The following is a 55418-nucleotide window of genomic DNA, read 5'->3' as shown; positions in this document are numbered from 1 at the left end:
CGCACAGGGCCATGACGCCGCAGGTGCCGACAAACACCGTGCGCATGCCCAAGTGCCCGCCGAGAAAGCCCCCGGCCAGGGGGCCGAGCACCTGCCCGACGTACTGGCTGGAGGTCGAGTAGCCGAGCATCCGCCCGGCGATGTTTTCCGGCACCGAATGGCGAATGATGCTGGAGATGCAGGGCAACAGGCCGCCCAGGGCCAGGCCCATGAGAAAGCGCAGCAGCACCAGTTGCCAGGGCGCGCTGACCAGCGCCTGGGGAATCAGCAGCAGGGCCGCGGCGGCGAGGCACACAGTGAGCACCCGCCAATGGCCGATACGGTCGGCCAGCTTGCCCAGCTGCGACGCGGAAATGATGCTGCCCAGGGCCGCGGCGGACATCACCAGCCCCGCCATCAGGGTGACCTTTTCCGCCCGCAGTTCCTGCAAGTACACGGTGATGATCGGCTCGATGGACATGGTCGCGAACATCAGCAAACAGGCCACCGCGAACATGCTCAGCACCGGCCTCTTGTCCTTCACCGACGCCCAGGAGTTGTCCGGCGCCTGGCCCTTTTGCGTGGCCGGGCGCGGCTCGCGCGGCGCCTCCTGCAACAGGAAGGTGGTGGCCAGGAAGGTCACGAAGATCACCGCCCCGGCGATGAAGAAGGTGTTGCGGATGCCGATCAGCGGCGGCAGCAGACCACCCACCAATGGCCCGGCCAGGCTGCCGGCCATGATCCCCGAAGACAGCACGCCCAGGGCCCAGCCGGAGCGCGCCTTGGGGGTTTGCGTGGCGACCAGGATGGTCGCCCCCGAGGCATAGCCGCCGAGCAAGCCCGCCAGCAGGCGCAACAGCACCAACTGCCAGACGTTCTCCGCCAGGCCGATCAGCGACATGGCCACGGCCATGCCGAGGCTGGCGCGGATCAGCATCAGCTTGCGCCCATAGCGGTCACCCAGGCGGCCCCACAAGGGCGCGGTGATCGCCGCCGACAGGAAGGTCGCGCCAAACGCCACGCCGGACCACTGGACGATGGCCGCCGGGTCGCTGACCCCCAGTTGCTCGACGTACAACGGCAGGAACGGCAGCAGCAGGGTCATCGCGACAATAGTGGTGAACGCCCCCAGGGCGCACACCGCGAGGTTGCGCTGCCAGTAGCGTTCGGCGGGAGACAACGGCTGCGGGGTGGACATTGGGGCGCTCCATCGGTCAGGGACGGGGCCACGCTACAGGCTCGAATTCGATAAATAAAATTCATGTTTTTTATGCAGTGGATTCCTACAAGGAATCCGCGCAACGCCTGCGGTGATGTCGCGAGCCTGATAGATTCAGTCGCGCTTCCAGCGCTTGCGCGCATGCAGGTACGCCGCGAGGTCACCGTAACCCAGCTGGGCCGCCACCTGGGCGCGGCTCTCGCCGAGAAACTCCAGCTGTTGCTCCAGCTCGGCGCGGACTTGATCGAGCAACTGGCGAAAGGTCATGCCCTGCTCCTCCAGGCGCCGACGCAAGGTGCGCGGGCTCTGGTACAGCGCCTCGGCCTGGTTCTCCAGGCTCGGCACCACGCCACGGGCCAGGCTGTCGCGCATGCTGGCCGCGACCTTGCCGGTCCAGCCGGCCAGTTGCAGGCGCTGGGCCAGGCGGCGGTCCAGCTCGCTGCGCAACAACTCCTGCATGCCGGCGTGGCGCGTCAGCAGCGGCAGGCGCAAGGTGGCCTGGTCGTAGTACAGGCAGTTGTGCGGGCAGTCGAATTCGAGGTTGTCGCCGAACCACTGGCGGTATTGCGCGTGGTACGCCGGGCGCGGATGGCTGAAGCAGGCGCGTACCGGTTGCACGGGTTGCCCGGTGCTTTGCCGCATCTGGGTCAGGGCCATGACGCAGTAATGCTCGACCACGTAGCGGGTCAGCCCGGCGGGCGCGTCGATGCACAGTTCGACGCCGAGCAGATCGCCGTCGCTGACCAGCCTCAGGCTGTCCATGTCCGAGGCCAGCGCGGCGTAGTCGGCCCAGCATTGCATGGCGCCGCGCACGTCCGGGCAGTACAGGCAGATGTAGGCCAGTACGTGCAGGTCCTGGGGGGTGAATTCGCCGAACAGGTGCAGGCCGATGGCCGGGTCGCGCTCCGCCGCCAGGCGCCACAACTGTTCCAGTTCCAGCAGGTTGTAATCCTGGCGGTCGCCGCGGGTCTGGCGCTGCAGCACCCGTTCCAGCACCCGGCCGAGCTGGCCCCGGTGAAAACGGCGAACCGGTTGATTGGCCTCTTCGCCAGTGTTTTTGTCCAGTTCGCGCATAGGGTCCGGGCGGCTCTTGGTTTCTTATTGTTCGGGCAATGCCCATGTCGGGCCTGACTCGAGATTGCCATGAATACAACAATGCTCGCCAACAATCCAATCCTGGTCGTGGCCGGGATTTTCCTCGGTTTCATCCTCCTGGAAATCGCCTGTACCTGCTTTCGCCAGCCCAAGGGCCAGCGCCGCGATGTGCTGATCGAGATCATCGGTTCCTCGCTGTTGCTGGGCCTCACCTTCCCCTTGGTGATGTTCCTCAGCACCCTGCTGCTCGACACCTTCGCGCCGTCCCTGAAGAACAGCCTGGGCGACCTGCACTGGGTGGCGGGCGCCGCCCTGTTCCTGTTGCTCGATGACATGACCCAGTACTGGTGGCATCGCCTGACCCACCGCCTGCCGTTCCTCTACGCGCTGCACCGCGCGCACCATTCGGCACCGTACATGAGCATCCGCATCGTCTATCGCAACAACAGCTTCTATTACCTGCTGATGCCGGGCATCTGGCTCTCCGGCGTGCTCATCTACCTGGGCCTGGCGCCGGTCTACTACGGCTACCTGATCGTCAAGATGACGGTGATCTTCGCCGCCCACAGCAGCGTCGCCTGGGACGACAGGCTCTATCGCATCCCCGCCCTGCGCCCGCTGATGTGGCTGCTGGAGCGGACCATCTCGACCCCTTCCACCCACTCCGCCCACCACGGCCTGAACGCCCATGACGGGGTGACCCACTACAAGGGCAATTTCGGCAATCTGCTGTTCTTCTGGGACGTGTTGTTCGGCACCGCGAAAATCACCCGCCGCCGCCCCACCGCCTATGGCATCGAAGATTTGCGTCCCATCAGCTGGCAGCAGGAACTGTTCTGGCCGCTGGTGCGTTCGCCCAAACCCGCGGCGCGTTCCGAAAAAACCACGCAGGAGGTGGCGCAATGAGCCTGCATATCGTGCTGATCGCCGGCTCCAGCCAGCCCGACAGCCAGTCGGCCAAGGTTGCCCATTACCTGAGCCAACGCCTGCGCCAACTGAAACTCTGCGAGCAGGTCACGCTGCTCGACCTCGGGCGCTCGCCCTTGCCGCTCTGGCCAAGCCCGGACTCGAGCGACGCCTGGAGCCAGTACTCGGCCACCTTGCTGCAGGCCGACGCGCTGGTGGTGGTGACGCCGGAGTGGAACGGCATGGCCTGCCCGGCCATCAAGAATTTTTTCGTGTATGCCGGCCACACCGAGCTGGGGCATAAGCCGGCGTTGCTGGTCGGGGTCTCGGCCGGCCTCGGTGGTGCCTACCCGCTCGCCGAGCTGCGGGCCTCCAGCTACAAGAACTGCCGGATCTGCTACCTGCCGGAACAGCTGATCGTTCGCCAGGTGGAAGGCGTATTCAATGCGTATTCCGAGCCCACGCCTGAAGAACGCCACCTACGTGCCCGCGCCGACTGGAGCCTGGAAGTCCTGGCCGAATACGCCGGCGCGCTGAAGCACCTGCGCTCGCGCATCGATATCCGCGCCGTGCCCTTCGCCAACGGAATGTAGCCACGCAATACAGGAAGTGAACACTCCGGCGAGGCACCCTGCCTCCCCGGCGCCGGGAAGGAATTCGCTTTCGCCAAGGCTCGTCCCGGCCAACTGTGGCTACAGTCTTATAAGCCGCCACGGGCTTGGCGCCCTGCTGCACGCGGGCAAGTCCATGAGCGGCCTGACAAAGACACGGGCAAGGGTGAACCTTATCGCCGCCTGCCCGGTCGATAGATGCAATCTGGCCAGGTTTGGCGATAAGCCCCCGTTTCTTCCAATGGGGCGTCGTATGGCTGGTTTCATTTCCTGGAGAACGCCCGTGATAACGACCCGACACATCGCCAGTCTCAAAGCCTGGGGCGCCCATGGTTTCACCGCGACCGGCGTGGTCACGGCCTTTCTCGCCACCCTGGCGCTGTTCGACAACCAGCCCAAGGCCTGCCTGCTGTGGCTGGGCGTGGCGCTGATCGTCGATGGGGTCGACGGCTCGCTGGCGCGCAAGGTCAATGTGCAGTCGGTGCTGCCGCATTTCGACGGCTCGGTGCTGGACCTGGTGATCGACTACCTGACCTATGTGTTCATCCCGGCGCTGTTCATCTATCGCTACATCCCGCTGCCGGACTACAGCGCGCTGCTGGCGACCTCGGTGATCCTGGTGTCGTCGCTGTTCTGCTTCTGCAACGTCAACATGAAGAGCAAGGACAACTATTTCGTCGGTTTTCCCGCAGCCTGGAACGTGGTGGCCCTGGCGCTGTACATCCTTGCCCCGACACCCTGGCTGAGCCTGTCGAGCATCGTGGTCCTGGCGCTGCTGACCCTGACCCGGATGAAATTCCTCCACCCCTTCCGCGTGCGCCGCTTCATGCCGGTGAATATCGCGGTGACTGCCATCTGGCTGCTGTGCAGCCTATCGCTGGTGATCAACCATCCCTACAATGGCCCGTGGGTGATGGGCTTGTGGCTGGCGATGTCGGCGTACTTCCTGGGCATCTGCATCTGGCGCACCGCGCTGGGCTGGTTCGACCGCGCGCGGACCTGAACCCCTGCTGTATCCCTGACCGCAACGAGACTCGACATGCTCTACCGCTTCGCCGCTGACGCCCTGGTATCGCTACACCTGGCCTTTATCCTGTTCGTACTCTTCGGCGGCCTGCTGGTGCTCAAGTGGCCGCGCCTGGCCTGGCTGCACCTGCTCGCCGCGACCTGGGGCGTGGCGGTCGAAGTCTTCCACCTGCCCTGCCCGCTGACCGAGTGGGAAAACCGCCTGCGCCACGGTGCCGGCCAGCAGGGGTATGGCGACGGTTTCATCGAGCACTACCTGATCCCGCTGATCTACCCGGCCGGGCTGACGCCGCAGATCCAGCTGGGCCTCGGCGCGCTGGTGCTGCTGATCAACGCCCTGGTCTACGGGCGGCTGTTGTGGCGGCGCCGGCAGCCTTGAAAAAATCCGCGGCATGGCTGGCGAATCCCGCGCCACAGCCTGCCCCGTCTGTGTATATTTCCAGGCAACCCCGTGGGCAACGGCGATCCGCGATCGCTTCGAGTGGAGTCCATAGATGCCCGATTTCCAGATCCGCCAGCCTTGCCCGCCCGGTGCCTGCAACTGCGATCGCGAGCGCCTGCTGCAAACCCCTGGCACCGACCTGCGCATCCTCGGCCTGACCCGCCAGGAGGAAAAGCGCCTGCTCGAGCGGCTGGAGAACCTGCAAAGCCTGAGCGACCTCGAACACATGCAGCGGCGGATGTACGAACTGCTGGGCATCCGCGTGCAGATCGCCCCCAGCTTCAACGAAGTGCGCAGCATGCGCGGCATCGCCATCCAGCTCGACGAGCTGCCGGGCCTGTGTCGCAAGACCCGCCAGTCGATTCCCGCCGCGATCCGCCGCGGCCTGGAGAAGAACCCGGAAATCGCCTACCGTCTGCTCGACGCCCACGACCTGTTGCGCGACGCCTGAACTGGAATGCTCCCTATGAAACCCGCCGTCACGGCCAGCCCCTTGATCGTTATCAGCGACACCATCGACAGCACCTTCGAAACCCTGCTCGGCCAAGGCCTCGCCGACTTCAACGAGCAGATGACCGGCTACAACGATCGCCAGCCGCTGGCCGTGGAACTCAAGGACCCGGAGACCGGCCAGGTCCTGGGCGGCATCAGCGGCCGCACCTCCCTGGGCCTGTTGTTCATCGACCTGTTCTACCTGCCCGACAGCCTGCGCGGCTCGGGCCTCGGCGCCCGGCTGCTGCAAGCCTGCGAAGACGAAGGCCGGCGCCGCGGCTGCCGCTCGGCCGTGCTCTACACCCTGAGCTTCCAGGCGCCGTCATTCTACGAAAAACACGGCTGGCAACGCTTCGGCGAGATCCCTTGCGAACCCGCGGGCAGCAGCCGGATCTTCATGAGCAAGGCCTTGTAGGCGACCAGGGCTGCCTAGGCCCGAGAGGCCTTCTCCAGGCCGGGCAGCAAGGTGCCAGCCCCTTTCGCCGGCGGCGTGCTGTCAGGCGCCGGCTGCGCCTCTTGCACTTCGCCATTGAACGCCTTGTGCATCTTCGCCGTGTCCAGTGCCCCCACCCATTTGGCGATGGCCAGGGTGCCGACCCCGTTGCCGATGGTGTTGGTGATCGCCCGCGCTTCCGACATGAAGCGGTCGACGCCCAACAGCAGGACCATGCCCGCCACCGGAATGGTGCCCAGCGACGCCAGGGTCGCCGCCAGAATGATGAACCCCGAACCTGTGACCCCCGCCGAGCCCTTGGAGGTGAACATCAGCACCGCCAGCACGATCAACTGATCGGTGAGGGTCAGCGGCGTGTTGGTCGCCTGGGCGATGAAGATGGCGGCGATGGTGTAGTAGATCGCCTGCCCGTCCGGGTTGAAGGTCAGGCCCGAGGGAATGATCATCCCGGCCACCGGCTTGGACACACCGGCCTTTTCCATCTTGGAAATCATCTGCGGCAGCACCGACTCCGAGGAGCTGGTGCCGAGCACGGTGAACAGCTCCTCCTTGATGAAACGCAGGAACTTCCACAGGCTGAAACCGCTGTAGCGGCAGATCGGCCCCAGCACGAAGATCACGAACAGCACGCAGGTCAGGTAGACGCAGGCCATCAGCTTGCCGAGGGAAAACAGCGAGCCGAAGCCGTATTTGCCGATGGTGAAGGCAATGGCACCGAACGCGCCGATGGGGGCCAGGCGCATGACCATGTTGACGATGCGGAACATGCCCTGCATCAGGCTATCCAGGGCATCGACGAAGAACTTGCCCCGAGGTCCGACCTGGGCCAGGGCAATGCCCAGCAGGATGGAAAACAGCAGGATCTGCAGGACGTTGCCCTTGGCGAACGCATCGACGATGGTGTCGGGAATGATGTTGAGCACGAAGTCCATGAACGAGGCGTGCCTGGCGGCGCTGGTGTAGGTGCCCAGGCTGGACGTATCGAGGCTGGCGACATCGATGTTCATGCCGGCGCCGGGCTTGAACACGTCCACCACCACCAGCCCCACCACCAGCGCCAGGGTGGAGACCACCTCGAAATAGATCAGCGCGCGAAAGCCGACCCGGCCCAGCTCCTTCATGCTTTCCATGCGGGCGATGCCGGTGACCACGGTGAGGAAGATCACCGGCGCCAGGAGCATCTTGATCAACTTGATAAAGGCGTCGCCCAAGGGTTTCAGCGCGGCGCCGGTTTCCGGTACCAGCACCCCGACCAGGGCGCCGAGCATCACGGCGATAAGGACTTGCACATAGAGTTTGCCAAGTATTCTTTTCATCACAGGGCCCTGATTCTTATTGTTGTCAGGAAATGCCAGGGTCGCGGATCGCGACCCGCCCCCTGGCGTTGTGCCGCAGTACGACTGTGAATCAGCGATTGATCAGGGCGAGCACCGCGTCGGTGATCTGCCGGGTGCTGGCCGTGCCGCCCAGGTCAGGCGTGTGCAGGCCGCTCTCGGTCACCGCCTCGATGGCCGACATCAGTTGCTTGGCCGCGGCTGCTTCACCCAGGTGTTCGAGCATCATCGCCGCCGTCCAGAAGGTCGCGATCGGGTTGGCCACGCCCTTGCCGGTGATGTCGAAGGCCGAGCCGTGGATCGGCTCGAACATCGAGGGAAAACGCCGCGCAGGGTTGAGGTTGGCGGTCGGGGCGATGCCCAGGCTGCCGGACAGCGCCGCGGCCAGGTCGGAGAGGATGTCGGCGTGCAGGTTGGTGGCGACTATCACGTCCAGGGTCGCCGGTTTCAGCACCATGCGTGTGGTCACCGCGTCCACCAGTTCCTTGTCGACCCTGACGTCCGGGAAGTCCCGGGCGACCTCATAGAAGATTTCATCCCACAGCACCATGCCATGGCGCTGGGCGTTGGACTTGGTGACCAGGGTCAGGTGCTTGCGCGGACGGCTTTGCGCCAGCTCGAAGGCAAAACGGTGAATGCGCTCGACCCCGGCCCGGGTGAACACCGAAACCTCGGTCGCCACCTCTTCGGGCAAGCCGCGGTGCACCCGGCCGCCATTGCCGGAGTACTCGCCCTCGGAGTTTTCCCGCACCACCACCCAATCGATCTGCTCGCCGTTGTGCAACGGGCTTTTCACCCCAGGCAGCACCCGCGCCGGACGCACATTGGCGTACTGGTCGAAACCCTGGCAGATCGGCAGGCGCAGGCCCCACAGGGAAATATGGTCCGGCACGTTGAGGGCGCCGACCGCGCCGAAGAAGATCGCGTCGAAGGTCTTCAGCTCCGCCAGGCCGCCTTCGGGAATGTAGTAGCCGTTTTTCAGGTAGTTGTCGGAGTTCCAGTCGAAGTGTTTGAAGTCCAGCTGGAAGGCCGACTTCTTCGCCAGCGCCTGTAACACCTCGACGCCCGCGGCGATCACTTCCACACCGATGCCATCACCCGGGATCGCGGCAATTGTGTATGCACTCATGGTCCACCCCTTTCTCGTTGCCTTCTTGTTGTGCCTGTCGGACAAGGCTGTCCAGACAGGGTGTGGGCGGAGTATATGTAGTGAGAAAAGCCCCATGAGTTACTCAAAATCACTACATACATAACTTTGAGTTACCAATGAACCAGAGCCTCGACCTGTCGTTTTTCTACCTGCTGGCCAACAAGGGCAGCCTCGCCGCCACTGCCCGCGAGCTGGGCGTCACCCCACCGGCGGTGAGCAAGCGCCTGTCCGCGCTGGAAGCACGGCTGGGTATCCGCCTGGTCAACCGCACCACCCGCTCCATGAGCCTGACCACTGAAGGTGAGCTGTATTTCTCCCACGCGGCGCGCATCCTGACCCAGATCGACGAGGTCGAGCAGTTGCTCGGCAGCAGCCGGGCGACACCCAAGGGCCTGATCCGGGTCAATGCCTCCCTGGGGTTCGGCCGGCGTTACATCGGCCCGGCCCTGGCCGCGTTCTTCGCGCGCTACCCCGAGGTGGAAATCCAGCTGGAAATCAGCGACCACCCGCTGGACCTCGCGACCCACGGCTTCGACCTGGGCATCCGTTTCGGCAGCCTGCCGGACGCGGCTTTCCATGCGCGCAAGATCGCCTCCAACCGCCGCCTGTTATGCGCCTCACCGCTGTACCTGCAAAAGCATGGCGTGCCGCAACGCCTGGCGGACCTGCAGCAGCACAACTGCATCTTCCTGCGCCAGAACGAGACGCCCTACGGGGTGTGGAGCTTCACCAACGGCGGGCGCACGCAGAACGTCAAGGTCCGCGGCGCCCTGGGCTGCAACGACGGCGAGGTGGCCCTGAACTGGGCCCTGGAAGGTTATGGCATCCTGCTGCGGGCCGAATGGGACATCGCCCGTTACGTGCGCAGCGGCCGCCTGCGCCTGGTGCTGGAAGACCAGACGCCGACCCGCGCCGACGTCTATGCGGTCTACCCGCAACAGCTGCATTTGTCGGCGCGGGTGCGCAGCCTGATCGACTTCCTGGTGGAACGTTTCAAGCACATCGACAACCTCGACGAGCCGGGGTCGCCGCCCACCCTGCCGTAGGAGCGAGCGGGCGGCGATCCGACTGGCCCGCACCGGGCGCGACGCGGTCTGCCGGGAACGCCTACCAGTTATGGCTATTGATCCGCTTGTGCCCCAGCAACTGGTCGACCAGGGCCACGGCGGCCGCCTTCGAAGCGCAGTGCAGCAAGGGGTAGCCCCAGAACTTGCGGTAGGTTTCGGCGAAGGCTTCCACCCGGGCCTGGGTCGCACCGTCGGGGGCGATCACGATGCTGGCCCGGATCCAGCGGCGGATCGCCTCCTTGTTGCGCTTCATCCACAAGGAGGCCTGCTTGAGGCTGGCCTGGGCGTCTTCGCCCTGCTGCGGTTGTTCGCCGGGCGCGTCGGCGGTCACCAGCACAAAGGGCTTCTGGCGTTGCAGCAGCTGGTCGAGCTGGCTGAAAGGATCGGTCTGGCCGGCCACGCCGTGGTAGTGCATCCAGACCAGGGGAAACTGACGATGGTCGATGTTCATAAGGCTTCCTCGACAAGAGACAAACAAGAATGTCTATCATCTGCAAAGGAAGACTTGTCTGCATCAGTCAACCTGGACAAGCTATTGACCGATTCAGCCAAATGAAGATTCGGCGTCCCGGACCGGCGAATGGTCGCCCAGCAGCATCCCGCGCTCGGCGAGAAAGCGCGCCGGCGGCTGGCCCACGGCCTTCTTGAACATGCGGATAAAGGCACTGGCGCTTTCATAACCCAGGCCCAGCGCCACGCTCTCCACCGACTCGCCCCGGGCCAGGCGCTTGATTCCCAGCAGGATGTGCAACTGGCGTTGCCACTGGCCGAAACTCAAGCCGGTCTCGGCCAGGATCAGCCGGCTCAGGTTGCGTTCGCTCATGCCGATCCGCTCGCCCCAGCCACCCAGGCTGCGACGCTCGGCCGGCTGCTCGATGATCGACGCGGCCATGTCGCGCAACTGCGGGTGCCGGGGCATGGGCAGGTGGATCTGTTCCTGGGGCGCGGCGGCCAGTTCATCCAGGGCCACCGCCATCAGCCGCCCCTGCGGGCCGTCGAGGTCATAGAGTTCGGGCACTTCCACGCAACGCTTGAGCAGTTCCTGCAACAGTGGCGAAACCGCCAGGGTGCAACAGGCCCCGGGCAGGCCGCGGACCTGCTCGGGTTCGACGAACAGACAGTAACTCTCGGTCCGCTCCAGCCCCCGCACGTTGTGCCGCATGTCCCCGGGAATCCACACCGCGCATTGCGGCGGTGCCATCCACAGGCCTTCGTCGGTCTCGCAGGTGATCACCCCGGCCAGCGGGAACAGCAGCTGCGCCTTGCGATGGCTGTGCCAGGGCCGCTCCCAGCGCGTGGCCTGGAGGGAGATGCGCAGCGCATACAGAGGCCGGTCGACCCGGTCCGGGTCCTGGGGATGATGTTGGTCGTGCAGTACCGGCATGGCGAAACCCGTGGAGGATGAGACTCGAGCCACTGACCGGCCCGAGCCTCTGACGCAGGGGATTGTGCTGGCCGCTGGACGTTTCGCCAAGCAGCGCCGGCGACACGCCGGGAATCAGGACGACGGCGTTGCCGCGCCATGCAGGAACATCTGCTCCATGACCAAAGCCGATCCTGCTGGAGCAGCGCGCCCCAGGCGTTCGGAATCGACGATGCCGCAGATCAGGGTCATGAACAGATCGCTCAACACCGGCGCGCTGACGTCGATGCGCAGGTAACCCTCTTGTTGCGCCCGCAGGAAGAAGGCGTCCAGGGCGTCGATGCAGGGCTGCCAGCGATTGCCCTCGGCGTTGGGCACCATGGTGTCCGGGCGGTACTGGAAGACCATGAACAGCAGCAACTCGCGCTGCGCCAGATTCAACTGGATCAGATTGCGCAGGGCCACCGCCGGCGCGGCCTGGTGCAGGTCCGCGGTCTCGATGATCTGCTTCATCACCTCGCAGGTGTGGCTCATCAGCATCTCGATCAGGTTGTCCCGGGTGCCGCAGAACCGGTGCAGGGTGGCCTTGCTCACCCCCGCCGCCTCGGCCAGTTCCTTCAGTGTCCCCCACGGATGGTCGACGATGGCCACGGCCAGCGCCTTGAGGAGTTTTTCGTCGGAAGCGGGCGAAGACATAAAGGCAGACTCATTCTGGGCAGGAAGAACGCACGCATTGTGCAGAAAATCCCTACAAGCTCAAGGGAGTTGACACTTTTTAACACAAAAGAATCATTTGAGACAAATTTGCCTCATAAGATCCTTGAAGATATTATTCGCGCCTTTCCAGAACCAGCCTTCAGGTGAAACATGAATGCGTTGCGCGAATTGCGTGTATTGAGCTTGGCAGCGGTGGCCCTGATGGGCATGGCCGGCTGCGGTAATGGCGAGCAGCCCGGAGCGCAACCGAGTGCGCCCAGGCAGGTCGAGACCCTGACCGTCCACCCCGAGACCCTGGCCCTGAGCAGCGAGCTGCCCGGCCGTATCGAGCCGGTGCGGGTCGCTGAAGTGCGGGCGCGGGTGGCCGGTATCGTGATCCAGCGCCACTTCGAGGAAGGCGCGGACGTGAAGGCCGGCGACCTGCTGTTCCAGATCGACCCGGCGCCGCTCAAGGCCGCGCTGTCCCGCGCCCAGGGCGAGCTGGCGCGGATCGAGGCGCAACAGAGCGAGACCCAGGCCCGGTTCAAGCGTTATGAACAGCTGGCGAAAGTCGAAGCGGTCAGCCAGCAGGACCTCGACACCGCCCGCTCCGCCCTGCAGAGCAGCCAGGCCGCCCGCCAGTCGGCCCGCGCCGATGTGGAAACCGCCCGCCTCAACCTGGGTTACGCCACGGTCCGCGCGCCGATCTCCGGGCGCATCGGCCGGGCCCTGGTCACCGAGGGCGCCCTGGTAGGCCAGGGCGAAGTGACCCTGATGGCGCGCATCCAGCAACTGGACCCGATCTACGCCGACTTCACCCAGCCGGTGGCCGAGGCCCTGCGCCTGCGCGAAGCGCTCAAGCAAGGCAGCCTGACCGCCGGCGAGGAGTCGCGGCTGTCGATCCAGGTCGAGGGCACTGAGTTCCAGAGCCAGGGCGAACTGCTGTTCTCCGACGTCTCGGTGGACCGCGGCACCGGCCAGGTGTCCCTGCGCGGGCGCTTCGACAACCCCGAAGGCACCCTGCTGCCGGGCATGTACGTGCGGGTGAAGGTGCCCCAGGGCACCGACCGCCAGGCCCTGTTGGTGCCGCAACGTGCGGTGCAGCGCGGCAGCGACGGCCAGGCCCGGGTACTGGTGGTGGACGCCAGCGACAGCGTCGCCCAGCGCCCGGTGCAGACCGGCGTCATGCAGGACAAGCGCTGGCAGATCACCCAGGGCCTGGAAAGCGGCGACAAGGTCATAGTCGGCGGCATGAGCGGCCTCAATCCCGGCGACAAGGTCGCCATTCAACAGCCCGATCCGCAACCCGCGCAGCAGCAGGCAGCCCGCCAGTAAGCCCGGCCCCGCGTTCGAGGACACACCATGTCTCTGTTCTTTATCAAACGGCCCAAGTTCGCCTGGGTCGTCGCCTTATTCATTTCCCTGGCCGGCCTGCTGGTGATCCCCGCCCTGCCAGTGGCCCAATACCCTAGCGTGGCGCCGCCGCAGATCAGCATCACCGCCACCTACCCCGGCGCCTCGGCGAAAGTGCTGGTGGATTCGGTCACCAGCGTGATCGAGGAGGAGCTCAACGGCGCCAAGGGCCTGTTGTATTTCGACTCCACCAGCAACTCCAACGGCGTCGCCGAAATCGTCGTCACCTTCGAGCCGGGCGTCCAGCCGGACATGGCTCAGGTGGAGGTGCAGAACCGCCTGAAGAAGGCCGAGGCGCGCCTGCCCCAGGCCGTACTCAGCCAGGGCGTCCAGGTCGAACAGACCAGCGCCGGCTTCCTGATGATCTACGCCCTGAGCTACAAGGAAGGCGCCCGGGAGCAGGACACCACCCTGCTGGCCGACTACGCCGCGCGTAACGTCAACAACGAGATCCGCCGGGTCGAAGGCGTGGGCAAGCTGCAGTTCTTCGCCTCGGAAGCGGCCATGCGGGTCTGGATCGACCCGCAGAGCCTGGTGGGCTACGGCCTGTCCATCGAGGACATCGGCAACGCCATCCGCGCGCAGAACGTGCAGGTCCCGGCGGGCAGTTTCGGCAGCGCCCCGGGCGCGGTCGGCCAGGAGCTGACCGCCACCCTGGCGGTCAAGGGCACCCTGGACAACCCCGAGGAGTTCGCGCGCATCGTGCTGCGCGCCAACCAGGACGGCTCCAAGGTCACCCTGGGCGACGTGGCGCGGATCCAGGTCGGCAGCCAGGACTACAACTTCACCACCCGCCTCAACGGCAAGCCGGCGGTGGGCGCGGCCATCCAGCTGTCGCCGGGAGCCAACGCGATCAAGACCGCCAGCGCGGTCAAGGAGCGCTTGCACGAGCTATCGGTGAATTTTCCGGAGAACGTCCAGTACTCCGTGCCCTACGACACCTCGCGCTTCGTCGACGTGGCCATCGAAAAGGTCATCCACACCCTGATCGAAGCCATGGTCCTGGTGTTCCTGGTGATGTTCCTGTTCCTGCAGAACCTGCGCTACACCCTGATCCCCAGCATCGTGGTGCCGGTGTGCCTGGCCGGTACGCTGACGGTGATGTACCTGCTGGGCTTCTCGGTGAACATGATGACCATGTTCGGCATGGTGCTGGCCATCGGCATCCTGGTGGACGACGCCATTGTGGTGGTGGAGAACGTCGAGCGGATCATGGCCGAGGAAGGCCTGTCCCCGGCGGCGGCTACCGTCAAGGCCATGGGCCAGGTGTCGGGGGCGATCATCGGCATCACCCTGGTGCTGTCGGCGGTGTTCATGCCGCTGGCGTTCATGGCCGGCTCGGTGGGGGTCATCTACCAGCAGTTCTCGCTGTCGCTGGCGGTGTCGATCCTGTTCTCCGGGTTCCTCGCGCTGACCTTCACCCCGGCGCTGTGCGCCACCCTGCTCAAGCCGGTGGCCCCGGGGCACCATGAGAAGCGCGGCTTCTTCGGTGCCTTCAACCGCCTGTTCGGCCGCCTGACCGAGCGCTACAGCGCCTTGAACAACCACCTGGTGCGGCGTGCCGGGCGCTACATGCTGGTCTACCTGGGCGTGGTGATGCTGCTGGGCTTCGTCTACCTGCGCCTGCCCGAGTCCTTCGTGCCCGTGGAAGACCAGGGCTACATGATCGTCGACGTGCAACTGCCACCGGGCGCCTCCCGCGAGCGCGCCTCGGCCACCGGCCAGCAGCTGGAGCAGTTCCTCGCCTCCCGCGAGGCCGTGGCCAACACCTTCCTGGTGCTGGGGTTCAGCTTCTCCGGGCAAGGCGAGAACGCCGCCCTGGCCTTCCCGACCCTGACAGACTGGTCGCAACGCGGCGCCGAGCAGTCGGCCGAGGCGGAAACCGCCCAGGTCAACCAGCGCTTCGCCAGCCCCGACGACGGTACGGTGATGGCCGTCAGCCCGCCGCCAATCGACGGCATGGGCAACTCCGGCGGTTTCTCCCTGCGCCTGCAGGACCGTGGCGGCCTGGGGCGCGAAGCCCTGCTGGCAGCCCGCGACCAGTTGCTCGGCGAAACCTACGGCAACCCGAAGATCCTCTACGCGATGATGGAAGGCCTGGCCGAGGCGCCACAGCTGCGCCTGGACATCGACCGGGACAAGGCCCAGGCCCTGGGGGTGGGGTTCGATGCGATCAACAACGCCCTGTCCACCGCCTTCGGCTCGGCGGTGATCAACGACTTCGCCAACGCCGGGCGCCAGCAACGGGTGGTGGTACAGGCCGACCAGAGCCAGCGCATGACCCCGGAAAGCGTGCTCAAGCTCTACATTCCCAACAACAGCGGCGCCCTGGTGCCCCTGAGTGCCTTTGTCTCCACCCATTGGGAAGAAGGCCCGGTGCAGATCGCCCGCTACAACGGCTACCCGACCATTCGCATCTCCGGCGACGCCATGCCCGGGGTCAGCACCGGCGAGGCCATGGCCGAGATCGAACGCCTGGCGGCCCATCTGCCGGCCGGCATCGGCTATGAATGGACCGGCCTGTCGTATCAGGAAAAGATCGCCAGCGGCCAGGCCCTGCAACTCTTCGCCCTGGCCTTCGTGGTGGTGTTCCTGCTGCTGGTGGCGCTGTACGAGAGCTGGACCATTCCCCTGGTGGTGATGTTGATCGTGCCGGTGGGCGCCCTCGGCTCGGTGCTGGCGGTGACCGCCGTCGGCATGCCCAACGACGTGTACTTCAAGGTCGGCCTGATCACCATCATCGGCCTGGCGGCGAAGAACGCGATCCTGATCGTCGAGTTCGCCAAGGACCTCTGGGCCGAGGGCTATAGCCTGCGGGACGCGGCCCTCAAGGCGGCACGCCTGCGCTTCCGGCCGATCGTCATGACCTCCCTGGCGTTCATCCTCGGCGTGGTGCCGCTGGCCCTGGCCACCGGCGCCGGCGCGGCCAGCCAGCGCGCCATCGGCACCGGGGTGATCGGCGGCATGCTCAGCGCCACCCTGCTGGGGGTGATCTTCGTCCCGATCTTCTTTGTCTGGGTGCTGTCGCTGCTGCGCCGCGAACCCACGACGAGCAACGATGACCTGCAACCCGCGCGGACCGAGGAATGACCGGCATGAAATCCAACCCCCTGATCTACGCCGCCCTGCCCCTGGCCCTGCTGCTGGCCGGCTGCTCCCTGGCGCCGCGCTACGAGCGTCCGCCGGCGCCGATCGCCGCGACCTGGGAAGGCCAGGCCGCGACGCCGAAGGAGCTGCCGCAGTGGCAAGCCTTTGTCCTCGATCCCGACCTGCGGGCGCTGGTGGATAGCGCCCTGGCCAACAACCGCTCGCTGCGCCAGGCGCTGCTGGATATCGAGGCGGCCCGGGCGCAATACCGCATCCAGCGCGCCGACCGCCTGCCGGGGTTGAACGCCAGCGGCTCGGGCAACCGCCAGCGCCTGCCGGCCGACCTGTCGTCCAGCCAGAAGGCCGGGGTGTCCAGCACCTACCAGGTGGGGCTGAGCCTGCCGGAGTACGAGATCGACCTGTTCGGCCGTGTGCGCAACCTGTCGGACGCCGCCCTGGAGCAATACCTGGCCACCGAGGAAGCCACCCGCGCCAGCCAGCTGGCGCTGATCTCCGAGGTGATCCAGGCCTACCTGACCTGGGACGGCGCCCAGCGCCAGCTGGCCCTGACCCGGGACACCCTGCGCAGCCGCGAACAGTCCCTGGAACTGATCGGCCAGCGGCGTACCATCGGCACCGCCACGGCCCTGGATTATCAGGAGGCCCAGGGCCTGGTGGAGCAATCCCGGGCCGAGCTGGAAAACACCGACCGCCAGTTGCGTCTGGCGCGCAATGCCCTGACCCTGCTGGTGGGCACCCCGGACGCGCTGCGCACCCTGCCCGCCCAACCACGTGATGAACTATTGCTGGTGCAGGACATGCTGCCCGGGGCGCCGTCCGAGCTGCTCGCCCGACGTCCGGACGTGCTGGCCAGCGAGCATCGGCTCAAGGCCCGCCATGCCGATATCGGCGCGGCACGGGCGGCGTTCTTTCCGCGCATCACCCTGAGCGGCAGCCTGGGCACTTCCAGCAGCGAGATGTCCGGGCTGTTCGACGGCGGTTCACGGTCCTGGTCGTTCCTGCCTTCGGTGTCGATCCCGATTTTCGCCGGCGGGCGCAACCGGGCCAGCCTGGACCTGACCGAGGTGCGCAAGGACAGCGCCGTGGCCGCCTACGAAGGCACCCTGCAACAGGCATTCCGCGAAGTGGCCGACGCCCTCGCCGCCAGCGACACCCTGCGCCGCGAGGAGGCGGCGCGCCAGGGTCTGGCGCGCACCAGCCAGGCCACCCTGGAACTGGCCAAGGCCCGCTACGACAGCGGCCTGGACGATCACTTGCGGTACCTCGACGCCCAGCGCAGTGCGTTCAACGATCAGTCCACGCTGATCCGCATCAGCACCCAGCGCCAGATCGCCCTGGTGGACCTGTTCCGGGCCATGGGCGGTGGCTGGGACAGGCAGCCGCTCTAGGGTTGTGCCGCATCCCGGGCTGGGTAGCGGGCAGGCAGGCCCACTGCCCTGCCCGTTTTTTTTGCGCTGGCCGGCGCTGGTCATCGGCACTCAGCCAGCCGCCTGGAACTTCTTGCGATACGCCGCCGGCAACAAGCCGACCCGTTGCTGGAATAGCCGGCGAAACGAGTTGCTGTCTTCGTAGCCCACTTTGTAGGTGATGCTGTCCAGGGTCATGCGCGTGGACTCCAGCAGCTCCTTGGCTTTCTCCAGGCGCAGGGTCTGCAGATAGGCCAGGGGCGTGTAGCCGGTGGCGTCCTTGAAGCGGCGCTTGAAGTTCCGCACGCCAAAGCCGAAGCGCCGGGCCGTATCGTCGATCAGCAGTGGCTGGTCGAAGTGTTCCTCCAGCCAGTCCTGCACCCGCAGGATCTCGCCATCGCCATGGCTCTTGGGCAGCGACCACATGACATAGACCGACTGCTCGCTGCGCACCTTGTCGATCAGCAGGTACTTGCCGCACTTCTGCGCCAGCTCCAGGGAGGCGAAACGCCGCACCAAATGCAGCAGCAGGTCCATGGCCGCGCTCGCGCCGCCGCTAGTGATCAGGCGATCGTCCTCGCAGAGGAGCTGCCCCTCGTCCAGCTCGACCCCGGCATAACGCCGCCGGAACAGCTCGGCGAAGGCCCAGTGGGTAGTGGCGCGGGTGCCCTTCAATAGGCCGGCTTCGGCCAGCAGGAAGGTGGCGGTGCACATCGAGGCCAGCACCGCGCCCCGGGAGTGCTGTTGCCGCAACCAGGGCCCATGCCTGGCAAATGCCGGCAAGGCCTCCTTCAGGGTGAAGAGAAAACCGGGGATCAGCACCAGATCGGTATGGGCGATCTCGGCCACCGAGCGCTGCACCCGCAGCGCTTGCCCGCCCCAGGCGCTGACATCGGAGCCATCCAGCGAGGCGACCACCACCTCGAACGGCGCGCTGGCGCTGTCGGCGAACAGGTTGGCGGCGCTCAGCACTTCCAGGGCCAGGGTGGCGCTGGCGGCGGAACAGTGATCGGCCAGGAGCAAGGTGACGTGCATAGTGGATTCCGTTGCGCTTTTCGCATGAAAAATGTCATTTGCGCACCTACCTTAGCCGATTCTTCTTCCCTAGAGTGCAGCCATCCTTTTCCATCATCGGTGTACTCATGAATCTCTGGTTCCGCATGCTGCTCATGCTGTTTCGTCGTCCGTGGCGCAAGCCGGTCGCAGGCCTGGCCACCACCGTGGTGCGCATGCGCGTCTGGCCGCTCGACCTCGACCTCAACCGCCACGTCACCAATGGCCGCTACTTCACCCTGGCCGACCTCGGGCGCATGGATTTTGTCCTGCGCAGCGGCGCCTACCGCGTGGCCCTGCGCCACAGGGCCGTGCCGATCGTTGGCGATGTGTGGGGCAAGTTCCGCCGTGAACTGAAGCTGTTCGAAGCCTTCGAGATCCACAGCCGGATCCTTGGCTGGGACGAGAAATGGAGCTTTATGGAACACCGCTTCGTGAGCAAAGGCCGGGTGATCGGCGTGGTGGTGATGCGCGGGCTGTTCCGCTCGGCCAAAGGCACGATTGCTCCCGGCGAGTTCGTCCACGAACTGGGCGTGGACACCTCTCCCGAGTTGCCACAGTGGCTGCAAGACTGGTCGCAAAGCTGCGACGACATGAGCGTTCAGTTGCGCGCCGAGGAAGATCCAGCGCGTTAAGGCAGTTCGCAGAAACAACAACGCCATTGCCGACCCAGTCGACAATGGCGTTGATGCGCGACAGCCAGCGCTTGAACGAGCGCGACGCCGTGATGGCGCCGCGCCCGCCACTCAGTGCGGAGCGCGGGGGATGGTCTTGAGCAGGTCTTCGGGGCTGATGTGGCCGACCACGCTGCCCGGTTGCGGCATGTTGAGGATGTGGCCTTTCATCTTGCCGATGATGTGCATCTCGCACGGCTTGCAGTCGAACTTCAGGGTCAGCACTTCGTCACCGTGAATCAGCTGCATCGGCGCGACCTTGGTGCGCACGCCGGTGACGCCCTTGGCCTGTTTCGGGCACAGGTTGAAGGAGAAACGCAGGCAGTGCTTGGTGATCATCACCGGCACTTCGCCGGCCTCTTCGTGGGCCTCGTAGGCCGCATCGATCAGCTTCACCCCATGGCGATGGTAGAAGTCGCGGGCCTTCTGGTTGTACACGTTGGCCAGGAACGACAGGTGCGACTCCGGGTACACCGGTGGCGGCGTGGTCTCGGCCTTGCGGCTGCCACGCGGGTGAGCGGCAACCCGCGCGGCGGTCAAGGCTTCGATCACTTCGCGGCGCAAGGCCTTGAGCTGGGAGTTGGGGATGAAGTAAGCCTGCGGCGCATCGAGCTTGATGTCGATGGCGTGGTACTGCGTGGTGCCGAGCTGGCCGAGCAGGTCGCGCAGTTGTTCCAGCGCCTGCTCCGGCTTGTTGGCGACGCCGAACGGGCCGTCCAGGGTCACGCTGGCGCTGATGCCTTCTTCGCTGGTCGCGGTCACTTCCAGCTGTTCTTCGCGCAGGCGAGCGACCCAGCTCAGGGCCACGCGACGCTCGGACGAAGTCTTCTGCAGGGCCTGCTGCCAGTTGTGATCGAGGTTGCGGTTCAGCGGGTGGTTCGGCCGCAGCTTGTACAGGCCTTCCGGCATCTCGTTGGGCTCGACGCGATAGCGATAGCGCTTCTCGCCGTCCTCTTCGAACTCGCCCTTGGGCTCGGCGATGTTGGCGCGGAAACCCACCACTTCGCGCTTGACCAGCACGTTGAGGCCGTCACCGTTGGACAACGGCTCATGGGTCACCACGTGCAGGTCGCGCTTGGCGACTTTCTCGACCACGCCCACCGGCAGGCCGGTAAAGGTCGGCGAGTCGAAGGCGCCGATGTCGATCTTGCGATCGGTAACGAAATAATCGGTGCTGCCGCGGTGGAAAGTCTTTTCCGGGTCGGGCAGGAAGAAGTGCGCGGTGCGGCCGCTGGAAGCGCGGGCCAGGTCGATACGGTCTTCGAGCACATCGTCCAGGCGCTGGCGGTAATAGGCAGTGATGTTCTTCACATAGCCCATGTCCTTGTAGCGCCCTTCGATCTTGAACGAACGCACGCCGGCTTCCACCAGGGCGCGGATGTTGGCGCTCTGGTTGTTGTCCTTCATCGACAGCAGGTGCTTCTCGTAGGCGATCACACCGCCCTTTTCATCCTTGAGGGTGTACGGCAGGCGGCAGGCCTGGGAGCAGTCGCCACGGTTGGCGCTGCGGCCGGTCTGCGCATGGGAGATGTTGCACTGGCCGGAGAAGGCCACGCACAGCGCGCCATGGATGAAGAACTCGATCGCCGCGTCGGTCTCGTCGGCGATGGCGCGGATTTCCTGCAGGTTCAGCTCGCGGGCCAGGACCAGTTGCGAGAAGCCGGCCTGGTCGAGGAACTTGGCCCGGGCCAGGGTGCGGATATCGGTCTGGGTGCTGGCGTGCAGCTCGATCGGCGGAATGTCCAGCTCCATCACGCCCAGGTCCTGGACGATCAACGCATCGACGCCCGCGTCGTACAGCTGGTGGATCAGCTTGCGTGCCGGCTCCAGCTCGTTGTCGTGGAGGATGGTGTTGATGGTGGTGAAGATCCGCGCGTGGTAACGGCGGGCGAACTCCACCAGCTCGGCGATTTCGCTCACTTCGTTGCAGGCGTTGTGGCGCGCACCGAAGCTCGGGCCGCCGATGTACACGGCGTCGGCGCCATGCAGGATGGCCTCGCGGGCGATGGCGACATCGCGGGCAGGGCTGAGCAATTCCAGGTGATGCTTGGGCAAGGACATATTTTTTTAGTCAGGCTCGTCGAGGCGCGCATTGTAGCGGCGAAACGCCTGACCGGCACCCGTGTACTGCCCGGTGGCGCCCACTCGCCGAGCGGCACCACCGGATAACGCCGCAAACTCAGCCCTTGGCCGCCATCGCGGTGACTTCCACGCGCATGCCTTCGACCGCCAGGGACGCCACGCCAACAGCGGCGCGCACCGGCCAGGGCTTGGCGAAGAAGCGCTGGTAGACCGCGTTGAACGCCGCGCGCTCGGCCATGTCGGTGAGGTAGATGGTCAGGTGCAGGACCCGGTCCATTGAGCTGCCGGCCTTTTCCAGGGCCACCTTGAGCGCCTGCAGGGTGCACTCGCTCTGCGCAGTGATGTCGCCCAGCTCCAGGCTGCCGTCGGCGCGGGTGGGGATCTGGGTGGAGACCAGGATGCCGGCGAAACCGGCAACGTCGGAGGAGATGGAATCCGCGTCGGGATCGGGAATGAAATCGATATCGTGGTTGGCCATGGGGCTCTCTTGTTCGAGGGGATAAAGGGCGCCAGTTTACAGCCCCGGCGCCGGGTCGTGCGGGAATCGGCGGGAAAACCCGGCAGCCTGCCGGGCTGCCAGTACCCCGCTTCGCTCACAGGACAGCCGGTCGCCCTCCAGGGCGTGGACACCGCGGCTGCCCGGCTATTATTCCTGCCAGGTATTTATCGTCGGCCGGTATTGACGGCTTGCGGCAACCCGGCCCTGCTGCCACCGGCACATCAAATACGGAGGAAAAACCCCATGAAGATCGTGATCACCAGCGTGGTCGTCGACGACCAGGCCAAGGCCCTGGCCTTCTACCGGGACGTGCTGGGTTTTCAGCTCAAGCACGACATCGCCATGGACGAGCATCGCTGGCTGACGCTGACCTCCCCCGGCGACCCCGACGGCGTCGAATTGCTGCTGGAGCCCGACGCTCACCCGGCCGCCAAGCCATTCACCTCGGCACTGAAACGCGATGGCATCCCCTTCACTTTCTTCGGGGTCGAGGATGTACACGCCGAATATGCCCGGCTGAGCACCTTGGGCGTGCAGTTCACCCGAGCGCCGACAGTTGCCGGCCCGGTGACCCTCGCGGTCTTCGACGATACGTGCGGCAACCTGATCCAGATCGTCCAGCAGAACTGAACAGCCCCGGCGCGGCGAGCTGAAAACAAACGGGTCCTCTCCCTTGCGGGAGAGGACGGGCGAAGACTTTCAAGCGTGGTGAATGTCCCGATCCTTGGTTTCCGGCAGGAACAAGGTGCCCAGGATCGCCGTCATCACCGCGATGACGATCGGGTACCAGAGCCCGTAGTAGATGTCCCCGGTGGCCGCCACCATGGCGAACGCCACCGTCGGCAGGAAGCCGCCGAACCAGCCGTTGCCGATGTGATACGGCAGCGACATCGAGGTGTAGCGGATGCGCGCCGGGAACAGCTCCACCAGCCAGGCGGCGATCGGGCCGTAGACCATGGTCACGTAGATCACCAGCAGGGTCAGCAATGCCAGCACCGCCGGATAGTTGGTCTTGGCCGGATCGGCCTTCTCGGGGTAGCCGGCGTCCTTGAGGGCAGTACCCAGGGTGGCGACGAAGGCATCGTTCTGCGCCTTGAAGTCGGCGGCCGGCATGCCGGTGCCTTCGAAGCTCGCCAGCACCTTGTCGCCGATCCGGATCTGCGCCACGGCGCCCGGCTCGGCCTTCTCGTTCGCGTAAGGGATGGCTTTCTTCGCCAGCACGCTCTTGGCCAGGTCGCAGGAACTGGTGAATTTGGCCTTGCCCACCGGGTCAAACTGGAACGAGCACTGGGCGGGATCGGCGATCACCGTGACCGGGTTGCGCTCCTGGGCGCTGAAGACGTCGGGGTTACCGTATTGGGTCAGCGCATGGAAGATCGGAAAGTAGGTCAGCGCCGCGAGGACGCAGCCGGCCATGATGATGCCCTTGCGCCCGATGCGGTCCGACAGGCTGCCGAACAGGATGAAGAACGGCGTGCCGATCAGCAGCGAGCCGGCGATCAGCAGGTTGGCGGTCTGCGGGTCGATCTTGAGCGTCTGCAGCAGGAAGAACAGCGCGTAGAACTGCCCGGTGTACCAGACCACCGCCTGGCCGGCGGTGCCGCCGAGCAGCGCCATGATCACGATCTTGAGGTTGTCCCAGCGGGCGAAGGACTCGGTCAGCGGCGCCTTGGACGACTTGCCTTCGGCCTTCATCTTCTGGAACACCGGCGACTCGCTCAGTTGCAGGCGGATGTACACCGAGACGATCAGCAGCAGGATCGACAGCAGGAAGGGAATCCGCCAGCCCCAGGCCTCGAAGGCTTCGGTGCCGAGGATCGTGCGGCAGGCGAGGATCACCAGCAGCGACAGGAACAGGCCCAGGGTCGCCGTGGTCTGGATCCACGACGTGAAGTAGCCGCGCTTGCCCTTGGGGGCGTGCTCGGCCACATAGGTCGCCGCGCCGCCATACTCGCCGCCCAGGGCCAGGCCTTGCAGCAGGCGCAGGCTGATCAGGATGATCGGCGCTGCCACACCGATGGTCGTATAGCTGGGCAGCAGGCCGACCACAGCGGTGGAGACACCCATGATCACGATGGTGATGAGGAAGGTGTGCTTGCGCCCGATCATGTCGCCCAGGCGGCCGAACACGATCGCGCCGAACGGCCGCACGGCAAAGCCCGCGGCGAATGCCAGGAGGGCGAAGATGAAGGAGGTGGTCTCGTTGACGCCAGCAAAGAAATGCTTGGCGATGATCGCGGCTAGCGAGCCGTAAAGGTAGAAGTCGTACCACTCGAATACGGTGCCCAGGGACGAAGCGAAAATGACCTTGCGCTCCTCCCGGGTGATCCCGCGGTTGGGCGTGCTGCCCGTGGTTGTACTGTCGATTGCCGGCATGAGGGTTCTCCGTCTTGTTCTTGTTATAGGCCGGAGTGCCTTACTACCCTTGCCGCACCCAGGCCCTGGGCTGATGTCATCGAACTGAAGCTCATTGAACTGAAGCTCATCGAACTACGGATTGCACAAAGCATGGAAACAGGCTGACGGCCTCGCATCGCTGCCAGGTTTCCCTGAAGCATAATCAGCTTCGTGCAGATATCCACTCGCCCGCCGCCTGGCGGCCCTCCTGCCACGCCGCCGTCAACCATCACTGCCGTCGATCATTCAAATCATGAAAGCGGATTTTTCATTTTCCAGCGATGCCTTCAGAATGGCGCCACCTTCAATACCGTCGGACAAGTACGTCATGAATATCAATTTTGCGGTCGCCTGCATGATCGTGGTTTCCTTTGCCATCGCCCTGTTCCACACCTGATCGGCAGCCCCGCTCGACATAACCCCCGGCCATCGGCACGGGTGCAGGCCACTGACTTGCCGCGTTCCCCACGCGGCATTTGTGTTTAAAATGCCCGCCCTTTTCCGCTGCTGGCCCCTGCGATGAACTCCGACGCCCTCTCCATCCTGCACCATCACCTGCTGACAGCCCTGGCCTGCGCTCCGGCGGAAACCCGGCGCCTGTTCCATGGCCGCGGGCGTTGCTGGCCGGGGCTGGAGCAAGTAACCGTGGACTGGCTGCAGGGCGTGGTGCTGGTGGCGCTGTTCAAGGAGCCGGAGCCGCAGCAGCTGGAGGCGCTCAAGCAATTGCTGCTGGCGATCAGCACCTCGCCGGAGTGGCAGGCCTGTGGCGCCCACACCCTGCTGCTGCAACACCGTTATCAGCTGCAAAGCCCGGTGGACTGGCTGGTGGGCGAGCCTATCGATGAATGGACCCTGGTCGAGGAAGGCCTGCGCTATCGGGTGGACCTGGGCCAGAAGCAGAACAACGGCCTGTTTCTCGACATGCGCTACGGCCGCAACTGGGTGCGCGCCAATGCCCGGGGCAAGCGCGTGCTGAACCTGTTCGCCTACACCTGCGGCTTCTCGGTGGCGGCCATCGAAGGCGGCGCGACCCATGTGGTCAACCTCGACATGTCGCGCGCGGCCCTGAGCCGTGGCCGCGACAACCACCGGCTCAACGGCCACGACCTGAGCCGGGTGAGCTTTCTCGGCCACGACCTGTTCAAGTCCTGGAGCAAGGTGAAAAGTAGCGGGCCCTACGACCTGGTGATCATCGACCCGCCTTCGTTCCAGAAAGGCAGCTTCCTGCTGACCAAGGACTACGCCCGGGTGCTGCGACGCCTGCCGGAATTGCTCACGGCCGACGGCTGCGTGCTGGCCTGCATGAACGACCCGGCCGTTGGCTCGGACTTCCTGATCGACGGCGTCACCCGCGAAGCCCCGGGCCTGCTCTTCGAGCAACGCCTGGACAACCCGCCGGAGTTTCCCGACAGCGATATCGAGAGCGGCTTGAAGGCGCTGGTATTCCGCCGGGTCGAATAAGCCCGGCATCCCTCGCCCGGCCCCTCAGCAGACACCACCGCCCTCGGCCTGAGCACCGGCAGCCCGGGGGGGTCACTCCAGCCCCAGGCCGCGCCGGCCGATAGCGTTGAGTTCCTCGGGGCCGAACCGGCCCTGCCAGGTGCTTTCATAGTCTTCCCGGGGAAAGTCCGGCGGCGATACGCCCCGCTCGAAAGCGCCATACACCGCCTTGGCGTAAGCCTGGTTTTTCGCGCACATGGGCGCCGCCGGCACGTACATCACATTGCCCCAGCCCTGCTGGTTTTCCACGGCGGCCACGCTGTGGACCAGGTCGCAATGCCACCACACCGAATCGCCGGCGCGCACCTCGGGGATCGGCCGCAAGGCCTGCATCAACAGCGGGTGCCATTGCCGGGAAACCGGCAACACCTGGCCCGGCGCCACGCCGCACAATTCATCTTCCGGCACGTCGTCGAGCAACGGGCGCAACAGCAGGTAGGCCATGGCCTTGGGAATCGGCACGCAGTGCAGCACGCCCTGGTCGGCACGCATGTCCGACAGCGCGGTCCAGCCCTGGAAGGTCCTGAACACCGAGCACGTCACCGTGTCGCGGTAAGCGTACTCGTTGACCTCGGTGCGATGCGCCGCGTCCCAGGGGTCGTAGGCCGCGAAGTCATTACGGTAAAGGCTGTCGAAGACCTTCAGGTAGGCCGGGTGCAGCCAGCGCTCCAGGGCGCCGGAATCGGTGTGCGGGCCCAGCCCTCCGGAACGGGTGCCCGGCGGCCGGCGTCGGACCCGGTCGGGGTACAGCGCATTCACCTGCGGGTCGAACCATTGCCGGCCCTGGGACTCGCTCTTCCACAACCGATTGAGAAAGACCTGCACCCGGGCCATGCGCTCGTGCTGGCGCAACTGCATCTGTGCCCGCGACCAGTAGATCGGCAAGATCTGCGGCCGCGAGGCCTCCAGGTTGCCGAAGAAGCGGTCGACCGGGCCGCGGTAGATCCGTTCGAAATCATTGCGCGCCATATAGCCCAGCAGATCCTGGTCCCAGGCGCTGACCCTGTCCCGGGCGAAATGCCCGCGCACCACCACGCAACCGCGCCGGTGGATCGCCGCGCGCTGTTCGGCGCTGACCCGGCCCGCGGCGATCTGCGCATAGTCCAGCTCCGGCCAGGCCTGGCCGCCCTGGGCGTCGATCGAGGCGATCTCCTGCTCGATAAAGGCGCTGACCTCGGCGAACAGCGACTGTACGTCGCCGATCCGCGCACGCAGGGCGCGCTTCATCCGCACTATGTGCTCACGGTAGTTGTCGGGCAGGGTCTGGCAGTGGAAGGCAGCGTAAGGATTCATGGTCATGGCCTGTGTCGTTCGGGTCGGGAGAAGCGCGAGCATGGCGCCGCGCTGTCGCCATGAAACCCCAGGGCCCTGGCCGCAGGCAGTGGGGTTTGGCGCGTCGACCGATACGATTGTGGCGTTTCCAGCGCCGCTGGCAGCAGGATGCTGTCACTGGAAATGCGCGCGGTGGCGCTGGCGGAAAGCCGAAGGGGTCATGCCCTGCCGGGCCTTGAACTGGCGATTGAACAGGGCCAGAGAGCCATAGCCCACGGCCTCGGCAACCTGAGTCACCGGGGTCTGCGGCCCTTGCACCAGCAGCGCGCAGGCACGGCCGATGCGCAGGCGGGCGATGTACTCCAGGGGCGTCGCCCGGGTATGGCGGCGGAACATCCGGTGAAACGCCGAGACGCTGACACAGGCCATCCGCGCCAGCTCGGCGATGCTCAGCGCTTGGCAGTAATGCGCGTGAATATGCTCCAGCACCCGCTGCAGACGCCCGTCCTCAAGCACCGCCGGGCCGGCGGCGGCCGGCAGGATCTTCTCGGCGCCACGGTCGCGACTCAGGCGCGTCAACAAGGCCAGCAACGACACCAGGCGCGTCGGCTCGTCCTGCGCGACCATGGCCTCGATCAGCGGGCGCGACTCCCGCGCCGCCTCGCCGCTGAACTGCAAGGCACCGCGGGCCGCGGCCAGCAGGGCGCGCAGGCCGGCCATTTCCGCAAACAGCTCGACCAGGGCAGTCGCCCAGGCTTCGGAAAACCAGATCACCAGGGCGACATGGGGCTGGCGCGGGTCGATCCGCTGCTGCGAACTCCAGCTGTGGGGCACGTTCGGCCCCACCAGCACCAGGTCGCAATCGTCATAGGCGCGCACATCGCCGCTGATATAGCGCTGCCCGCGACTGTTGAGGGTCAGGGTCAGTTCGTATTCGGGGTGGTGGTGCCATTCGAAGGGAATTTCCTCGGGCAGGCGCCGATCGAGCATCGACCAGGAGGCGGTGGCCGTGGTGGGGATCTGCTCGAAGCTCGGTTTCATGGCGACACGCTGTCCTGTTGGCGAGGCTCATGGCCAGAGAAAGTACCCTGAAGCGGCCCCGCCGTCACACCGGCGCCTGCACCACCTCGATGCCCAGGCGCCGGTAATCCTCGATGCTGCCCGAGGCCAGGTGCTGCTCGGTGATCAGCGTATGCAGGCGATTGCACGGCGCCACGGCGAAGGGTTCCACCGCGCCGAGCTTGTCGGCGGTGGTCACTGCGATGACCTGGGAAGCACTGTCGAGCAAGGCCTGCTTCACCGGCACCTCGTCGAAGTGCAGCGAGGTGATGCCGACCTCCGGGTGAATCGCGCACACCCCGGTGAACAGCAGGTCGGCACGGATGCCCTGGATCAGGCGTACCGCCTCGTGGCCGCCGGAAGACAGGGTCGCCGGGTTGAGCCGGCCGCCGGCGAGAATCACCTGGCTGCGCGGGTATTCGGCCAGGGCGACGGCGATCAGCGGCGAGGCGGTGACCGCGGTGATGCCGATATCGGCAGGTAGCGACTGGGCGATCAGCAGCGTGGTCGAGCCCGAGTCGAACATCACGATCTGCCCTTCCTGCACCCGCTGCGCGCCGAGCCTGGCCAGGTGGCGCTTGACCTCGCTGCTTTCGCCCAGGCGGGTGAACACATCCTTGCCGGTGTCCTTGGGCCGTGGCAGCGCGCCGCCGTGCACCCGTTGCAGCAGCCCGGCATCGGCCAGCTCCGCCAGGTCGCGGCGGATGGTGTCCTCGGAGACCGCGAAATGCTGGCCCAGCTCGGACGCCATGACCTTGCCGTCGCGTTCGAGCAGCAACAGGATCTTCTGCCGACGCACATGGGGCAACTCGGCGATGGAATGTTGGCTTTGCATGGTTATGCCTGTTTTTGCGTGTTTATGCGAGATTAGCCAAGGCTTTGCCCAAACACAACGCCGGCCCTGCGCATTGGCCGCCCGGGCCCAGGCTTGCTTTACTGAGGCAACCGGGGCGAATTCGTCCCGCCCACAAGTCATGTGGCACCCGGACGCCCATGAGTGAGGAGATAACGCGCGATGCAACGTCTCAGTGCCAAAGACTTCGCCCCCGAGCTGCTCGAGCTCTACGACTACTACGCCCACGGCAAGATCAGCCGCCGCGAGTTTCTCGACCGGGCGGCGGCCTTCACCCTAGTCGGGCTGACCGCCAGCGCCACCCTCGCCGCCCTGACGCCGAACTACGCCCTGGCCGAACAGGTGTCGTTCACCGACCCGGCGATCGTCGCCGAATACATCACCTACCCCTCGCCCAAGGGCCACGAACAGGTCCGGGGTTATCTGGTGCGCCCGGCGAAAGCCGAAGGCAAGTTGCCGGCGGTGGTGGTGGCCCATGAAAATCGCGGGCTCAACCCGTATATCGAAGACGTCGCGCGGCGCCTGGCCAAGGCTGGTTTCCTCGCCCTGGCCCCCGACGGCCTGACCTCCCTCGGCGGCTACCCCGGCAACGACGACAAGGGCCGCGAGCTGCAACTGAAGATCAATCCGGAAAAGCTGATGAACGACTTTTTCGCCGCCGTCGAATGGCTGCTCGAGCACGACGCCAGCACCGGCAAGGTCGGCATCACCGGCTTCTGTTATGGCGGTGGCGTGGCCAATGCCGCGGCCGTGGCCTACCCGGAACTGGCGGCGGCGGTGCCCTTCTACGGGCGCCAGCCGGACAGCGCGGAAGTCGAGCGGATCCAGGCGCCACTGCTGCTGCACTACGCCGAACTGGACACCCGCATCAACGAAGGCTGGCCAGCCTACGAGCAGGCACTGAAAGCCGCGGGCAAGACCTACGAGGCCTACATCTACCCCGGGGTGAACCACGGTTTTCACAACGACTCGACCCCGCGCTACGACGAGGCGGCGGCCACCCTGGCCTGGGACCGGACGCTGGCGTGGTTCCACAAGTACCTGGTCCAGGCCAGCGGCTGACAGCGGTTTGCAGGCGACGGCGCGAGCGCGCCGTCGCTTGTACTCAGCGGCTCAGCCCTTGTTCAGCAGCGCCGTGGCGATCACCGTGCCCATGGGCGTCGGTTGCGGGTCGTTCTGGTGCGCGACCGCGTTCACCGCCCAGTCCTCCAACTGCACCCGGCCCTTCTGGAAGATCATCATGTGGGTCGAACCACCGAACTCGAAATGCCCGATCTCGGTGCCACGGGTGATGTTCACCGGTGCCGCGCCTTGGTCGACGATGAACGGCGGCTCGATCACGCAGGTCGAGACCTCGACCATGCCGATGCAGATCAGCGCGACATAACCGCAGGTCGGGTGCTCGAAGACAAAGATCGCCCGGGCGGCGACATGCCCCAGGTACGGCTGCGACTCGGTGCCCTCCCAGGTGCCCTCGTCTTCGCCCTGGGCCGGACGCTGGGCGAAATAGGTGCCCGGCTGCACCCAGGAGCGCACCAGCTTGCCATCGAGCGGGGCGTTCCAGCGGTGATAGTGGGTCGCCGACAGGAAGCCCTGGTAAGCCTGCCCACCCTGGAACGGCGCGGCCCACTGCTCCTGGCCGCCGAACAGATCGAGCAGCGAGTAATTGACGTCCTTGATCCAGAACTCGGTCTCGAACGCCACATCGTTTTCGTACTGCCAGGGCGTGGTCTCGCAGCCGATATCGACCTGGGTCAGCGGATTACCCTGGAACGGCCGCGCGCCGGGCACGAACCTGCGGATGAAAAACGCGTTCCAGGAATCGAAGCCGTAGCCGGGCAGGTTCGGGTCATGCTCCATCTGCGTCCAGACCCCGGCCTCGTGGGCCGCCGCGGAGATCCACGAGCCCTCTTTTTCCGGGTCGTTGATGTCCAGCTTGTCGAGGGAAGCGCTGCTCTTGAGGAAGGCGTTCCAGGCATTGAGGACCTTCTTGAACTGCTGGTTGAAGGTCGTGTCATGGAACAGCGCGACACCCGCCTCGGTGCCCATCGACACCGCCAGGAAAGCGTTCATCGGCGTGCCGACCTGGGCCGTGGTGTTGAACGACGAGGAGGTGCTGATGATCTCGTTGAGAATCTCGAAGAAGCTGTCGTAGCCGGCGATCCACAGCGCATCGCCGTCCGTGTCCTTGATCTGCTCCTTGGTCGCCTCGTCCAGGGTCGCCACGTAGGCGTTCGACTGTTCGATCATCGAGTTGACCCACATGCGGTACACGCTGTTGTGGGTGACCCAGGTCTTGAACTCGATGATTTCCGTGCGCATCGGGGTCAGGGTGCCAGCCTTTTTCTTCTCGGCGATCAGGTTGCGCAGCGGCACCAGGAATTTGGCCGTGGCCCATACCCGGTTGGGCACCCAGAAGCCCATCTGGATCGGCCCGGCGTTGGCCAGCGTCAGGCGTTCGGCGCCGGTGCTTTCCAGGCGTGCCTGGCGCGACGGCTGTTTGGGGTTGTTGAGCTGTTTGTCGTACTGAGTCATGTCTTTACTCCTTTAAAGAGGCGGCGCCCGGGCTGCGATGGCACGGGCGCGACCAGACCGCGATGAGGTACTGGCCAGCAAACGACTGCTCCAACAGGCGTTCATGTCAGGGGGGCGACAAGGGTTTTGTACGGGGTTGAACGACACTCCGTGTCCTTCTCGCAATGCCGGTCCCGGGCAGAATGCGGCGGCCGAACGGCCATCTACAGGCGCGACTTGCCTGGACAAGTAAAGCTGCTCTGGCGGGTTTCTGGGGGGCGCCCAAAAAAGTTCATGTAACCGGTCGCTTCACGCCCCTGCTCGGCTGGCGATGGGCGCATGTTCGGCCATCAGCTCGGCGACCCAGTCGATAAACACCCGCAGCTTGATGCTGATATGCCGGTTGGGCGGGAACGCCACGTAGATCGGCATCGGCTCGAGCCGCCAGTCCTCGAACAGACGCACCAGCTCGCCCCGTTCCTGATGCGCCCGGGCCATGTAGTCCGGCAGCCAGAGCACGCCCAGGCCCGCCAGGCCGGCGGCGAGGTAGGCATTGCCATCGTCGACCGCCAGCACATAGCGGCCCTTGATCTGCAGGCTCTCGCCGTGGCCGTGCATGGCATAGGGCAAGGCCTTGCCGGTGCGCGCCCAAAGAAACCCGACGATGCGATGCAACGAATCCTCCAGTTCGCGCGGATGCGCGGGGGCGCCGAGGCGCTCCAGGTAGCCGGGCGCCGCATACACGCCCAGCTGGAGGTCGCCGACCCGCCGCGCCATCAGCGACTGGTCCGTCAACTCGCCGCCGCGCACCACGCAATCCACGTTCTCGCCAAGCACATCGACGATGCGGTCGCTGACGCCCAGGTCGATCTGGATGTCCGGGTAGCGGGCGTGAAACCCGGGCAGCGCCGGCACCAGGATCATGCTCGCCAACGGGCTGGGCACATCCACCCGCAGGCGTCCCCTGGGCAGCGCCGAGGCACTGGACAGGCTGGTCTCGGCATCGTCGAGGTCGGCCAGCAGGCGCACCACACGCTCGTAATACACCGCGCCGTCGGCGGTCAGGTGGACCCGGCGCGTGGTGCGGTTGAGCAACTTGACCCGCAGGCGCGCCTCCAGCTGCTGCACCAGTTGCGTCACGCTGGTCTTGCTCATGTGCAGCGTGTCGGCGGCCTTGGTGAAGCTGCCCGCCTCCACCACCCGGGCAAAGGCCTGCATCGCATCAAAACGGTCCATTTCCACCCCGGCTAACCATTGGATTGTTTGGATTCCACAAACAGTGATGGCTACGGTTGCTGGTTTATCGGCCCGGCGCAAGTGCCTAGAGTCAGCTTCATCGTTCATTCCAGGTCGGCTTCGACCCTTATAGATGGAGGCAACACATGACTCAGCGCGACGTGGTTTTTCCGCCCGGACGCCAGGCGCTTTACCAGCGCAACCGCTACTCGCCGGCGATCCGCTCCAATGGCTTTCTGTTCGTCTCGGGGCAGGTCGGCAGCACCGCCGACGGCTCGCCCGAGCCGGACCTTGAGGCCCAGGTCCGCCTCGCGTTCACCAACCTCAACGCCATCCTGGCGGCCGCCGGCAGCTCCTTCGAGGATGTGATCGATGTCACGGTGTTTATCGTCGATCCCGAGGACAAATTCGAAGCCATCTGGAAGGTGGTGCCGGAGTTCTGGGGCCAGGCGCCGCACCCGACGCTGACCGCCGTGGGCGTGACCTGGCTCTATGGCTTCGACTTCGAGATCAAGGTCATCGCCAAGCTGCCGGAAAGCACCGCCGGCTGACTCACACCCCTCGACCGGGTCACGCCCGTGGCCCGGGATTCCACGGCCGGACCGGCCTCGCGGCTCCCATTCCCAAACCCATTCCCACGCCTGACCCAGCATCACCCATCTGCTGAGCAATGATCTTTTGTCAGCCCCGCGCGGCCAAGCGTTAACTCTCGCCCCGCGAAGTCCTTTGACGGACCCCGTCACAAAATCAATAAGAGGGTTGGCCGATGCAAAGCAATGGCGCGTTGCTGTGGGTGTTGTTAGCCGCGATCGTGATGATCGTGGTGCTGATTGTCAGGTTCAGGGTGCATGCCTTTCTGGCGCTGATCGCCGCCTGCGGCCTGGTCGGGATGGGCTCGGGGATGCCCTTGAATGCCATGCTCGAATCGTTCCAGAAGGGCCTGGGCGATACCCTGGGGTTTCTCGCCGCGATCATCGGGCTGGGCAGTATCCTCGGCAAGATGCTCGAGGAATCGGGGGGCGCCGAACGCATCGCCCGGACCTTGCTCGACACCCTGGGCGAGCGGCGCGCCTCCTGGGTGATGATGCTGGTGGGGTTCATCGCCGGCATCCCGGTGTTCTTCGAGGTCGGCTACATCCTGCTGATTCCGCTGGTGTACGTGGTGGCCAAGGCCACCCGCCTCAACCTGCTGCACCTCGGCGTGCCGCTGGCGGTGTCGCTGATGTGCGTGCACTGCATGCTGCCGCCGCACCCCGCGGCCATGGCCATTACCCACTTGCTGGGGGCTGACGTCGGCAAGGTGATCCTCTACGGCCTGCTCGTCGGCCTGCCCACCGCCATCGTCGCCGGGCCGCTGTGGATCCGCCTGGTGGCGCGCAGCCGAGCCGAACCCTGGCAGGCGGCCTTCCTCGAGGAGCGCTGCGAGGCCCGTGGCGAACGAGTGTTGCCGGGCTTCTGGCTGACGTTGCTGACCATCCTGCTGCCGCTGCTGCTGATGATCGGCAAGACCTTCGCCAGCGCCCTGCCCGCCGGCTCGACGCTATCCGGGCTACTGTCGTTCTTCGGCAACCCGCTGGTGGCGCTGCTGATCGCCGTGGTCTTCGCCTACTGGTCCCTGGGCCTGCGCCGTGGCCTGGGCATGCAAGACCTGCTGGGGCACACCCAGAAAAGCCTGCCGCCGCTGGCCAGCATCCTGCTGATCATCGGTGCCGGCGGCGCCTTCAACGGCATCCTGATCGACAGCGGCGTGGGCAAGGTGCTGGCCGACTCCCTGACCCGGCTGGACATCAACCCCGTGGTGCTGGCCTGGCTGGTGGCGGGCCTGATGCACTTCGCGGTGGGCTCGGCGACCGTGGCCATGATGAGCGCCGCCGCCATCGTGCTGCCCACCCTGGGCGTCGACTCCGGCTACAGCAAGGAGATCATCGTGGTCGCCATCGGCGCCGGGGCCATCGGCTGGACCCACGTCACCGACTCAGCCTTCTGGGTGGTCAAGGAATACCTCGGGGTGTCGCTGACCGATGCCCTCAAGACCTTCACCAGCGCCACGGTCCTGGCCTCGGCGGTCGCCCTGCTGCTGACCCTGGCCCTCTCTCATTTCGTTTAAACCTTTGCCACAGGAGACTTCCCCATGATCGCAGGCCAGCCACTCGCTACCTGGACCCGTCGCTTCCCGCTACTCGAAGAGCTGATGGCGTTGCGCGAAACCACCTGGTTCACCGCCACCCGCGCGCCCCTGGCCGATGGCCTCAGCGATCTTGCGCTAAGCGCCGCCGACGTGGCCGACGCCAGCGCCCGCCTTGCGCGTTTCGCCGCGTATTTTCGCGTGGCTTTTCCCGAGACCTTGGCCAGCCACGGCATTCTCGAATCGCCGATCCAGCCGCTGCCGGCCTTGCAGGCGGTGCTGGCCAGCCGCTATGGGCAAGCCCTGCCCGGCGCGCTGTGGATCAAACAGGACAGCCACCTGCCGATCTCCGGGTCGATCAAGGCCCGCGGCGGTATCTACGAGGTGCTCAAGCACGCCGAACGCCTGGCCCTGGAGGCCGGCCTGCTGCACCCGGACCAGGACTACAGCGTGCTCGACTCGCCCGAGGCCCGGGCGTTCTTCAGCCACTACCGGATCGCCGTCGGCTCCACCGGTAACCTGGGCCTGTCCATCGGCCTGATGGGCGCCCGGCTAGGCTTCCAGGTCACGGTGCACATGTCCGCCGACGCCCGCCAATGGAAGAAGGACAAGCTGCGCGCCCATGGCGTGAACGTCATGGAGTACGAAAGCGACTACAGCATCGCCGTGGCCCAGGGGCGCCAGCAGGCCAGCGCCGATCCGGCCTGCCACTTCGTCGATGACGAAAACTCCACCGACCTGTTCCTCGGCTACGCCGTAGCCGCCGAGCGCCTGAGCCGACAACTGCAACAGGCCGGGGTCCGGGTCGATGCCGAGCACCCGCTGTTCGTCTACCTGCCCTGCGGCGTCGGCGGCGGCCCCGGCGGCGTGGCGTTCGGCTTGAAGCTGGCGTTCGGCGACGCCGTTCACTGTATATTTGCCGAGCCCACCCATTCGCCGTGCATGCTGCTTGGGGTGCACACCGGGCTGCATGACGAGGTGTCGGTGCAGGACTTCGGCATCGACAACCTCACCGCCGCCGACGGCCTGGCCGTCGGCCGCGCCTCGGGTTTTGTCGGCCGCGCCATGCAGCGGTTGATCGAGGGTTACTACACCGTCAGCGATGACGAACTGCATGCCCTGGTCTGGCTGATGGCCAAGCACCAACAGCTGCACCTGGAGCCTTCGGCGGTGGCTGGTGTCCCAGGCATCGCCCGGGTGCAGGCACAACGTGATCAGTACCTGCAGCGCAGCGGCCTGAGCGCACCGGCTTACGCCCGGGCCACCCACCTGGTCTGGGCCACGGGCGGCAGCATGGTCCCGGACACCGAGATGCAGGCCTACCTGGCGCAAGGCGCCCGGGTGCTGCAAGGCTCATAACCGACCGACAGGAGAAGCACCGGCTTGTACAACCTACCGCCCCGACTGGATGCCAAGCTCAACAGCAGCCAGTTCTCGAACCTGTTCACCTTCCAGGCCGCGGCCCGCCACCTGAGTTTCAGCAAGGCCGCCGATGAGTTGTGCCTGAGCGCCAGCGCGGTCAGCCATCGCATCGCCCGGCTGGAGGCGGAGCTGTCGATCCAGCTGTTCCGCCGGCTGACCCGGCGGGTGGAGCTGACCGAGGCCGGCGAACGGATTTTCGCGATCCTCCAGCAGACCCTGGGCGAGCTGTCCGAAGTCCTGGCCCAGCCGGTCGACGCCGACCTGGCCGGGCCGCTGACCCTGTACGCCCACCCGTCCATCGCCCATTCCTGGCTGGTGCCGCGCCTGGCCGAGTTCGGTCAGCGCTTTCCCGGGGTCAGGCTCGACCTGCGCGTAGGCAACGACCGCATCGACTTCCGCACCCGGCAGATCGACCTGGCGCTGTACTACGGCAATGGCGAGTTCCATGGGCTGGTGGCGCACAAGCTGATGCAGGAACGGGTCGCGCCGGTGTGCAGCCCGCAATACGCCGAACGCCATGGATTGACCGGCGCGGTCGAGCAACTGCAGCACTGCACCCTGCTGCATGACTCACTGGCCTGGGACCACGCCACGTTCGATTCCGAATGGGCGCTGTGGATTCGCCAGCACGGCAGTGGCGTGGCCATGCCGAAACGCGGGGTGACTTTCGATCGCTCGGACCTTTGCGTCACCGCCGCCATCCACCATGCCGGCGTGGCGATCGGGCGCGAGCATCTGGTCAGCGAGGCGATCGGGCAAGGCCGGCTGGTGCTGCCGTTCACGGGGTTTACCCGCAGCGGCGAATACGATTACTACATCGTCCACCCGGCCCTGGAGACCCTGCCGCGACGGGTCTCGGCCTGTATCGCCTGGTTACGGGAGTGTGCGGCGCAGACGCCGGGAATCTGAAGGCCGGCGCTGGAGGCCGGCTGGGGGGAGGTCAGCGGCTGGCGCCGCCGCCCTTCTTGCGCAGCGCCTTCAAGCGCTGGCTCGCCCGCTGCACCGCCGCCATCTTTTCCGGGCGCTTCATGCGCTTCCATTGGCGGATGTCGTCCTTGCTGCGCCCGCAACTCAGGCACAGGTCGCCGCTCAACTGACAAACGGCGATGCAGGGGTTGTCGATTTCCTTGGCCATGCTTCAGCCTGGCTGCCGGTCGTCGCAGGTGCCGCCAACCATCAATGCTGCATCTTGCTGTGGTCGGGCATATTCAGGGCGCGGGCCTGGGCCTCGACCTTGATCGACTCTTTCTCGCCCTTGGCATTTTCCACCACCAGGGTCAGCGGCACCTTGTCGCCTTCCTTCACCTGGGCGACCAGGTCGATCAGCATCACGTGATAACCGTGGGGGTCCAGGGCCACGGCCTTGCCGGCCGGCAACGCGACGAAGTCCGCCGGGCGCATGCTCATCACATCGTTGTGCATGCTCGACTGGTGAATCTGCACGATCTTGGCCACTGGCGACTCGACGCTGAGCAGCTTGCTGTCGTCGCTGGCGGTCAGGGTCATGAAGGCCCCGGTCGCCTGTTGCCCGGCGACGGTGGCGCGTACCCAGGCGTCGTCAACCTGGGTCTGGGCCGCGGCCTGGCCCGCCAGGCCCAGCAGGGACAAGCCGATCAGGATGCGCTTGGCGCGTTGGGCGATAGCGGTTTTATTCAGGGCCGGGTACATCAGCAGACCTCCATGACGGTCAGTAGATCTTCCGCGCACTCTTGCGCGGTAAGCGATTGGGACAAGCCAAGGCGCAACGTGCCCCGGGAGTCGTAGACAAAACTGGTGGCGGTGTGGGACAGGGTGTAGGTCGAACCGCTGGGGATCTTCTCGTAGAACACGTCGAATTCCTTGGCCGTGGCCGCGGTCTGCTCCAGCGTGCCATACAGCGCGACGAACGACGGGTCGAAGGCCTTGACGTAGGCGTCGAGGACCTCCGGGGTATCCCGCTCGGGGTCCAGGGTGATGAAGATCACCTGCAGGCGGTCGCCGTCGCGGCCCATCAGTTTCTTGGCCTGGGCCGCGCGCGCCAGCGTCGTGGGGCAGATGGCCGGGCACTGGGTGAAACCGAAGAACACCATCGGCATCAGGCCGCTATAGCTTGAGAGCGTCCTGACGTTGCCCTCGGTGTCCTTCAGCTTGAAGGTACGACCCATGATCTTGTCGCTCAGGTCCTTGCCATATTTGTACGACAGCTGGCCCCGGGTATCGCAGCCGGCCAGAAGACCGAGACCCAACACCCCCATACCTGCAATCACCTCGCGGCGACTCAACAAAACACTCATTCGTTACCGCCCTTTGAGGAGCCGAAAGTCCAGACGAGCCGCCAGGCGGCCCATCCGTAAAAGCCACGCATGGTAGCAAAACGAGGCGCCCCGCTTCCTGCCAAATGGATGACAGGTTGTGTGCGACCTTGGTCGGGTGCGGCGTTTAGCCGCGCTTGCCAGCGGCGCTCAGCCCAGCCGCGCCAGGCGTTGTTGCCAGTTGCCGCCGTTGATGCGCTGGCATTGTTCTTCGCTGTCGTACCGCACATGGGCCGCCAGCGCCTGCAACTCCACGCCGGCGTCATGCAGGGCCATGGCTGTCAGTTCGAGCATGCGCTCGCCCTGCCCGCAGGCCAGGGCCAGGGCCTTGCTGGCCTGGGTGTCGAATACCCATACCACCCTCAGGCTGGCGGGAAACGCCGCGTAATCGACCACATGGGTCAGCCAGGAGAAACCGACAATTTCCGCCTTGGCGGTTTCGCAGGCGTCGGTGAGGCTGGCGACCAGGCGGCGTTCGAGACGCGCCTGCTCGCGTTTGTTTGATGGCATGGTGGCTCCTTGACTGCCCGGTATTAAGCGCCGGAACCGTGCAGTCTTGCCGCGAGCGCCCATCGATACAAGCCCCATGGCTGGCTGGCGCGGCTGTAATTCCGTAACATTCGCCGCCTTTCGATAATCCCCCGCAACCCCGGCCGCCCCTGGCCACCCTCTCAGGTAAACCATGAAACCCGCTCGCCTTCGCGCCGACGTCCTGGCCGGACTCACCACCTCTTTCGCCCTGGTGCCCGAGTGCATCGCCTTCGCCCTGGTCGCCCACCTCAACCCGCTGATGGGCCTGTACGGGGCCTTTATCATCTGCACCCTGACCGCGCTGTTCGGCGGCCGCCCGGGGATGATTTCCGGCGCCGCCGGGTCGATGGCGGTGGTGATCGTCGCGCTGGTGGTGCAGCACGGCGTGCAGTACCTGCTGGCCACGGTGCTGCTGGGAGGGCTGGTCATGATCGCCTTCGGCCTGCTGCGCCTGGGCAAGCTGGTGCGGATCGTGCCGTATCCGGTGATGCTCGGCTTCGTCAACGGCCTGGCGATCATCATTGCCCTGGCCCAGCTGGAACACTTCAAGGCCGATGAACGCTGGCTCGGCGGCACGCCCCTGTGGCTGATGCTCGGGCTGGTGGCGCTGACCATGGCCATCGTCCATCTGCTGCCACGCTTGAGCCGCGCGGTGCCGCCGGCGCTGGTGGCGATCCTCGGGGTCGGCCTGCTGGTCTACCTGCTGGGCCTGCCGACCCGCACCCTGGGCGACATGGCCCATATCGCCGGCGGCCTGCCGCGCCTGGTGCTGCCGGACATTGCGTGGAACCTGGAGACCCTGGGCATCATTGCCCCCTACGCGTTCCTGATGGCCATGGTCGGCCTGCTGGAAACCCTGCTGACCCTCAACCTCACCGACGAAATCACCGAGAGCCGCAGCTTCCCCGATCGCGAGTGCGTGGCTCTGGGCGCGGCCAATATCGCCTCCGGCCTGTTCGGCGGCATGGGCGGTTGCGCGATGATCGGCCAGACCGTGATCAACCTCAGCTCCGGCGGCCGTGGCCGGCTGTCCGGGGTGGTCGCCGGGACGATGATCCTGCTGTTCGTGCTGTTTCTCTCGCCCCTGATCGAGCGCATTCCGCTGGCGGCGCTGGTGGGGGTGATGTTCGTGGTGGCCCAGCAGACCTTCGCCTGGGGCTCGCTGCGGGTGCTGCACAAAGTGCCGTTGAACGACATGCTGGTGATAGTCGCGGTGACCATCATCACCGTGTTCACCGACCTCGCCATCGCGGTGCTGTGCGGCATCGTCATCGCCGCCCTCAACTTCGCCTGGCAGCATTCGCGCGAGCTGTACGCCGACAGCCACGAGGAAGCCGACGGCAGCAAGCTGTACCGGGTCCACGGCACCCTGTTCTTTGCCTCGACCACCTCCTTCCTCAACCACTTCGACCCGGCGGGCGACCCGACCCTGGTGACCCTCGACTGCCGCCACCTGAGCTTCGTCGACTACTCGGCCATCGCCGCCCTGAAAACCCTGCGCGAACGCTACGGCAAGGCCGGCAAGCACCTGCGGGTGACCCACCTGTCCGAGCGCTGCAAGCAGTTGCTCAAGCGTGCGGGCATCCAGCACGGCTGAAATCGGGCCCAAGGAGCGGTCGACCAGCTCCGACGGCATCCTGAAAACCCACGAAAAACCAAAAGGCGAGCCCTGCCTCTTAAATTGTAGGAGCGAGCTTGCTCGCGATGGATATCAAGGACAACGCGGGGCATCTGATGCGCTGCGGTGCTCTTGAGTCCATCGCGAGCAAGCTCGCTCCTACAGTGGTTCATCTTCACTTAACTGATCGGCATTAGCCCTGCTTCTCGCCTTTTCATCGGTCAGGTCCAGGCCGCCCCGGCAGAAAGAAATATCATTGTGATATCATCACCCCCTCTCCGGCCAGGGTCCGCGCGATCCCATCCACCCCGGAAGACCTCATAAAAGAAGGCGCCACGATGCGCCTCCCGCCTGTCTTGCCTGCAAGAACCGACGACGCCCCGGAGCCTTTCCGAGCGCGCGCCGCTTTGCTGCGAACCTGCCGGATGCCGCGCAGGTTGTGCCTTTTGCCGCCACAAGGAACACAGTCATGCTTTTACGATCGATGAACATTTCCCGCCGTGCAGGCCTCAGTTTTGCCCTGATCGCGTTGCTCGCGGTTGCGCTCGGGGCGTTCTCCCTGCTGGAAATGCGGCGCATGAACGAGCAGTCGCTCGAGGTCGACAGGAACTGGCTGCCCTCGATCGTCGCGGCCAATGCCGTGGCCCTGACCAGTACCCAGATCCGTACCCTGACCCTGCGCCTGCTGGTCGTACGCGACAGAACCGAAGTCGAGGCCCTGCTGGACCGGGTCAAGCAACTCGACGAGCAACTGTCGGCCCAGCAACTGGCCTACGAAAAACTCAGTATCGCCCCCGAGGAAAAGGCTGCATACGCGCGCTACCTGGGGGTCAGGGCGCTGTACCTCAAGGACCAGCAGCGCGTCCTCGACCTGGCGCGCCAGGGGCGCAAGGACGAGGCGATCGCGATCGTCGACGGCGGGCCGTTCCTGACCAATGCCGACGCCATGCTCAAGGAACTGCTGAGCGTGGTCGAGGTGAATACCCACGGCGGCGAAGTGGCCGCCACGCGCAGCAACGAAGTGTTCCAGAGCGCGGTCGGGCTGGTGTTGGCGATCCTGGCCATCGTGCTGGTGCTGACCGTCGGCCTGGCCATCGTGCTCACCCGCAGCATCGTGCGGCCGCTGAGCCAGGCCGTGGCAGTCGCCGAAACCATCGCCAGCGGCGACCTGTGCCATGCCATCAGCGTGACCGGCAACGACGAACCGGCGCGCCTGCTGCACGCCCTGCAACGCATGCAGAACAGCCTGCGCAGCACCCTGCAGAAGATCGCCGATTCCTCCAGTCAGCTGGCGTCGGCCGCCGAGGAACTGCATGCGGTGACCGAGGATTCCAGCAAGACCCTGCACCAGCAGAGCAACGAGCTGGAACAGGCCGCCACCGCGGTCAACGAAATGACCGCGGCGGTGGAAGAAGTGGCGCGCAACGCCGTCAGCACCTCCGAAGCATCCCGGGAAACCGACGCCACCGCCCACCACGGCCGGCAGCAGGTGCAGCACACCGTCGACTCCATCGGCGACCTGGCCGACGAAGTGACCCGCACCTGCGGGCAGGTCGAGCACCTGGCGGTGGATGTGCGCAATATCGGCCAGGTCCTGGAGGTGATCCGCTCGATCGCCGAGCAGACCAACCTGCTGGCCCTCAACGCGGCCATCGAGGCCGCCCGGGCCGGCGATGCCGGACGCGGTTTCGCCGTGGTCGCCGATGAGGTGCGGGCCCTCGCCCATCGCACCCAGCAGTCGACCCAGGAAATCGAAAGCATGATCAACACCATCGAAGAAGGCACCGAAGGCGCGGTCAGCGCCATGCGCCACAGCAACGAACGCGCCCACTTGACCCTGGAAGCCGCCCGCGCTTCGGGCCTGGCCCTGGACCAGATCACCCAGGCCATCACCTCGATCAACGAACGCAACATGGTGATCGCCAGCGCCAGCGAAGAGCAGGCCCAGGTCGCCCGCGAGGTCGATCGCAACCTGGTGAATATCCGCGACCTGGCGACCCAGACCTCGGCCGGGGCCAACCAGAGCAACGCCGCCAGCCAGGACCTGTCGCGCCTGGCGGTGGAACTCAACGGCCTGGTAACCCAGTTCAAGGTCTGACGGCCAACGGGCTCCCGCGCCTTGCCGCGCGGGGCCTTCAGTAGGCGTATTGAGCAATCACCTTGCGCACCCTTTCCAGCGCCACCCGCAGCTGATCCATATCGACCGAGCCCAGGGCCAGACGGATCGCGTGGGGCACCGGCGCGGCGCTGACAAAGGGCTCGGCGATGGACACCGAGACATTCTCCCGCAGCAAGGCCATGGCCACCTGATCGGCACGGACCTCCTCGGGCAGCGGCAGCCAGAGAAAATAGGACGCCGGATGCCCGATGTACGCCAGGCCGGCCAGCACCTCCCGGGCCAGTGCCTGCCGGGCTTGCGCATCCTGGCGTTTCTCGGTTTCCAGGCGCGCCACGGTGCCGTCGTCGATCCAGTTGCAGACCAGCGCCGTCATCACCCCGGGGGTGTTCCAGGTGGTCGCGCGGATCACCCGTTCGATCAGCGGCACCCAGGCCGGCGGCGCGACGACAAAACCGACCCGCAGTCCGGTGGCGACATTCTTGGAAAACCCCGACACATACACCGTCAATTCCGGCGCCAGGGCCGCCAGCGGCGCGGGCGGATCCTCGGCGAGAAAGGCATAGGCGGCGTCCTCGATAATCAGCAACCGATGCTGCCGGGCGATCCGTACCAAATGTTCGCGCCAGGCCAGGTCCAGCACCCAGCCCATGGGATTGTGCAGGGTCGGCATGGCGTACACCGCCCGCACCCGTCGGCTGCGACACAGCTGCTCGAAGGCCGCCAGGTCGGGGCCGTGCTCGGTCAGGGCAATCGACACCAGCTCCACGCCGTGGGCGTCGGCCACCACCTTGAACCCCGGGTAGGTCAAGGCATCGGTGGCGACCACATCGCCGGGCTTGAGCAGCGCCATCACCGTGGTCGCCAGGCCATGCTGGGCGCCACTGACGATCGACACCTGCTCGGCGTCTACCCGCAACCCGCAAGAAACCAGATACCGCGCCACCGCGGCCCGCTCGTGGCTACGGCCACTGTGGGGCTGGTAGCGCAGCAGCGCCTCCAGGTCACCGGCGGCCGCCAGTTGGCGCAGGCCGCCGCGCAACACTTCGGCCTGACCGGGCAACGCCGGATAGTTGAAATTCAGGTCCAGAGTGCCCGCCGCCGTGGCCTGCTGGTCGATACCCTGGCCCGGCGGCAACGCGGTCTCGCGGACAAAGGTGCCGCGCCCGGTTTCGCCACTGATCAGGCCCATGGCCTCCAGCTCGGCATACACCCGCGAAGCGGTCACCAGGGCCAGCCCTTCCCTGGCGGCCAGCTCGCGGTGAGTCGGCAGGCGGGCACCGGGCGGCAGTGCGCCGCCACGGATATCGGCGGCAAAAGCATCGACCAGTTGTTTGTAGCGGGCACGGGCCATAGCGGAATGTATCCATGACAATATTTTGATTGTATTGCTTAGCGCTCCTAGGATGGGGCCTGAGCAGCCCAGGCGCAATCTCGCCCTGCAGCGCGGCGCTTACCCTTGAACAGAGCTGAGCCCCTGAATGGAACGGACATCCCCCCTGCCACACCCCATCACGCAAAAGGCCGCGAGCGGCTGGCTCAACGGTTTTATCGGCGTGCTGATTTTCAGCGGCTCACTGCCGGCCACCCGGGTCGCCGTGCTGGAATTCGACCCGCTATTCCTGACCGTGGCCCGCGCCAGCATCGCCGGGGTCCTGGCCTTGTGCCTGTTGCTGCTGTTCAAGGAAAAACGCCCGAACAGAAACCAGCTGTGGCCCTTGGCGATAGTCGCCCTGGGCGTGGTGGTGGGCTTTCCCCTGCTGACCGCGTTAGCGCTGCAGTACGTGACCTCGGCCCACTCCATCGTCTTCCTGGGCTTGCTGCCGCTGGCCACCGCGGTGTTCGGCGTGCTGCGCGGCGGCGAGCGGCCGCGGCCGGTGTTCTGGCTGTTCTCGGTGCTGGGCAGCCTGCTGGTGGTGGGGTTTGCCCTGTCCCAGGGGCTGAGCGCCGCGCCGGCCGGAGACATCCTCATGCTATTGGCGATCCTGGTCTGCGGCCTGGGTTACGCGGAAGGTGCCAAGCTCTCCCGCACCCTGGGCGGCTGGCAGGTGATCTCCTGGGCTTTGGTGCTGGCGCTGCCGGTCATGGCCGTGCTGAGCCTGTTGCGTGCCCCGCCTTCGTTTAGCGGCATCACCCTGCCCGCCTGGCTGAGCCTGGGGTACGTCGCGTTGTTCAGCATGCTGATCGGCTTTGTCTTCTGGTATCGCGGGCTGGCCCAGGGAGGGATCGCCGCCGTCGGCCAGTTGCAGTTGCTGCAACCGTTCTTTGGCCTGGCCCTGGCGGCCACCCTGCTGCATGAACAGGTCAGCCTGGGCATGCTGGGAGTGACCGTGGCGGTGATTTTGTGCGTGGCCGGGGCGAGGAAGTTTTCCAAATAGCGGTTCGGCCCGCCTCGGCGAGACGGGGCTGGCCTGAGGTTTCCCCTCAGACCGGGGAGATGGTCGCCAGCAGACCGATCGCGATGGTCAGCGCCAAGAATCCAAACAAGAAAATCGCCATCTTCGCCATAAAGGCCTCCTGAACAATAGGTTTTCGCCAACGCGAAAAGCAGAACGCAGCCTCAGGCTCCAGCCGGCGGGCCGGTGCGCCTGAGGGGTGCGTTATTGTCAGGCCAGATCTGATCCCGATACAGACGCAGGTGACGAAGAAAAATACGGATCAGATGGCGGCGGACTCTGTCGGCCCATGGACCAAAGGTCCGGGTACATGAGGCAAAGCCGACATGCCTCGACCCAGGATCGCCGGCGCCCACGCCAGCATGGCAGCCCGGGCAACCGGCAATTGCGCGTGCCTTCCCCGGTTATTTGCGCGCCAGCTTGTAGCGCACGCAATCGTCGTAAAAACTCTGCCGCACCGTCGCCGGCTTGGCCCGCGAGGGGCTGTCGTAGGTCTGTTCGGTAATGCCCAGGGCCAGCATGCGCATCCAGCCCTTGCTGAACTTGTAGGTCTGCAGCTTCTGCCGCGCGGCATACAGCGAAACGCCCGACAGTTTCAGCTCCTGCGCCCGCGCCGCCGTCCCCGCGCCCCAACTGCACACATACCGGTCATTGGCCGGCAACTCCTTGCCCTCGGCCGCGACAGCCACGCTGACCAAGGCGAACGAGGTCAGCGTCATCCACACATTGCGCATTTTTCGATCTACCTAACCACCTGAAATTAAAGTGATTTTGGCGGTGATTGAGTGAGCGCGGGGCCAGCATCGAGCCTTATCGGAGCAGGCAATGTGCCTCTCTTTTACTGGCCACTTGTTCACTACGGGCGCCAGGCTCGGCAACAGCCGCCGGTCCAGGTTCCTGGCGCAGGGTTTCTCGCCCCCTCCGGGCAGAAAATTACCCCTGCAAGCGTCTGGCTGGTATCGTGCGGCCCTGTGAAAACACGCCGCATGACTTGAGGAAATGGACGTTGAGCACTGAAGAAAAACTGACCGGGGATCTGTTCGAAGTCGACAAGCGCCTGGGGCTCAAGCCCGTGGTGGACTTCAACACCTATCTGCGCACGGCCTTCGGCGACGGCAAATGCACCTGCGGTCGTTGTGTCGCCAGCGCGGGCGTCGAGAGCGGTTATGCCTACCAGCACAGCTTCGACTTCGACGGTAAAGTCACCCACCGCCGCTTCGCCACCACCGCCGGCAGCGACGTACTGCTGGTGCTGAAGAAGGCTTGGCTGTCCTACACCAAGGCCGAGCTGGAAACCAGCGGCAACCTGGCGCTGGACACCGTCAAGGAATTCGTCGAGCCGCAATTGCACCAGCGCCTGCTGCCCCTGCTGCTGGCCAGCGGGCTGGTCAAGGACATCGACGGCGACCTGCAGATACAGGCACAGGCGGCCTGAGGTTTTCCTTCTCCAACAACAAGAAAGGTAAGACACATGCACCCACTCTCCCTGCAAGACAGCACCGCGCCGGACGGCGTTTGTTTTGGCTGCGGCAGCCGCAACCCCCATGGCCTGCACATCAAGAGCCACTGGCATGAGGATGGGGTGCATGTGATGGCCGAGCACCTGCCGGACAGCCAATACTGCGGCTGGCCCGAGCTGGTGTACGGCGGCCTGATCGCCATGCTGGTGGACTGCCACTCGAACTGGACTGCCATGGCCTACCACTACCGCGGCGAAAAACGCGCCCTGGACAGCCAGCCACGGATCAACTGCGTGACCGGCAACCTCGGCATCAAATTCATCAAGCCCACACCGATGGGCGTGCCCCTGACCTTGCGCGCCAGGGTCGAAGGCGAAGTCGGGCGCAAGAGCCGGGTGATCTGCGAGGTCTACGCCGGCGATGTGCTGACGGCGATTGGCGACTCGATCTTCGTGCGGGTCGATACCGAGCAGTTGGCCGCGGCGGCCCACGGCCGGGAAGCCTGAGCCGGCCCAGGCTCGCTCACGATCTTGAAACCTTTGGGAACCACGATCCGAAGCAGGTAAAACCAGCTTACAAGGGGGACGCTTAGTTCTTGCTCGCGATGGCGGTTAACGATAACGCGTGTCGAGTGGATGAACGCGGCGCTCTCAAGTCCATCGCGAGCAAGCTCGCTCCTACACCAGCCCCCCACTCTCGTCCTTAACGGATCGGCATTAGCCAGAATCGTCCTGCTTGTCAGCCCGTAAAAGTAAAGATTTGCCCTTCAAACCTTTCAGACTCCTCCCGCAGTAATACCTGTCCATAGCCAATAGGGTTGATGCCATCCCGCCGCCGGCTGGAAAACCGCACTGGATGGACAGGCAGAACCCTCGATGGCGCGCAACAGACTTCCCCCGATCAAGAATCCCCCTTCCGGCGACGGGCACCATGTCAGCTACCGAGACATGACCCCCAGCGAACGGGCGGAACAAGAGGCCAGGCAAAACGCCTATGAACGGATGCTGGTTCGCCAACAAGCCTACGCAGACAGCCTCGCCAGCCCACCCCGCAAGCAACAGGCGATGGCCGGCTGCACATTCACCAAATCCTGCAATCTGCCCGACGGGGTCATGGACTACCTCAGCCCATCCGGGGCGATTCCCACCGACGCCATCAAGGACTATGGCGAGCTTGTCTTGCTGGGTGGTCGTGGAACCGACGCGACGGGGAATATCCCGCTCAAGAAAATCAGCGGCGCCCTTCCCGCCGCCCTGGGCAACCTGGCGCTGGGCGGCGAGGCCGTGGCGTCCGCCGGAGCCGGCGTGGCCAGCGGCGGGGTCGTCACCGGTGCCTTGGCAGGCCTGGTGGCCATGCTCTGGCCGTCGAGCCTGGGCGACAGCGCCTTGTACACGCCAGAGCAACTCGACGCGCTGAAAGAAGGCCGCACCCGCGTGCGCCTGCATATCGAACAACGGCCCGACGACACGCTCAAGGGCTATGGCTACAACACGCAAAAGCAGCGTGGCTGGGAAATGGTCCCGGTGGTGCGCTTTGCTGCCAAAGGCCAGCAACAGGTGGCCGACTTCGGCGACGGCGTCACCCTGATCTGGACACCCGCGGTGGACCCGTCCAGCACCTCCGGCATCCCCCCGCTGGAGGCCGCGCCCCAAGCGCCGCACATCTGGATCTTTCCGCCCACCGAACAGGCGGACACCCTCATCGTCAACCCGATCTACCCGCCGGAGTACAAGGACTTCATCCTGGTGTTCCCGCCGGGGTCTGGGGTTCGGCCGCTCTATATCGTGTTAAATCTGCCCAGAGGCCAGAACTATCATCCCAAACCCCAAAATCTCCCCGCTTTCCCTGGCCTCAAATGGTCAAAGCCTAAAACCCCCAAAAAAGGTGGCGGCTTGCGTGATCGATGGAAAGACAAAGACGGTACGATCTACGAATGGGACTCCCAACACGGCAGGCTGGAGAAGTACAACAAACGCGGCAAACACTTAGGCGAGTTCGACCCAATAACCGGCCAGCAAACCAAACCAGCGGATAAAACCAGAGTGATTGAGCCATGAAGTACAACCTGAAATTCGAGATACACGGCGCACCTACAAATAGTGACGACGCTGTATTCGAGACAAAACTACCGACTCTCACTACAGAAATGCTGATGCCGATTATGGGTTGGCAGAGCGAAGCAGACGCCGTACATAGCTACCTCCTCACCCGAGAGCAAGCCAGCGCCATAGAACGCCTTACAGCCATCCCACTCCCCAAAGATCTGGAGCTGTACATCAGCTGCCATTGCTGACCGACTCTATATGGTCGGCCTGGCACGCCCCCCATGAAGGAAAAACCATGTCCATTCTGGATATTGGCCTTGAGTTTGTACTCAAAGAAGCGTGACCACTCAGAGCCAGTAAGGCGGCACGGCTCATGAAATAGATGATTTACAAATCCCCAAAAAAACACATAGCCAACCCCCGGTAACCATCATGGAGAAAAGCATTCCCGACTACACAGAAGCTGAGTTCATTCGCTTCATGCAGGAAATATTCACCGCAAATGGGAACGGCACTTCCGATGAAGTGCTGGATGACCTTCTGGACGAGTTCAGACGGCTTACCGAGCATCCAGACGGCTCCGACCTGATCTACTGGCCGGAGGATGAAGCGCAATGCACCCCAGAAGGTATGACCAACACCGTTAAAGAGTGGCGCAAGACTAATGGCTTGCCAGAATTCAAGTCGTGATGGCGTTTAGTGATGAGATTTACGACTGAGATGACCAAGCTCCCGGGCTCTCTACCTGAGTACACCGAAAGCGATTTTCTTAAACTGCTCGACGAAATATGCAATGCGGTGGGCACCGAGAAATATCAGGATCAGTTGCTAGAGCACTTTATTGAAATGACCGGCAATCCCGCTGCATCTGACTGGATTTATTATCTCGAGGATGGTGAAGACGATTCGCCAAAGGGAATTTTGAAAACAGTCCAAGACTGGCGTAAGGCCAATGGCTTGCCGGGTTTCAAGGAACCCTAAATCAATGGCCTTGAGGTGCCATTCCAATGAACCCACCGAAGCTGAATCAAGGACGATATGAGTTTTTTCAACCGTATCGCAGGTCTTTTTGACCGCGCGCCCAAAGAGCAAATTGCTGGCTACTCCCGGTCAGAACTCCAAGCGGTTTTCACCGAACCTCTGCCACACACTCCCGCCCTGTCCCTTCCACTTCGCGCGGTTTCTTTGGAAGACACAGGCGTGCCGGCTTATTACTGGGCCTTGCTGATCGATGGGAGCGACAGGCATGCCTTCCAGGCACTTATCGAATCCAGCTTCACCCTGACCCACGAACGCAGCTTCAACGACCTTCCCGTCAGGCAGTATGAAAACGCCCAAAACCACCAGCGCCTGATTTGCTTTACATCCACCCGGGAATTCAATGCCGTCACGGTGCGCCTGGTAACCAACAGCACTGACTTTCTCGAAGCCATTCAGCGCCAGCGTTTCGCCGTTCCGCCGCCCTGGATGGCCTTCGAGGGTTACAACCCTGCATGGTGGGGAACGCAGTTGCAAGGTGCCCAGGGTTACTACAACGACCAGTACTTCCTGCCGTTTTTTACCGGTTTGGGCGAGACCGAGAAGCGGGCCTATTTCGCTCGCTACACTGCCAGCCAAGCGTGGGCTGCCAGCCTGATGTCAATCAGTGATGAGTGAGAGGAGCTGATGCCGCAGGCCGCGACCTCCTCCCCCCAACCACCTGGCCCGCTTGCCGAAAAGCGCAAGACTTCGCGCTGAAAAACCGGATAATGGCCGCCATTTCGTTTTGCTCGTTATTCGGTGTGCCCCATGGAAATCAAGGTCAACTTTCTCGACAACCTCCGACTTGAAGCCAAGTTCGATGACTTCACGGTGGTGGCCGATCAACCCATCCGCTACAAGGGCGATGGCTCGGCACCGGGTCCGTTCGACTATTTCCTGGCGTCATCGGCGTTGTGCGCGGCGTACTTCGTGAAGTTGTACTGCGACACTCGCAATATCCCCACCGATAACATTCGCCTGTCGCAAAACAACATTGTCGATCCGGAAAACCGCTACAACCAGATCTTCAAGATCCAGGTCGAGTTGCCGGCGGATATCTCCGACAAGGACCGCCAGGGCATCCTGCGCTCCATCGACCGTTGCACCGTCAAGAAAGTGGTACAGGCCGGGCCTGAGTTTGTGATCGAGGAGGTGGAAAACCTCGACGCCGATGCCCAGGCCCTGTTGATGCCGAGCGCCGAGGCGCACACCACCTACATCGCCGGCAAGGACCTGCCGCTGGAACAGACCATCGCCAACATGTCCGGCATCCTGGCGGGCCTGGGCATGAAGATCGAGATCGCTTCGTGGCGCAATATCGTGCCCAACGTGTGGTCGCTGCATATCCGCGACGCGCAGTCGCCGATGTGCTTCACCAACGGCAAGGGCGCGACCAAGGAAGGCGCCCTGGCCTCGGCCCTGGGCGAGTTCATCGAGCGCCTGAACTGCAACTTCTTCTACAACGATCAGTTCTGGGGCGAGGAGATCGCCAACGCGCCGTTCGTGCATTACCCGGACGAGCGCTGGTTCCAGCCAGGCCCCAACGACGAGCTGCCGAGCGAAATCCTCGATGCGTACTGCCTGAAGGTCTACAACCGCGAAGGCGAGCTGCGCGGTTCGCACCTGTTCGACACCAACTCCGGCAATGAAGAGCGCGGCATTGTTTCGCTGCCGTTCGTGCGCCAGTCGGATGGCGAAGTGGTGTACTTCCCGTCGAACCTGATCGAAAACCTCTACCTCAGTAACGGCATGAGCGCCGGCAACACCCTGGCTGAAGCCCAGGTGCAGTGCCTGTCGGAGATCTTCGAACGCGCCGTCAAACGCGAAATCATCGAAGGCGAATTCGCCCTGCCGGATGTACCGGCAGAAGTCTTGGCCAAATACCCGGGGATTCTCGCCGGCATCCAGGGCCTGGAAGCCCAGGGCTTTCCGGTGCTGGTCAAGGATGCGTCGCTGGGCGGTGAGTTCCCGGTGATGTGCGTGACTCTGATGAACCCGCGTACCGGTGGCGTATTTGCCTCGTTCGGCGCGCACCCAAGCCTGGAAGTGGCACTGGAGCGCAGCCTCACCGAGCTTCTGCAAGGCCGCAGTTTCGAGGGCTTGAACGATCTGCCGCCGCCGACGTTCGAAGGTCAGGCGGTCACCGAGCCGAACAACTTCGTCGAGCACTTCATCGACTCCAGCGGCGTGGTGTCGTGGCGCTTCTTCAGCGCCCAGTCGGATTACGAGTTCGTCGAGTGGGACTTCTCCGGCCAGGGTGAAGACTCTAATACCCAGGAAGCCGCGACCTTGTTCGGCATTCTCGAAGGCATGGGCAAGGAGTCCTACATGGCCGTGTACGAGCACCTGGGCGCCACCGCCTGCCGCATCCTGGTGCCGGACTACTCGGAAATCTACCCGGTGGAAGACCTGATCTGGGACAACACCAACAAGGCACTGTTCTTCCGCTCCGACATCCTCAACCTGCATAGCCTCGACGAGGAAGAATTGCAGGCGTTGCTCGAGCGCCTGATAGAAAGCGAACTGGACGACTACACCGATATCACCACCCTGATCGGCATCGAGTTCGACGACAACACCGCCTGGGGTCAACTGACCATCCTGGAGTTGAAGCTGCTGATCTTCCTGGCCTTGCAGCAATATGAAGAAGCCAAGGAATGCGTGGAGATGTTCCTGCAGTACAACGACAACACCGCCGAGCGTGGCCTGTTTTACCAGGCGATGAATGCGGTGCTGGAGATGGAGCTCGACGAAGATCTGGACCTGGCGGATTACGAAGCCAATTTCCGTCGCATGTTCGGCAACGAGCGGATGGATGCGGTGATTGGCTCGGTGAATGGCGATGTGCGCTTCTATGGCTTGACGCCGACCAGCATGAAGCTGGAAGGGATCGACCGCCACCTGCGCCTGATCGACAGCTACAAGAAGCTGCACGCGGCGCGGGCCAGGGTGACAGCGCTGTCCAGCTGATGGCCAGGCCGGGGAACAGCGCCCGCCGTTGAATCGACAGGCGCTGGCCCCACAGGCATAGGAAATGGCCCGGGCGATCAGCGGGCCAACCCGCCGGACCCACGCCGCTGCCGGCTCGAACCAGCTACTTCTCAGCGACCTTCCAACCCCTTCCCTGCTAGCCCCCGGCGACACCTTCCTCCCCCGGCGCCGTATTGCCGGCAATGGCAGCCCCGAGGAAGTACAGCATCCCGCCCGCGACGATAAACAGCATCAGCATGTAGAAGATGTATTGGGGCGGCTGCACCGCCAAGACCGCCCCGCACAATACCGGCCCCAATGCCGCGCCCAGGTTGCTCAGGTTCTGCGCCCCGTAATACATGCCCCGCAAATGGCTGGGGGCGATGTTGTCGATGAACATGTATTCGGCGGGAAACACGATAATCTCGCCGAGCGTGAAAATGACCATGGCGCCGACCCAGAACACCAGGGTGGTCGACAGCGCGAAGCCCGCCAGCCCCAGGACAAACATAACCAGCCCGCCCGCGAGCCACAGGCTCAAGTGTTGCTGGGAGATTTTCCTGCCGATGAGGTATTGCAGGCTGATCACCGTCAGCGCATTGGTGGCCACGATGCTGCTGATAATCCGGTAGGCGGTTTCGGCTGTGGTGGTCACCACCAGGTACTGCGAGAGGTAGGCACTGAACTGGCCGAAGACCACGGCGCTGAGCAGCCCGCCCAGGGTAAAGCACACCAGCCGGCGATCGCTCAGCAACAGCTTGCCCACGGCCAGGAATGGCGCGCGGGGCTGGCTTGGTTCAACGCCCGCCAAGCCCCTGTCGCCCCACACGAAGTAGACAAAAAAGAACCCTGCGCCCAGCCCCGCGGACAACAGAAAAGGCAGGCTGATATCCAGCCCGGCCAGCCCTGCGCCGAGAAAGGGGCCGACGGCATAACCGATATTGGTCAGCGTGTATTTGATCGAAAACACTTCGCCCCGGCCAGCGACGGGGAGCAGGCTGCCAAAGCCCGATTTCACGGCGATATCGATGACCGCGTAGGCCAGGTTGATCGACACCAGGCACAGGTAGAACAGCCAGAGATCGCGCGCGACAAAGGTCCCGAGGAAACCCGCGGTGAACACGCCACTGCAGACCAGGATCAGCCTGTAGCTGGACATCCGGTCCACCAGGAACCCGCCATACAGGCTCAACAGCGAGCCAATGATCAGCGTGCTGCCGATGACCAGGCCGACATCGGCGATGCTCAAGTGGAAGTGACCCGATAAATAAATGACCAGATAAGGCAGGGTGATCGCGCGAGCGAGGGTCAGGATCAGGGACGCTGAAAGCAGCAGGTTTACCGTGGTCGGATAGTTTCTTAGCGTGGCCAGCATCCTTGCCTCATCGTTATCGCCATTATTTTTGTCGGGTTCGCGCTGTGGCAATCGCAGGAAAGCCGGCGCGGATCAAGCATACTGCTGAACCCAGTTCTCATTGCTGATGGTTTTTACCGGGTGCATGGAGCCAGATTCATGAATAAGGAATGTCTATGTTTTCCTCCGAACGCTTGAAGGGCATCGATGTATTTGTCTGCGTGGCCGAGTCTGGCAGCTTCACGGCCGCCGCCGAGAAAATGCACCTGACAGGCTCCGCCGTCAGTAAAAGCATCGCGCGCCTGGAGGGCCGGCTGGGCACTCGCCTGCTGCATCGGACCACGCGACGCGTGGCGCTGACCGACGCAGGAATGACCTTCTATCGCACCTGCACCGGTGTGCTGTCCGACCTGGAAGACGCCGAGTTTGCACTCAAGGCCGAAGCCAACGAGGCCCGCGGCAGTGTTCGCATCGACCTGCCAGGGGCTTTTGGCCGCGCCCAGGTGCTGCCGATCCTGCTGCGCCTTGCCCAGGATCATCCAGCGCTGACGCCGCATATTTCCTTCTCCGACGGTTTCGTCGACCCGTTCAAGGAAGGCGTGGACATCGTTGTGCGTATTGGCGGCGCGGATGCCTGGCCCGATACGCTGGGGCAGCGTTGCCTGGCCCGCGAACGACACATCTTCTGTGCCTCCCCCGCCTACCTGGCCAGGCAGGGCGTCCCGCTGACCGAAAGCGATCTGCAACAGCATCAGTGCATCGCCTATGGCTGGGTGGATGGCCGGATCAATCCCTGGAATTTCGCCGACGACCAGGGCGTAACGACGCGCCGGCAGGTCGCCGCCCAGCTTGTGGTGGGCAATGGCGAAGGCATCGTGATGGCGGCCATGGCCGGTTGCGGTATCACGCAGTTGCCGTCCTGGCTCGTCCAGCGGCAGCTGGACGAAGGGGCCTTGGTGGAGGTGCTTGCCCATCGGGCAAGCGAGGGAATGCCGATCAACCTGGCCTGGGTCAAAAGTCGTGAAACGCTGCCCAAGGTCAGGGTCCTGCTGGAGGCCCTGGTCACAGGGCTGACGCCGATAGATGACGGCGACCTGGCCGCCAGCCCTGCCCGCTGACAGACAAGGATCGGCCAGCGCCAGCCGCCGACCGATAGCCCCCACCCTGCCC

54 protein-coding genes and 1 pseudogene (1 of these 55 running past the window's edge) are annotated in these 55418 nt (G+C 64.7%); 31 read left to right on the top strand and 24 right to left on the bottom strand.

The window, feature by feature from the left end:
• Positions 1–1177, bottom strand: partial view of an MFS transporter gene (locus AC07Y9_RS28670; protein ID WP_102680611.1) — the 5' portion only. It extends 65 nt beyond the left edge of the window; the window shows 1177 of its 1242 coding nt (coding positions 1–1177); the start codon lies at positions 1175–1177; its stop codon lies beyond the left edge, outside the window.
• Positions 1178–1312: 135 nt separating this feature from the next.
• Positions 1313–2272 carry an AraC family transcriptional regulator ligand-binding domain-containing protein gene (locus AC07Y9_RS28665; RefSeq protein WP_102680610.1) on the bottom strand — a complete coding sequence of 320 codons (960 nt, stop codon included), beginning with the start codon at positions 2270–2272 and terminating at the stop codon, positions 1313–1315.
• A 69-nt stretch (positions 2273–2341) separates the two neighbouring features.
• Here AC07Y9_RS28665 and AC07Y9_RS28660 point away from each other — a divergent pair, with 69 nt between their 5' ends.
• The 6 genes from AC07Y9_RS28660 (at position 2342) to AC07Y9_RS28635 (ending at position 6185) form a co-directional block, all read left to right on the top strand.
• Positions 2342–3199, top strand: a complete 858-nt coding sequence (locus AC07Y9_RS28660; RefSeq protein WP_092418449.1) for a sterol desaturase family protein — start codon at positions 2342–2344, stop codon at positions 3197–3199.
• Positions 3196–3792 (top strand): NADPH-dependent FMN reductase, encoded by a 597-nt coding sequence (locus AC07Y9_RS28655; RefSeq protein ID WP_102680609.1) that lies wholly within the window; start codon positions 3196–3198, stop codon positions 3790–3792. Before AC07Y9_RS28660 ends, AC07Y9_RS28655 begins: the two co-directional genes overlap by 4 nt.
• Before the next feature lie 301 nt (positions 3793–4093).
• Entirely contained in the window at positions 4094–4813 is a 720-nt protein-coding gene (pcsA, locus tag AC07Y9_RS28650; RefSeq protein WP_007924962.1) for a phosphatidylcholine synthase, read from the top strand.
• A gap of 36 nt (positions 4814–4849) precedes the next feature.
• On the top strand, positions 4850–5215 hold the full coding sequence (locus AC07Y9_RS28645; protein WP_102680608.1) for a DUF2784 domain-containing protein: 366 nt from the start codon (positions 4850–4852) through the stop codon (positions 5213–5215).
• 115 nt (positions 5216–5330) lie between these two features.
• Positions 5331–5729 (top strand): hypothetical protein, encoded by a 399-nt coding sequence (locus tag AC07Y9_RS28640; RefSeq protein WP_087088143.1) that lies wholly within the window; start codon positions 5331–5333, stop codon positions 5727–5729.
• Positions 5730–5744: 15 nt separating this feature from the next.
• The gene (locus tag AC07Y9_RS28635; RefSeq protein WP_087088145.1) at positions 5745–6185 is read left to right on the top strand and encodes a GNAT family N-acetyltransferase; all 441 of its coding nucleotides are present in this window, start codon (positions 5745–5747) and stop codon (positions 6183–6185) included.
• A 14-nt stretch (positions 6186–6199) separates the two neighbouring features.
• Here AC07Y9_RS28635 and AC07Y9_RS28630 read toward each other — a convergent pair whose 3' ends face one another.
• Both AC07Y9_RS28630 and AC07Y9_RS28625 read right to left on the bottom strand, forming a co-directional pair.
• A complete protein-coding gene (locus AC07Y9_RS28630; protein WP_087088146.1) occupies positions 6200–7540 on the bottom strand; it encodes a dicarboxylate/amino acid:cation symporter in 1341 nt (446 codons plus the stop codon).
• Between the two features lie 91 nt (positions 7541–7631).
• Positions 7632–8687 (bottom strand): tartrate dehydrogenase, encoded by a 1056-nt coding sequence (locus AC07Y9_RS28625; RefSeq protein WP_087088148.1) that lies wholly within the window; start codon positions 8685–8687, stop codon positions 7632–7634.
• 137 nt (positions 8688–8824) lie between these two features.
• Here AC07Y9_RS28625 and AC07Y9_RS28620 point away from each other — a divergent pair, with 137 nt between their 5' ends.
• The gene (locus AC07Y9_RS28620) at positions 8825–9754 is read left to right on the top strand and encodes a LysR family transcriptional regulator (protein ID WP_102680607.1); all 930 of its coding nucleotides are present in this window, start codon (positions 8825–8827) and stop codon (positions 9752–9754) included.
• A gap of 61 nt (positions 9755–9815) precedes the next feature.
• On the opposite strand, the gene AC07Y9_RS28615 is transcribed toward AC07Y9_RS28620, so the two are convergent.
• From AC07Y9_RS28615 to AC07Y9_RS28605, 3 genes are all read right to left on the bottom strand, one after another.
• Positions 9816–10226 carry a hypothetical protein gene (locus tag AC07Y9_RS28615; RefSeq protein WP_102680606.1) on the bottom strand — a complete coding sequence of 137 codons (411 nt, stop codon included), beginning with the start codon at positions 10224–10226 and terminating at the stop codon, positions 9816–9818.
• 93 nt (positions 10227–10319) lie between these two features.
• Positions 10320–11159, bottom strand: coding sequence for an AraC family transcriptional regulator (locus AC07Y9_RS28610; protein ID WP_102680605.1), 840 nt, complete (start codon positions 11157–11159; stop codon positions 10320–10322).
• Between the two features lie 114 nt (positions 11160–11273).
• Positions 11274–11834, bottom strand: coding sequence for a TetR/AcrR family transcriptional regulator (locus AC07Y9_RS28605; protein WP_102680604.1), 561 nt, complete (start codon positions 11832–11834; stop codon positions 11274–11276).
• A 171-nt stretch (positions 11835–12005) separates the two neighbouring features.
• Between AC07Y9_RS28605 and AC07Y9_RS28600 the strand changes: the two genes are divergently transcribed.
• The 3 genes from AC07Y9_RS28600 to AC07Y9_RS28590 are packed head-to-tail and all read left to right on the top strand — an operon-like array spanning position 12006 to position 17743.
• The gene (locus tag AC07Y9_RS28600; RefSeq protein WP_102680603.1) at positions 12006–13169 is read left to right on the top strand and encodes an efflux RND transporter periplasmic adaptor subunit; all 1164 of its coding nucleotides are present in this window, start codon (positions 12006–12008) and stop codon (positions 13167–13169) included.
• Between the two features lie 27 nt (positions 13170–13196).
• Positions 13197–16337 (top strand): multidrug efflux RND transporter permease subunit, encoded by a 3141-nt coding sequence (locus tag AC07Y9_RS28595; RefSeq protein ID WP_102680602.1) that lies wholly within the window; start codon positions 13197–13199, stop codon positions 16335–16337.
• Positions 16338–16342: 5 nt separating this feature from the next.
• Positions 16343–17743, top strand: a complete 1401-nt coding sequence (locus AC07Y9_RS28590) for an efflux transporter outer membrane subunit (protein ID WP_102680601.1) — start codon at positions 16343–16345, stop codon at positions 17741–17743.
• 90 nt (positions 17744–17833) lie between these two features.
• Here the strand turns inward: AC07Y9_RS28590 and AC07Y9_RS28585 are convergent, their stop codons facing one another.
• Positions 17834–18796 carry a GlxA family transcriptional regulator gene (locus tag AC07Y9_RS28585; protein ID WP_102680600.1) on the bottom strand — a complete coding sequence of 321 codons (963 nt, stop codon included), beginning with the start codon at positions 18794–18796 and terminating at the stop codon, positions 17834–17836.
• Between the two features lie 107 nt (positions 18797–18903).
• On the opposite strand from AC07Y9_RS28585, the gene AC07Y9_RS28580 reads away from it, so the two are divergent.
• Positions 18904–19449: a thioesterase family protein gene (locus AC07Y9_RS28580; protein ID WP_102680599.1), complete on the top strand. Its 546-nt coding sequence runs from the start codon at positions 18904–18906 to the stop codon at positions 19447–19449.
• Between the two features lie 111 nt (positions 19450–19560).
• On the opposite strand, the gene AC07Y9_RS28575 is transcribed toward AC07Y9_RS28580, so the two are convergent.
• The gene (locus AC07Y9_RS28575; protein ID WP_101337498.1) at positions 19561–21549 is read right to left on the bottom strand and encodes a peptidase U32 family protein; all 1989 of its coding nucleotides are present in this window, start codon (positions 21547–21549) and stop codon (positions 19561–19563) included.
• A gap of 118 nt (positions 21550–21667) precedes the next feature.
• Complete coding sequence (locus tag AC07Y9_RS28570; RefSeq protein ID WP_053260587.1) at positions 21668–22048, bottom strand: RidA family protein; 381 nt, start codon at positions 22046–22048, stop codon at positions 21668–21670.
• A 264-nt stretch (positions 22049–22312) separates the two neighbouring features.
• Here AC07Y9_RS28570 and AC07Y9_RS28565 point away from each other — a divergent pair, with 264 nt between their 5' ends.
• The gene (locus AC07Y9_RS28565) at positions 22313–22699 is read left to right on the top strand and encodes a VOC family protein (RefSeq protein WP_102680598.1); all 387 of its coding nucleotides are present in this window, start codon (positions 22313–22315) and stop codon (positions 22697–22699) included.
• Between the two features lie 69 nt (positions 22700–22768).
• Here AC07Y9_RS28565 and AC07Y9_RS28560 read toward each other — a convergent pair whose 3' ends face one another.
• The gene (locus AC07Y9_RS28560) at positions 22769–24445 is read right to left on the bottom strand and encodes an MFS transporter (RefSeq protein ID WP_102680597.1); all 1677 of its coding nucleotides are present in this window, start codon (positions 24443–24445) and stop codon (positions 22769–22771) included.
• Positions 24446–24712: 267 nt separating this feature from the next.
• On the bottom strand, positions 24713–24844 hold the full coding sequence (locus AC07Y9_RS28555; protein ID WP_256580979.1) for a hypothetical protein: 132 nt from the start codon (positions 24842–24844) through the stop codon (positions 24713–24715).
• Positions 24845–24985: 141 nt separating this feature from the next.
• On the opposite strand from AC07Y9_RS28555, the gene AC07Y9_RS28550 reads away from it, so the two are divergent.
• A complete protein-coding gene (locus tag AC07Y9_RS28550; RefSeq protein WP_102680596.1) occupies positions 24986–25927 on the top strand; it encodes a class I SAM-dependent methyltransferase in 942 nt (313 codons plus the stop codon).
• Between the two features lie 72 nt (positions 25928–25999).
• On the opposite strand, the gene AC07Y9_RS28545 is transcribed toward AC07Y9_RS28550, so the two are convergent.
• The 3 genes from AC07Y9_RS28545 to AC07Y9_RS28535 all read right to left on the bottom strand — a co-directional run bounded on the left by AC07Y9_RS28545 (position 26000) and on the right by AC07Y9_RS28535 (position 29132).
• Entirely contained in the window at positions 26000–27259 is a 1260-nt protein-coding gene (locus AC07Y9_RS28545; protein ID WP_102680622.1) for a DUF1479 domain-containing protein, read from the bottom strand.
• A gap of 153 nt (positions 27260–27412) precedes the next feature.
• Positions 27413–28279 (bottom strand): helix-turn-helix domain-containing protein, encoded by an 867-nt coding sequence (locus AC07Y9_RS28540; protein ID WP_102680595.1) that lies wholly within the window; start codon positions 28277–28279, stop codon positions 27413–27415.
• 64 nt (positions 28280–28343) lie between these two features.
• Positions 28344–29132: a DeoR/GlpR family DNA-binding transcription regulator gene (locus tag AC07Y9_RS28535; RefSeq protein ID WP_097136716.1), complete on the bottom strand. Its 789-nt coding sequence runs from the start codon at positions 29130–29132 to the stop codon at positions 28344–28346.
• Positions 29133–29312: 180 nt separating this feature from the next.
• On the opposite strand from AC07Y9_RS28535, the gene yghX reads away from it, so the two are divergent.
• Positions 29313–30212: a YghX family hydrolase gene (yghX, locus tag AC07Y9_RS28530; RefSeq protein WP_092418456.1), complete on the top strand. Its 900-nt coding sequence runs from the start codon at positions 29313–29315 to the stop codon at positions 30210–30212.
• A 51-nt stretch (positions 30213–30263) separates the two neighbouring features.
• Here the strand turns inward: yghX and AC07Y9_RS28525 are convergent, their stop codons facing one another.
• Together AC07Y9_RS28525 and AC07Y9_RS28520 are read right to left on the bottom strand one after the other, a co-directional pair.
• Entirely contained in the window at positions 30264–31685 is a 1422-nt protein-coding gene (locus AC07Y9_RS28525; protein ID WP_102680594.1) for a phosphatidylserine decarboxylase family protein, read from the bottom strand.
• 288 nt (positions 31686–31973) lie between these two features.
• Positions 31974–32900, bottom strand: a complete 927-nt coding sequence (locus AC07Y9_RS28520; protein WP_087088180.1) for a LysR family transcriptional regulator — start codon at positions 32898–32900, stop codon at positions 31974–31976.
• A 146-nt stretch (positions 32901–33046) separates the two neighbouring features.
• Here AC07Y9_RS28520 and AC07Y9_RS28515 point away from each other — a divergent pair, with 146 nt between their 5' ends.
• From AC07Y9_RS28515 to dsdC, 4 genes are all read left to right on the top strand, one after another.
• Positions 33047–33451, top strand: a complete 405-nt coding sequence (locus tag AC07Y9_RS28515) for a RidA family protein (protein ID WP_102680593.1) — start codon at positions 33047–33049, stop codon at positions 33449–33451.
• 215 nt (positions 33452–33666) lie between these two features.
• Positions 33667–35007, top strand: coding sequence for a GntT/GntP/DsdX family permease (locus AC07Y9_RS28510; protein ID WP_102680592.1), 1341 nt, complete (start codon positions 33667–33669; stop codon positions 35005–35007).
• Between the two features lie 24 nt (positions 35008–35031).
• Positions 35032–36384, top strand: coding sequence for a D-serine ammonia-lyase (gene dsdA / locus AC07Y9_RS28505; protein ID WP_102680591.1), 1353 nt, complete (start codon positions 35032–35034; stop codon positions 36382–36384).
• 24 nt (positions 36385–36408) lie between these two features.
• Entirely contained in the window at positions 36409–37356 is a 948-nt protein-coding gene (gene dsdC / locus AC07Y9_RS28500; protein WP_102680590.1) for a DNA-binding transcriptional regulator DsdC, read from the top strand.
• A gap of 31 nt (positions 37357–37387) precedes the next feature.
• Here dsdC and AC07Y9_RS28495 read toward each other — a convergent pair whose 3' ends face one another.
• The 4 genes from AC07Y9_RS28495 to AC07Y9_RS28480 all read right to left on the bottom strand — a co-directional run bounded on the left by AC07Y9_RS28495 (position 37388) and on the right by AC07Y9_RS28480 (position 39248).
• On the bottom strand, positions 37388–37582 hold the full coding sequence (locus AC07Y9_RS28495) for a DUF1289 domain-containing protein (protein ID WP_007924891.1): 195 nt from the start codon (positions 37580–37582) through the stop codon (positions 37388–37390).
• A 41-nt stretch (positions 37583–37623) separates the two neighbouring features.
• Positions 37624–38115 (bottom strand): copper chaperone PCu(A)C, encoded by a 492-nt coding sequence (locus AC07Y9_RS28490; RefSeq protein WP_007924890.1) that lies wholly within the window; start codon positions 38113–38115, stop codon positions 37624–37626.
• The gene (locus AC07Y9_RS28485; protein WP_007924889.1) at positions 38115–38720 is read right to left on the bottom strand and encodes an SCO family protein; all 606 of its coding nucleotides are present in this window, start codon (positions 38718–38720) and stop codon (positions 38115–38117) included. Before AC07Y9_RS28485 ends, AC07Y9_RS28490 begins: the two co-directional genes overlap by 1 nt.
• Positions 38721–38888: 168 nt before the next feature.
• Positions 38889–39248 (bottom strand): hypothetical protein, encoded by a 360-nt coding sequence (locus AC07Y9_RS28480; RefSeq protein WP_087088195.1) that lies wholly within the window; start codon positions 39246–39248, stop codon positions 38889–38891.
• 172 nt (positions 39249–39420) lie between these two features.
• Here AC07Y9_RS28480 and AC07Y9_RS28475 point away from each other — a divergent pair, with 172 nt between their 5' ends.
• From AC07Y9_RS28475 to AC07Y9_RS28465, 3 genes and pseudogenes are all read left to right on the top strand, one after another.
• Positions 39421–40866 carry a SulP family inorganic anion transporter gene (locus AC07Y9_RS28475; RefSeq protein WP_102680589.1) on the top strand — a complete coding sequence of 482 codons (1446 nt, stop codon included), beginning with the start codon at positions 39421–39423 and terminating at the stop codon, positions 40864–40866.
• A gap of 490 nt (positions 40867–41356) precedes the next feature.
• Positions 41357–42127: pseudogene (locus tag AC07Y9_RS28470) on the top strand (MCP four helix bundle domain-containing protein); the annotation flags it as partial.
• The gene (locus AC07Y9_RS28465) at positions 42122–42985 is read left to right on the top strand and encodes a methyl-accepting chemotaxis protein (protein ID WP_371858238.1); all 864 of its coding nucleotides are present in this window, start codon (positions 42122–42124) and stop codon (positions 42983–42985) included. The pseudogene AC07Y9_RS28470 and the gene AC07Y9_RS28465, both read left to right, overlap by 6 nt.
• A gap of 37 nt (positions 42986–43022) precedes the next feature.
• Here AC07Y9_RS28465 and AC07Y9_RS28460 read toward each other — a convergent pair whose 3' ends face one another.
• Positions 43023–44357 (bottom strand): aminotransferase-like domain-containing protein, encoded by a 1335-nt coding sequence (locus AC07Y9_RS28460; protein WP_102680587.1) that lies wholly within the window; start codon positions 44355–44357, stop codon positions 43023–43025.
• Between the two features lie 127 nt (positions 44358–44484).
• Here AC07Y9_RS28460 and AC07Y9_RS28455 point away from each other — a divergent pair, with 127 nt between their 5' ends.
• Complete coding sequence (locus tag AC07Y9_RS28455) at positions 44485–45381, top strand: DMT family transporter (protein ID WP_102680586.1); 897 nt, start codon at positions 44485–44487, stop codon at positions 45379–45381.
• Positions 45382–45803: 422 nt separating this feature from the next.
• Here the strand turns inward: AC07Y9_RS28455 and AC07Y9_RS28450 are convergent, their stop codons facing one another.
• Entirely contained in the window at positions 45804–46133 is a 330-nt protein-coding gene (locus tag AC07Y9_RS28450; protein WP_007924875.1) for a hypothetical protein, read from the bottom strand.
• A 272-nt stretch (positions 46134–46405) separates the two neighbouring features.
• Here AC07Y9_RS28450 and AC07Y9_RS28445 point away from each other — a divergent pair, with 272 nt between their 5' ends.
• The 8 genes from AC07Y9_RS28445 (at position 46406) to AC07Y9_RS28410 (ending at position 52894) form a co-directional block, all read left to right on the top strand.
• Entirely contained in the window at positions 46406–46834 is a 429-nt protein-coding gene (locus AC07Y9_RS28445; RefSeq protein ID WP_102680585.1) for a hypothetical protein, read from the top strand.
• A 36-nt stretch (positions 46835–46870) separates the two neighbouring features.
• A complete protein-coding gene (locus AC07Y9_RS28440; RefSeq protein ID WP_087088205.1) occupies positions 46871–47365 on the top strand; it encodes a PaaI family thioesterase in 495 nt (164 codons plus the stop codon).
• A gap of 369 nt (positions 47366–47734) precedes the next feature.
• Positions 47735–48916, top strand: a complete 1182-nt coding sequence (locus AC07Y9_RS28435; protein ID WP_102680584.1) for a colicin E3/pyocin S6 family cytotoxin — start codon at positions 47735–47737, stop codon at positions 48914–48916.
• Complete coding sequence (locus AC07Y9_RS28430; protein ID WP_053260569.1) at positions 48913–49152, top strand: pyocin S6 family toxin immunity protein; 240 nt, start codon at positions 48913–48915, stop codon at positions 49150–49152. Before AC07Y9_RS28435 ends, AC07Y9_RS28430 begins: the two co-directional genes overlap by 4 nt.
• 184 nt (positions 49153–49336) lie before the next feature.
• A complete protein-coding gene (locus AC07Y9_RS28425; protein WP_102680583.1) occupies positions 49337–49594 on the top strand; it encodes a bacteriocin immunity protein in 258 nt (85 codons plus the stop codon).
• Between the two features lie 30 nt (positions 49595–49624).
• Entirely contained in the window at positions 49625–49885 is a 261-nt protein-coding gene (locus tag AC07Y9_RS28420) for a bacteriocin immunity protein (protein ID WP_102680621.1), read from the top strand.
• A 57-nt stretch (positions 49886–49942) separates the two neighbouring features.
• Positions 49943–50560: a hypothetical protein gene (locus AC07Y9_RS28415; RefSeq protein WP_102680582.1), complete on the top strand. Its 618-nt coding sequence runs from the start codon at positions 49943–49945 to the stop codon at positions 50558–50560.
• Positions 50561–50692: 132 nt separating this feature from the next.
• On the top strand, positions 50693–52894 hold the full coding sequence (locus tag AC07Y9_RS28410; RefSeq protein ID WP_102680581.1) for an OsmC domain/YcaO domain-containing protein: 2202 nt from the start codon (positions 50693–50695) through the stop codon (positions 52892–52894).
• A gap of 157 nt (positions 52895–53051) precedes the next feature.
• Here the strand turns inward: AC07Y9_RS28410 and AC07Y9_RS28405 are convergent, their stop codons facing one another.
• A complete protein-coding gene (locus AC07Y9_RS28405; RefSeq protein ID WP_102680580.1) occupies positions 53052–54269 on the bottom strand; it encodes an MFS transporter in 1218 nt (405 codons plus the stop codon).
• A 155-nt stretch (positions 54270–54424) separates the two neighbouring features.
• On the opposite strand from AC07Y9_RS28405, the gene AC07Y9_RS28400 reads away from it, so the two are divergent.
• Complete coding sequence (locus tag AC07Y9_RS28400; RefSeq protein ID WP_102680579.1) at positions 54425–55366, top strand: LysR family transcriptional regulator; 942 nt, start codon at positions 54425–54427, stop codon at positions 55364–55366.
• Positions 55367–55418: the final 52 nt, after the last annotated feature.

It is taken from the genome of Pseudomonas sp. GW456-L12, assembly GCF_059424045.1.
This window is presented reverse-complemented; position numbering and strand designations above follow the sequence as displayed.

Bases quoted from the DNA above. Each gene is read 5' to 3' on its own strand.
- AC07Y9_RS28635 (WP_087088145.1), top strand. From the start codon at position 5,745: ATGAAACCCGCCGTCACGGCCAGCCCCTTGATCGTTATCAGCGACACC.
- AC07Y9_RS28600 (WP_102680603.1), top strand. From the start codon at position 12,006: ATGAATGCGTTGCGCGAATTGCGTGTATTGAGCTTGGCAGCGGTGGCC.
- yghX (WP_092418456.1), top strand. From the start codon at position 29,313: ATGCAACGTCTCAGTGCCAAAGACTTCGCCCCCGAGCTGCTCGAGCTC.
- AC07Y9_RS28620 (WP_102680607.1), top strand. From the start codon at position 8,825: ATGAACCAGAGCCTCGACCTGTCGTTTTTCTACCTGCTGGCCAACAAG.
- AC07Y9_RS28640 (WP_087088143.1), top strand. From the start codon at position 5,331: ATGCCCGATTTCCAGATCCGCCAGCCTTGCCCGCCCGGTGCCTGCAAC.
- AC07Y9_RS28560 (WP_102680597.1), bottom strand. From the start codon at position 24,445: ATGCCGGCAATCGACAGTACAACCACGGGCAGCACGCCCAACCGCGGG.
- AC07Y9_RS28615 (WP_102680606.1), bottom strand. From the start codon at position 10,226: ATGAACATCGACCATCGTCAGTTTCCCCTGGTCTGGATGCACTACCAC.
- AC07Y9_RS28465 (WP_371858238.1), top strand. From the start codon at position 42,122: ATGCAGAACAGCCTGCGCAGCACCCTGCAGAAGATCGCCGATTCCTCC.
- AC07Y9_RS28495 (WP_007924891.1), bottom strand. From the start codon at position 37,582: ATGGCCAAGGAAATCGACAACCCCTGCATCGCCGTTTGTCAGTTGAGC.
- AC07Y9_RS28660 (WP_092418449.1), top strand. From the start codon at position 2,342: ATGAATACAACAATGCTCGCCAACAATCCAATCCTGGTCGTGGCCGGG.
- AC07Y9_RS28475 (WP_102680589.1), top strand. From the start codon at position 39,421: ATGAAACCCGCTCGCCTTCGCGCCGACGTCCTGGCCGGACTCACCACC.
- AC07Y9_RS28625 (WP_087088148.1), bottom strand. From the start codon at position 8,687: ATGAGTGCATACACAATTGCCGCGATCCCGGGTGATGGCATCGGTGTG.
- AC07Y9_RS28540 (WP_102680595.1), bottom strand. From the start codon at position 28,279: ATGAAACCGAGCTTCGAGCAGATCCCCACCACGGCCACCGCCTCCTGG.
- AC07Y9_RS28605 (WP_102680604.1), bottom strand. From the start codon at position 11,834: ATGTCTTCGCCCGCTTCCGACGAAAAACTCCTCAAGGCGCTGGCCGTG.
- AC07Y9_RS28525 (WP_102680594.1), bottom strand. From the start codon at position 31,685: ATGACTCAGTACGACAAACAGCTCAACAACCCCAAACAGCCGTCGCGC.
- AC07Y9_RS28415 (WP_102680582.1), top strand. From the start codon at position 49,943: ATGAGTTTTTTCAACCGTATCGCAGGTCTTTTTGACCGCGCGCCCAAA.
- AC07Y9_RS28405 (WP_102680580.1), bottom strand. From the start codon at position 54,269: ATGCTGGCCACGCTAAGAAACTATCCGACCACGGTAAACCTGCTGCTT.
- AC07Y9_RS28630 (WP_087088146.1), bottom strand. From the start codon at position 7,540: ATGAAAAGAATACTTGGCAAACTCTATGTGCAAGTCCTTATCGCCGTG.
- AC07Y9_RS28455 (WP_102680586.1), top strand. From the start codon at position 44,485: ATGGAACGGACATCCCCCCTGCCACACCCCATCACGCAAAAGGCCGCG.
- AC07Y9_RS28645 (WP_102680608.1), top strand. From the start codon at position 4,850: ATGCTCTACCGCTTCGCCGCTGACGCCCTGGTATCGCTACACCTGGCC.
- AC07Y9_RS28665 (WP_102680610.1), bottom strand. From the start codon at position 2,272: ATGCGCGAACTGGACAAAAACACTGGCGAAGAGGCCAATCAACCGGTT.
- AC07Y9_RS28440 (WP_087088205.1), top strand. From the start codon at position 46,871: ATGCACCCACTCTCCCTGCAAGACAGCACCGCGCCGGACGGCGTTTGT.
- AC07Y9_RS28425 (WP_102680583.1), top strand. From the start codon at position 49,337: ATGGAGAAAAGCATTCCCGACTACACAGAAGCTGAGTTCATTCGCTTC.
- AC07Y9_RS28535 (WP_097136716.1), bottom strand. From the start codon at position 29,132: ATGCAAAGCCAACATTCCATCGCCGAGTTGCCCCATGTGCGTCGGCAG.
- AC07Y9_RS28450 (WP_007924875.1), bottom strand. From the start codon at position 46,133: ATGCGCAATGTGTGGATGACGCTGACCTCGTTCGCCTTGGTCAGCGTG.
- AC07Y9_RS28655 (WP_102680609.1), top strand. From the start codon at position 3,196: ATGAGCCTGCATATCGTGCTGATCGCCGGCTCCAGCCAGCCCGACAGC.
- AC07Y9_RS28430 (WP_053260569.1), top strand. From the start codon at position 48,913: ATGAAGTACAACCTGAAATTCGAGATACACGGCGCACCTACAAATAGT.
- AC07Y9_RS28565 (WP_102680598.1), top strand. From the start codon at position 22,313: ATGAAGATCGTGATCACCAGCGTGGTCGTCGACGACCAGGCCAAGGCC.
- AC07Y9_RS28400 (WP_102680579.1), top strand. From the start codon at position 54,425: ATGTTTTCCTCCGAACGCTTGAAGGGCATCGATGTATTTGTCTGCGTG.
- AC07Y9_RS28520 (WP_087088180.1), bottom strand. From the start codon at position 32,900: ATGGACCGTTTTGATGCGATGCAGGCCTTTGCCCGGGTGGTGGAGGCG.
- AC07Y9_RS28570 (WP_053260587.1), bottom strand. From the start codon at position 22,048: ATGGCCAACCACGATATCGATTTCATTCCCGATCCCGACGCGGATTCC.
- AC07Y9_RS28610 (WP_102680605.1), bottom strand. From the start codon at position 11,159: ATGCCGGTACTGCACGACCAACATCATCCCCAGGACCCGGACCGGGTC.
- AC07Y9_RS28485 (WP_007924889.1), bottom strand. From the start codon at position 38,720: ATGAGTGTTTTGTTGAGTCGCCGCGAGGTGATTGCAGGTATGGGGGTG.
- AC07Y9_RS28550 (WP_102680596.1), top strand. From the start codon at position 24,986: ATGAACTCCGACGCCCTCTCCATCCTGCACCATCACCTGCTGACAGCC.
- AC07Y9_RS28545 (WP_102680622.1), bottom strand. From the start codon at position 27,259: ATGAATCCTTACGCTGCCTTCCACTGCCAGACCCTGCCCGACAACTAC.
- AC07Y9_RS28585 (WP_102680600.1), bottom strand. From the start codon at position 18,796: ATGCACGTCACCTTGCTCCTGGCCGATCACTGTTCCGCCGCCAGCGCC.
- AC07Y9_RS28435 (WP_102680584.1), top strand. From the start codon at position 47,735: ATGGCGCGCAACAGACTTCCCCCGATCAAGAATCCCCCTTCCGGCGAC.
- AC07Y9_RS28490 (WP_007924890.1), bottom strand. From the start codon at position 38,115: ATGTACCCGGCCCTGAATAAAACCGCTATCGCCCAACGCGCCAAGCGC.
- AC07Y9_RS28575 (WP_101337498.1), bottom strand. From the start codon at position 21,549: ATGTCCTTGCCCAAGCATCACCTGGAATTGCTCAGCCCTGCCCGCGAT.
- AC07Y9_RS28420 (WP_102680621.1), top strand. From the start codon at position 49,625: ATGACCAAGCTCCCGGGCTCTCTACCTGAGTACACCGAAAGCGATTTT.
- AC07Y9_RS28460 (WP_102680587.1), bottom strand. From the start codon at position 44,357: ATGGCCCGTGCCCGCTACAAACAACTGGTCGATGCTTTTGCCGCCGAT.
- AC07Y9_RS28555 (WP_256580979.1), bottom strand. From the start codon at position 24,844: ATGGCAAAGGAAACCACGATCATGCAGGCGACCGCAAAATTGATATTC.
- AC07Y9_RS28480 (WP_087088195.1), bottom strand. From the start codon at position 39,248: ATGCCATCAAACAAACGCGAGCAGGCGCGTCTCGAACGCCGCCTGGTC.
- AC07Y9_RS28580 (WP_102680599.1), top strand. From the start codon at position 18,904: ATGAATCTCTGGTTCCGCATGCTGCTCATGCTGTTTCGTCGTCCGTGG.
- AC07Y9_RS28595 (WP_102680602.1), top strand. From the start codon at position 13,197: ATGTCTCTGTTCTTTATCAAACGGCCCAAGTTCGCCTGGGTCGTCGCC.
- AC07Y9_RS28510 (WP_102680592.1), top strand. From the start codon at position 33,667: ATGCAAAGCAATGGCGCGTTGCTGTGGGTGTTGTTAGCCGCGATCGTG.
- AC07Y9_RS28410 (WP_102680581.1), top strand. From the start codon at position 50,693: ATGGAAATCAAGGTCAACTTTCTCGACAACCTCCGACTTGAAGCCAAG.
- dsdA (WP_102680591.1), top strand. From the start codon at position 35,032: ATGATCGCAGGCCAGCCACTCGCTACCTGGACCCGTCGCTTCCCGCTA.
- AC07Y9_RS28590 (WP_102680601.1), top strand. From the start codon at position 16,343: ATGAAATCCAACCCCCTGATCTACGCCGCCCTGCCCCTGGCCCTGCTG.
- AC07Y9_RS28515 (WP_102680593.1), top strand. From the start codon at position 33,047: ATGACTCAGCGCGACGTGGTTTTTCCGCCCGGACGCCAGGCGCTTTAC.